The organism is Shewanella sp. SM21, assembly GCF_025654335.1.
GTDB classification, from domain to species: Bacteria; Pseudomonadota; Gammaproteobacteria; order Enterobacterales; family Shewanellaceae; genus Shewanella; species Shewanella oncorhynchi.
Genome location: NZ_JAKKRL010000018.1, coordinates 1 through 56,621 on the forward strand (window position 1 = coordinate 1; position 56,621 = coordinate 56,621).

The 56,621-nt window shown below is 45.3% G+C and carries 59 protein-coding genes; 36 read left to right on the forward strand and 23 right to left on the reverse strand.

Features of this window, described 5'->3' with window-relative positions; all coding sequences use genetic code 11:
- Together L5L94_RS19330 and L5L94_RS19335 are read right to left on the reverse strand one after the other, a co-directional pair.
- Positions 1-162, reverse strand: a 162-nt coding sequence (locus L5L94_RS19330) for a transposase (RefSeq protein ID WP_263164721.1), incomplete at its 3' end; no start/stop codon positions are given.
- Between the two features lie 184 nt (positions 163-346).
- Complete coding sequence (locus L5L94_RS19335; protein ID WP_263164639.1) at positions 347-973, reverse strand: excalibur calcium-binding domain-containing protein; 627 nt, start codon at positions 971-973, stop codon at positions 347-349.
- Positions 974-1,384: 411 nt separating this feature from the next.
- Between L5L94_RS19335 and L5L94_RS19340 the strand changes: the two genes are divergently transcribed.
- Positions 1,385-1,771, forward strand: coding sequence for a PadR family transcriptional regulator (locus L5L94_RS19340; RefSeq protein ID WP_263164640.1), 387 nt, complete (start codon positions 1,385-1,387; stop codon positions 1,769-1,771).
- Between the two features lies 1 nt (position 1,772).
- Entirely contained in the window at positions 1,773-2,735 is a 963-nt protein-coding gene (locus L5L94_RS19345) for a hypothetical protein (protein ID WP_263164642.1), read from the forward strand.
- Positions 2,736-2,882: 147 nt separating this feature from the next.
- Here L5L94_RS19345 and L5L94_RS19350 read toward each other — a convergent pair whose 3' ends face one another.
- Entirely contained in the window at positions 2,883-3,698 is an 816-nt protein-coding gene (locus tag L5L94_RS19350; RefSeq protein WP_263164644.1) for a substrate-binding periplasmic protein, read from the reverse strand.
- A 327-nt stretch (positions 3,699-4,025) separates the two neighbouring features.
- On the opposite strand from L5L94_RS19350, the gene L5L94_RS19355 reads away from it, so the two are divergent.
- The 8 genes from L5L94_RS19355 (at position 4,026) to L5L94_RS19390 (ending at position 12,178) form a co-directional block, all read left to right on the forward strand.
- Positions 4,026-6,083, forward strand: a complete 2,058-nt coding sequence (locus tag L5L94_RS19355) for a TonB-dependent receptor (protein WP_411569226.1) — start codon at positions 4,026-4,028, stop codon at positions 6,081-6,083.
- Positions 6,084-6,358: 275 nt separating this feature from the next.
- Positions 6,359-7,201 (forward strand): AraC family transcriptional regulator, encoded by an 843-nt coding sequence (locus tag L5L94_RS19360; RefSeq protein ID WP_263164647.1) that lies wholly within the window; start codon positions 6,359-6,361, stop codon positions 7,199-7,201.
- A 139-nt stretch (positions 7,202-7,340) separates the two neighbouring features.
- A complete protein-coding gene (locus L5L94_RS19365) occupies positions 7,341-8,054 on the forward strand; it encodes a LysE family translocator (RefSeq protein WP_028759343.1) in 714 nt (237 codons plus the stop codon).
- 97 nt (positions 8,055-8,151) lie between these two features.
- On the forward strand, positions 8,152-8,982 hold the full coding sequence (locus L5L94_RS19370; protein ID WP_263164648.1) for a hypothetical protein: 831 nt from the start codon (positions 8,152-8,154) through the stop codon (positions 8,980-8,982).
- An 805-nt stretch (positions 8,983-9,787) separates the two neighbouring features.
- On the forward strand, positions 9,788-10,729 hold the full coding sequence (locus tag L5L94_RS19375) for a hypothetical protein (protein WP_263164649.1): 942 nt from the start codon (positions 9,788-9,790) through the stop codon (positions 10,727-10,729).
- A gap of 73 nt (positions 10,730-10,802) precedes the next feature.
- Entirely contained in the window at positions 10,803-11,186 is a 384-nt protein-coding gene (locus L5L94_RS19380) for a hypothetical protein (RefSeq protein WP_219253626.1), read from the forward strand.
- A 188-nt stretch (positions 11,187-11,374) separates the two neighbouring features.
- Positions 11,375-11,701 (forward strand): hypothetical protein, encoded by a 327-nt coding sequence (locus tag L5L94_RS19385; RefSeq protein ID WP_263164650.1) that lies wholly within the window; start codon positions 11,375-11,377, stop codon positions 11,699-11,701.
- An 81-nt stretch (positions 11,702-11,782) separates the two neighbouring features.
- Entirely contained in the window at positions 11,783-12,178 is a 396-nt protein-coding gene (locus L5L94_RS19390; protein ID WP_263164651.1) for a hypothetical protein, read from the forward strand.
- A gap of 188 nt (positions 12,179-12,366) precedes the next feature.
- Here L5L94_RS19390 and L5L94_RS19395 read toward each other — a convergent pair whose 3' ends face one another.
- Positions 12,367-14,307, reverse strand: a complete 1,941-nt coding sequence (locus tag L5L94_RS19395; RefSeq protein ID WP_263164652.1) for a GGDEF domain-containing protein — start codon at positions 14,305-14,307, stop codon at positions 12,367-12,369.
- Positions 14,308-14,531: 224 nt separating this feature from the next.
- On the opposite strand from L5L94_RS19395, the gene L5L94_RS19400 reads away from it, so the two are divergent.
- Complete coding sequence (locus tag L5L94_RS19400; protein ID WP_263164723.1) at positions 14,532-15,290, forward strand: phosphatase PAP2 family protein; 759 nt, start codon at positions 14,532-14,534, stop codon at positions 15,288-15,290.
- Positions 15,291-15,345: 55 nt separating this feature from the next.
- Here the strand turns inward: L5L94_RS19400 and L5L94_RS19405 are convergent, their stop codons facing one another.
- Positions 15,346-15,894: a DUF2799 domain-containing protein gene (locus tag L5L94_RS19405; RefSeq protein ID WP_131524134.1), complete on the reverse strand. Its 549-nt coding sequence runs from the start codon at positions 15,892-15,894 to the stop codon at positions 15,346-15,348.
- A 180-nt stretch (positions 15,895-16,074) separates the two neighbouring features.
- Here L5L94_RS19405 and L5L94_RS19410 point away from each other — a divergent pair, with 180 nt between their 5' ends.
- Both L5L94_RS19410 and L5L94_RS19415 read left to right on the forward strand, forming a co-directional pair.
- Entirely contained in the window at positions 16,075-16,389 is a 315-nt protein-coding gene (locus tag L5L94_RS19410; protein WP_317629654.1) for a hypothetical protein, read from the forward strand.
- Between the two features lie 335 nt (positions 16,390-16,724).
- A complete protein-coding gene (locus tag L5L94_RS19415; protein WP_028759534.1) occupies positions 16,725-17,585 on the forward strand; it encodes a PA4780 family RIO1-like protein kinase in 861 nt (286 codons plus the stop codon).
- 717 nt (positions 17,586-18,302) lie between these two features.
- Here the strand turns inward: L5L94_RS19415 and L5L94_RS19420 are convergent.
- Positions 18,303-18,536 carry a transposase gene (locus tag L5L94_RS19420; RefSeq protein WP_106649408.1) on the reverse strand — a complete coding sequence of 78 codons (234 nt, stop codon included), beginning with the start codon at positions 18,534-18,536 and terminating at the stop codon, positions 18,303-18,305.
- A 673-nt stretch (positions 18,537-19,209) separates the two neighbouring features.
- On the opposite strand from L5L94_RS19420, the gene L5L94_RS19425 reads away from it, so the two are divergent.
- Positions 19,210-19,899, forward strand: a complete 690-nt coding sequence (locus L5L94_RS19425; RefSeq protein ID WP_173497922.1) for an OmpA family protein — start codon at positions 19,210-19,212, stop codon at positions 19,897-19,899.
- Positions 19,900-20,164: 265 nt separating this feature from the next.
- Complete coding sequence (locus L5L94_RS19430) at positions 20,165-21,001, forward strand: molybdate ABC transporter substrate-binding protein (protein WP_263164654.1); 837 nt, start codon at positions 20,165-20,167, stop codon at positions 20,999-21,001.
- Positions 21,002-21,080: 79 nt separating this feature from the next.
- Here L5L94_RS19430 and mgtE read toward each other — a convergent pair whose 3' ends face one another.
- The 11 genes from mgtE to L5L94_RS19485 form a co-directional block, all read right to left on the reverse strand.
- Positions 21,081-22,445, reverse strand: a complete 1,365-nt coding sequence (gene mgtE / locus L5L94_RS19435) for a magnesium transporter (protein WP_113939980.1) — start codon at positions 22,443-22,445, stop codon at positions 21,081-21,083.
- Between the two features lie 256 nt (positions 22,446-22,701).
- Positions 22,702-22,977, reverse strand: coding sequence for an HPr family phosphocarrier protein (locus L5L94_RS19440; protein ID WP_006083073.1), 276 nt, complete (start codon positions 22,975-22,977; stop codon positions 22,702-22,704).
- Positions 22,964-23,818, reverse strand: a complete 855-nt coding sequence (gene rapZ, locus L5L94_RS19445; RefSeq protein WP_113939979.1) for an RNase adapter RapZ — start codon at positions 23,816-23,818, stop codon at positions 22,964-22,966. The genes L5L94_RS19440 and rapZ overlap by 14 nt, the downstream gene beginning before the upstream one ends.
- On the reverse strand, positions 23,815-24,258 hold the full coding sequence (ptsN, locus tag L5L94_RS19450; RefSeq protein ID WP_006083071.1) for a PTS IIA-like nitrogen regulatory protein PtsN: 444 nt from the start codon (positions 24,256-24,258) through the stop codon (positions 23,815-23,817). The genes rapZ and ptsN overlap by 4 nt, the downstream gene beginning before the upstream one ends.
- Positions 24,259-24,260: 2 nt before the next feature.
- Positions 24,261-24,548, reverse strand: a complete 288-nt coding sequence (hpf, locus tag L5L94_RS19455) for a ribosome hibernation promoting factor (protein ID WP_006083070.1) — start codon at positions 24,546-24,548, stop codon at positions 24,261-24,263.
- A 28-nt stretch (positions 24,549-24,576) separates the two neighbouring features.
- Entirely contained in the window at positions 24,577-26,055 is a 1,479-nt protein-coding gene (locus tag L5L94_RS19460; protein ID WP_263164656.1) for an RNA polymerase factor sigma-54, read from the reverse strand.
- Between the two features lie 107 nt (positions 26,056-26,162).
- Positions 26,163-26,894 (reverse strand): LPS export ABC transporter ATP-binding protein, encoded by a 732-nt coding sequence (lptB, locus tag L5L94_RS19465; RefSeq protein ID WP_105251392.1) that lies wholly within the window; start codon positions 26,892-26,894, stop codon positions 26,163-26,165.
- The gene (lptA, locus tag L5L94_RS19470; RefSeq protein WP_105251393.1) at positions 26,891-27,445 is read right to left on the reverse strand and encodes a lipopolysaccharide transport periplasmic protein LptA; all 555 of its coding nucleotides are present in this window, start codon (positions 27,443-27,445) and stop codon (positions 26,891-26,893) included. The genes lptB and lptA overlap by 4 nt, the downstream gene beginning before the upstream one ends.
- Positions 27,432-27,992: an LPS export ABC transporter periplasmic protein LptC gene (lptC, locus tag L5L94_RS19475; RefSeq protein WP_105251394.1), complete on the reverse strand. Its 561-nt coding sequence runs from the start codon at positions 27,990-27,992 to the stop codon at positions 27,432-27,434. Before lptC ends, lptA begins: the two co-directional genes overlap by 14 nt.
- On the reverse strand, positions 27,989-28,540 hold the full coding sequence (gene kdsC, locus L5L94_RS19480; RefSeq protein WP_028759542.1) for a 3-deoxy-manno-octulosonate-8-phosphatase KdsC: 552 nt from the start codon (positions 28,538-28,540) through the stop codon (positions 27,989-27,991). Before kdsC ends, lptC begins: the two co-directional genes overlap by 4 nt.
- The gene (locus tag L5L94_RS19485; protein ID WP_168825500.1) at positions 28,540-29,517 is read right to left on the reverse strand and encodes a KpsF/GutQ family sugar-phosphate isomerase; all 978 of its coding nucleotides are present in this window, start codon (positions 29,515-29,517) and stop codon (positions 28,540-28,542) included. Before L5L94_RS19485 ends, kdsC begins: the two co-directional genes overlap by 1 nt.
- A gap of 643 nt (positions 29,518-30,160) precedes the next feature.
- Between L5L94_RS19485 and mlaF the strand changes: the two genes are divergently transcribed.
- The 7 genes from mlaF to murA are packed head-to-tail and all read left to right on the forward strand — an operon-like array spanning position 30,161 to position 34,792.
- A complete protein-coding gene (gene mlaF / locus L5L94_RS19490; protein ID WP_263164658.1) occupies positions 30,161-30,979 on the forward strand; it encodes a phospholipid ABC transporter ATP-binding protein MlaF in 819 nt (272 codons plus the stop codon).
- Positions 30,976-31,761: a lipid asymmetry maintenance ABC transporter permease subunit MlaE gene (gene mlaE / locus L5L94_RS19495; RefSeq protein ID WP_105251396.1), complete on the forward strand. Its 786-nt coding sequence runs from the start codon at positions 30,976-30,978 to the stop codon at positions 31,759-31,761. The genes mlaF and mlaE overlap by 4 nt, the downstream gene beginning before the upstream one ends.
- Positions 31,762-31,817: 56 nt before the next feature.
- A complete protein-coding gene (gene mlaD / locus L5L94_RS19500; RefSeq protein WP_028759401.1) occupies positions 31,818-32,291 on the forward strand; it encodes an outer membrane lipid asymmetry maintenance protein MlaD in 474 nt (157 codons plus the stop codon).
- Positions 32,292-32,302: 11 nt separating this feature from the next.
- Complete coding sequence (locus L5L94_RS19505) at positions 32,303-32,965, forward strand: phospholipid-binding protein MlaC (RefSeq protein ID WP_105251397.1); 663 nt, start codon at positions 32,303-32,305, stop codon at positions 32,963-32,965.
- Positions 32,962-33,246 (forward strand): lipid asymmetry maintenance protein MlaB, encoded by a 285-nt coding sequence (locus tag L5L94_RS19510; protein ID WP_105251398.1) that lies wholly within the window; start codon positions 32,962-32,964, stop codon positions 33,244-33,246. The genes L5L94_RS19505 and L5L94_RS19510 overlap by 4 nt, the downstream gene beginning before the upstream one ends.
- A 19-nt stretch (positions 33,247-33,265) precedes the next feature.
- Entirely contained in the window at positions 33,266-33,523 is a 258-nt protein-coding gene (locus tag L5L94_RS19515) for a BolA family protein (protein WP_006086065.1), read from the forward strand.
- A gap of 9 nt (positions 33,524-33,532) precedes the next feature.
- On the forward strand, positions 33,533-34,792 hold the full coding sequence (gene murA, locus L5L94_RS19520; RefSeq protein ID WP_105251399.1) for a UDP-N-acetylglucosamine 1-carboxyvinyltransferase: 1,260 nt from the start codon (positions 33,533-33,535) through the stop codon (positions 34,790-34,792).
- A gap of 98 nt (positions 34,793-34,890) precedes the next feature.
- Here murA and degS read toward each other — a convergent pair whose 3' ends face one another.
- Both degS and degQ read right to left on the reverse strand, forming a co-directional pair.
- Complete coding sequence (gene degS, locus L5L94_RS19525; RefSeq protein WP_105251400.1) at positions 34,891-35,973, reverse strand: outer membrane-stress sensor serine endopeptidase DegS; 1,083 nt, start codon at positions 35,971-35,973, stop codon at positions 34,891-34,893.
- A 115-nt stretch (positions 35,974-36,088) separates the two neighbouring features.
- On the reverse strand, positions 36,089-37,441 hold the full coding sequence (gene degQ, locus L5L94_RS19530; RefSeq protein ID WP_105251401.1) for a Do family serine endopeptidase DegQ: 1,353 nt from the start codon (positions 37,439-37,441) through the stop codon (positions 36,089-36,091).
- Between the two features lie 412 nt (positions 37,442-37,853).
- On the opposite strand from degQ, the gene zapE reads away from it, so the two are divergent.
- The 8 genes from zapE (at position 37,854) to rlmB (ending at position 45,760) form a co-directional block, all read left to right on the forward strand.
- Complete coding sequence (zapE, locus tag L5L94_RS19535; protein WP_263164661.1) at positions 37,854-38,966, forward strand: cell division protein ZapE; 1,113 nt, start codon at positions 37,854-37,856, stop codon at positions 38,964-38,966.
- Positions 38,967-39,256: 290 nt separating this feature from the next.
- Entirely contained in the window at positions 39,257-39,685 is a 429-nt protein-coding gene (gene rplM / locus L5L94_RS19540; RefSeq protein WP_105251403.1) for a 50S ribosomal protein L13, read from the forward strand.
- A 14-nt stretch (positions 39,686-39,699) separates the two neighbouring features.
- Entirely contained in the window at positions 39,700-40,092 is a 393-nt protein-coding gene (gene rpsI / locus L5L94_RS19545) for a 30S ribosomal protein S9 (RefSeq protein ID WP_006083052.1), read from the forward strand.
- Between the two features lie 138 nt (positions 40,093-40,230).
- Positions 40,231-40,419 (forward strand): DUF2065 domain-containing protein, encoded by a 189-nt coding sequence (locus L5L94_RS19550; RefSeq protein ID WP_198573776.1) that lies wholly within the window; start codon positions 40,231-40,233, stop codon positions 40,417-40,419.
- Positions 40,420-40,491: 72 nt separating this feature from the next.
- Positions 40,492-41,787, forward strand: coding sequence for an adenylosuccinate synthase (locus tag L5L94_RS19555; RefSeq protein WP_028759421.1), 1,296 nt, complete (start codon positions 40,492-40,494; stop codon positions 41,785-41,787).
- A 112-nt stretch (positions 41,788-41,899) separates the two neighbouring features.
- A complete protein-coding gene (gene motX, locus L5L94_RS19560; RefSeq protein WP_113939975.1) occupies positions 41,900-42,556 on the forward strand; it encodes a flagellar protein MotX in 657 nt (218 codons plus the stop codon).
- 39 nt (positions 42,557-42,595) lie between these two features.
- Positions 42,596-45,019 carry a ribonuclease R gene (gene rnr, locus L5L94_RS19565; RefSeq protein ID WP_263164663.1) on the forward strand — a complete coding sequence of 808 codons (2,424 nt, stop codon included), beginning with the start codon at positions 42,596-42,598 and terminating at the stop codon, positions 45,017-45,019.
- Entirely contained in the window at positions 45,020-45,760 is a 741-nt protein-coding gene (gene rlmB, locus L5L94_RS19570) for a 23S rRNA (guanosine(2251)-2'-O)-methyltransferase RlmB (RefSeq protein ID WP_263164665.1), read from the forward strand.
- 128 nt (positions 45,761-45,888) lie between these two features.
- On the opposite strand, the gene L5L94_RS19575 is transcribed toward rlmB, so the two are convergent.
- On the reverse strand, positions 45,889-47,331 hold the full coding sequence (locus tag L5L94_RS19575; protein ID WP_113939972.1) for an MFS transporter: 1,443 nt from the start codon (positions 47,329-47,331) through the stop codon (positions 45,889-45,891).
- Between the two features lie 242 nt (positions 47,332-47,573).
- On the reverse strand, positions 47,574-48,317 hold the full coding sequence (locus tag L5L94_RS19580; protein WP_263164667.1) for a YdiY family protein: 744 nt from the start codon (positions 48,315-48,317) through the stop codon (positions 47,574-47,576).
- Positions 48,318-48,530: 213 nt separating this feature from the next.
- On the opposite strand from L5L94_RS19580, the gene rpsF reads away from it, so the two are divergent.
- Genes rpsF through rplI form a run of 4 tightly spaced genes read left to right on the forward strand, consistent with a single transcriptional unit; the run spans position 48,531 to position 49,969 of the window.
- Positions 48,531-48,926 (forward strand): 30S ribosomal protein S6, encoded by a 396-nt coding sequence (rpsF, locus tag L5L94_RS19585; RefSeq protein WP_105251410.1) that lies wholly within the window; start codon positions 48,531-48,533, stop codon positions 48,924-48,926.
- A gap of 8 nt (positions 48,927-48,934) precedes the next feature.
- Complete coding sequence (gene priB, locus L5L94_RS19590; RefSeq protein ID WP_105251411.1) at positions 48,935-49,240, forward strand: primosomal replication protein N; 306 nt, start codon at positions 48,935-48,937, stop codon at positions 49,238-49,240.
- Between the two features lie 12 nt (positions 49,241-49,252).
- A complete protein-coding gene (gene rpsR / locus L5L94_RS19595) occupies positions 49,253-49,480 on the forward strand; it encodes a 30S ribosomal protein S18 (RefSeq protein WP_006083042.1) in 228 nt (75 codons plus the stop codon).
- Between the two features lie 36 nt (positions 49,481-49,516).
- Positions 49,517-49,969, forward strand: a complete 453-nt coding sequence (gene rplI / locus L5L94_RS19600) for a 50S ribosomal protein L9 (RefSeq protein ID WP_113939970.1) — start codon at positions 49,517-49,519, stop codon at positions 49,967-49,969.
- A gap of 542 nt (positions 49,970-50,511) precedes the next feature.
- Here the strand turns inward: rplI and L5L94_RS19605 are convergent.
- A complete protein-coding gene (locus L5L94_RS19605) occupies positions 50,512-52,710 on the reverse strand; it encodes a S46 family peptidase (protein ID WP_263164669.1) in 2,199 nt (732 codons plus the stop codon).
- Between the two features lie 125 nt (positions 52,711-52,835).
- Between L5L94_RS19605 and dnaB the strand changes: the two genes are divergently transcribed.
- Positions 52,836-54,242, forward strand: coding sequence for a replicative DNA helicase (dnaB, locus tag L5L94_RS19610; protein ID WP_105251415.1), 1,407 nt, complete (start codon positions 52,836-52,838; stop codon positions 54,240-54,242).
- 102 nt (positions 54,243-54,344) lie between these two features.
- Complete coding sequence (gene alr, locus L5L94_RS19615) at positions 54,345-55,421, forward strand: alanine racemase (RefSeq protein ID WP_263142828.1); 1,077 nt, start codon at positions 54,345-54,347, stop codon at positions 55,419-55,421.
- A gap of 424 nt (positions 55,422-55,845) precedes the next feature.
- Here the strand turns inward: alr and L5L94_RS19620 are convergent, their stop codons facing one another.
- On the reverse strand, positions 55,846-56,310 hold the full coding sequence (locus L5L94_RS19620; protein ID WP_105251417.1) for a chemotaxis protein CheX: 465 nt from the start codon (positions 56,308-56,310) through the stop codon (positions 55,846-55,848).
- Between the last annotated feature and the right edge of the window lie 311 nt (positions 56,311-56,621).

The window sequence follows — 56,621 nt, forward strand, 5'->3', positions numbered from 1 at the left end:
CTTTACTTTAGGTAAATCTCGCCAAGGGATACCTGTTCTAAGGCGGTAAAGAATACCTTCGAATGTTTGTCTATGTTCAGGTTTGTCATAAACACGGCCTGTGCTTTTCATTAAATGAAATAGCTTTTCCCAGCGTGCATCGGTTAGCATAAGTCTTGGCATGGCTTGAGGTTATGGTTACTTTTGGCGAAGCAAATTATAACGTCTTGCCATGCTGTCTAAAAATCACTCTCGAAAGATCAACAGACCCTAGTGACCTGCTACCTGCTACCTGCTACCTGCTACCTGCTACCTGCTACCTGTTCAGGCTTAAGGTTATACGCGTGACTTTACATATGTCGCATTGCTAACTGCACCACTGACGCTCGCAGGGAATGCCATCACCGTTACCATCCATTTGAGTATTGGGGCAATTTTGGATGTAGAAAGTCGCCTCAGCACAGGAACTCATGTGGCTACAATGGGTTTTACCCGCTTCACATTGGAATCTTGGTGTTGCAGATTCATATATGGGCATTGGCTGAGTGTCTTCATTCGTGAGGACTGGTACTTCATCGATTGCTGGAGCTTCATTGAATTCTTGGTATTGTTTAAAGCCAAAGATAACTATGGCCACGATTATTAGCAGCGGGATTATCGTATTAAAAGAGGATTTTCGTGGGCTATGGTAATGCGCTTTGTTTTTGTTATTGAAGTTTTCATTGCGTGATTGGATATGAGAGTGGGAGCGTGTTGTTGCACTCGCTGCAACGACTGCGACGCCTTCAATCGAGGCGATAACCGCTTTTCTTTTGCCGTCATTTTGCACTTCCGTTTGAAACAGAATGCTGTCGCCCACTATGGGTTTTCTCGCCATCTTTTTCAGCACTGAAATGTGAATAAACACATCTTGGGCTGCGTTTTTTTCAGGCTGAATAAAGCCAAATCCCTTTTCATCGTTCCAGCGTACCAGCACGCCTCTATCCATGAGCATTTTCTATGTCCTTAATTTAACCGCTTAATATTTTTAGTTATTGAATATCAATACTTACTTGAGTCGTTCAGATTTATCTTTTTTAAGGAGCAAACCGTACTTAGGTTGACGAATCGGCTATTCAATGTTGGATGCTAAGTTACTCAAGCAAAGGAAGTTTTGCAATTTTTTATCTTGAATTTGCTTATGTGTGACTCATTCGCATTGAGTGTATGGCGGTGGGGAAATGTGAGCACTTAGCAGAAACGGTTGGCATTTTGGTAAATTCAATACAAACAATAGATTGCATTAACAATAAACAAATCGATCAAAAAACGTGCATGAAAACTTGCAATCTTACTGTGTGCTACATAGTATTTGCTGTGTGGCGCACAGTGTGTGTGACACAGTGTTAAGGACAGGAATTCGACAATGACAAGTTCACAGCTAGTCAAAATGCGACTCGAGTTGCGCCGTGGGGTATTAGTGTTGGCGGTACTGGGATTATTAAAACAAGCTCACTACGGTTATTCGCTCCGCAAACAGTTGCAGGAAGGCGGTATCGATATTGACGAAGGGACTCTGTATCCCTTAGTGCGCCGCCTAGCCGATCAAGGATTGTTGGATAGTGAGTGGCGACAGGCCGAAGGGCGTGAGCGTCGCTATTACCAATTGTCGTCATTGGGGGCTGAGTTGCTCAGTCAACTGACCGATGAATGGCTGCAACTTAATGGCGCCTTGGCTTTTTTACTGGAGCAAAGCGCTGACACTAATGGCTCAGATATGAAAAGCTCAGACGAGAGTGCAGAGGAGATTTGATATGGAATTAGTCGATCGCTATATCGCCGCGGTGCAGCGAGAATTGCCCGAGAATAAACGTCAGGAAATTGGCCGTGAATTAAAAGCCAATATCTGCGACCAATTGGATGCCCTATCTGAACAAGGCGAATTGACTGAAGCGCAAATTGTCGCGGTATTAAAGCAAATGGGTCATCCCTGTAAGGTCGCGCAGCAATTTGTTCCGGCAGTGCCTATTATTGCCTCTGAGGACATTCCGCTTTTTAAACATACACTTTTCACTGTGCTTGGGGTCTTGTTTGTGCTGCAGGTTGTGGGCGGCACGACTCAATGGTTGGGCTCGGCAGAGGGGGATCTATTAGGATTTATCCACCATATTGCTAAAGGTTTTATTGGCGATGCCTGTCTTGCCTTTACCGCTATCCTGTTGGTCTTTTGGAGTTTCTCGGCTCAGGGAAAACCTATGTCCGGCAGCAATTGTCAAAAATGGCAGCCGCAGAATTTGCCCAAGGTTGGACCTGGTTGGCAGCATATTAGTTTAAGCGATGTGTTTACTGATCTGGCGACATACCTTTTTCTCTTACTTGTGATCTGGTGTTCTGTGTGGATGAGTAGCGAGCAATTAGCCGCGCGGACTGTGATTTTCAGCGTCAATGCTCAGCAATTACTGCAATGGTTTAGCCCTATTATTTTGCTGTCTATGGCGAATAGTCTCTGGCAACTACGCCGCCGAGTGTGGACTACTGAATTGCTACTGGCGAATATGGGGATCAATCTTGCTTATGCCTCGTTCTTAGTCTTTCTGGCCTTTAGTTCGCCACTATTACAAAGCCAAGTACAAAACCAAGGAGCTGAATTAAATGGGGAGTTTACGTTATTACAGTTAGAACACTGGCTAAGTTATACTCTAGTGATTGCCGCTATGTTCCCTGGCTATGAGGTGATCCGCGATGGGTTGCGTTGGCGTAAACTCGCAAGCAAATAAGTAAGGTTTAACCTAGGTTTTGTAGGTGAGTTTTATTCACTTTTTCATCGAATACATGGCCTGTTCAGTATGATTGAACAGGCTTTTTACATTAGTGCCATCTTCTGTGGGGAAAAGTAAGCCACGACTTTTACCGTCGATGCAGATTTATTCTGGGGTATCGCCATGATTCATTTCATTATTAAGCGATTCTTGAGCCTGTTGTTTGTAGGTGTCAAATATGCCTTCTTGCTTCATCTGTTTGAGCTCACGAGCAAGATTAACGGCGAGTGCCGCGTGACGTTTATTTAAGTAACCATAGCTGGTGAGTTCTTCTAGGGTGGCAATCGCGATTATTTTGCTGCCTTGAAACTCAGGCGTTTGTAATAGATCCAATGAGCTTGCCTCCGTATCAATATAGATATCGATTCGGTCGCGGAGCATTTTACGAAAGGAGCTCGCGGGGGATGAAGATTCAGTCAGACGCTCCTTAGGAATGAGTCCCTTTAGCTTTTGTTCTGCAAGGAACACGCCTCGATAGTATTCGATCTTGTATCGACTCTTTTGCAGTGCTTGCCAGTCAGGTATTTTGATTTCGGGATTGTGCGCGAAGGCAATTAAATGGGTATCGATAACCGGTTCTTCAATTCGAATGAGGTTGGTAAACTTTTCGCCATAACGAGATACACGCCCCGGCTCACCATCCACTTTACCTGAGTCCGCCATCATACTGGCGCGGGCTGCGGGAACCACTTGATAGGAGAAGTCATATCCTAAGCGTTCAAAGGCTTGGGCGTAAATCAGTTCAGCCCATTTAAAGTAGAAGTTATGTTTGGGGTCCTCATAAAACGCCATCGTAATGATAGGTTTATCAGCAATCATCGCTGTGGTTTCTGCTGTTGATTTGCTGGTTGCATGAACCGAGACACAAAAGAAAAGGCCTACCCAAACACTCCAAATGTGCATATTGCTCCATCGTTGCATAGCGTGTCTCTCAAAGTGTTGAGTTATTTAGAGTATAGCTAGCCTGATAAATGGGTTCATTTTTATTCAAGCAAGATTATTTTATTTCCATGATTTCGCACTAACACACGGTTGAAATGTGATCTACTGGCGGACATTTTGTCCTTTTGGGTTTAAAAATGTGCGATACGGCACATAGAAATGATATTTGCCTGTATTTTGCTGGTTTTTTATTCATCAGAGTTTGAGCTTGATCGGTTTTTTGCTTGTAAATAAGGCGTTAAATCCCTGCCGTCTATCACCTGTAGTAGGAAAGAAAGGATGAAATCGGGACTGGGATTATCAGGAATGCGGTTATCAAAGCTTTGGTTATCAATAACGTGGTTATTACCTCTTTGTTGTTTATCGAGTGCCGTAGTGGCAGAGGCGGCAACGGACAATATCGAACGCCTAGAGGTGCGCGGCAGGCAAATTAACACCTTAGGCCATAGCACTTCGGCATCTGAGGGGATAGTCGGCGCGGCAGAAATCGAGAGTCGACCCCTATTACGAACCGGCGAAATCCTCGAATTTGTTCCTGGGATGATAGTCACTCAGCACAGTGGTTCGGGTAAAGCGAATCAGTATTTCTTACGCGGCTTTAATTTGGATCATGGCACAGACTTTAATACTCGAGTCGATGGTATGCCTGTGAATATGCGAACCCATGGGCATGGCCAGGGTTATACGGATCTTAACTTTTTGCTCCCTGAACTTATAGGCGAGATCCGTTATGCCAAAGGCGCTTATTATCCTGAGGTGGCCGATTTTTCTGGCGCGGGTGCTGCCCAATTACTGCTGGCTGATCAACTCCCCCATAACCAAGTTGGGGTGACGTTGGGTGAATATGGTTACCAGCGACTCGTGGCGACTCAGGAGCTAAACACTGACATAGGTCGTTTTATTTGGGGTGGTGAGGCGCAAACCTATGATGGCCCGTGGACGGATATTGATGAGTATGTGAGTAAGATCAGTGTCGTCGGGCGTTATTTAACTCGGCTCGGCGAGGGTGACTTGAGCGTCACTATGATGGCCTACGACAACAGCTGGAATTCGGCGGATCAGATCCCCGCCCGTGCGGTGGATTCTGGATTAATTGATTTTTATGGATCTTTAGATAAAGACGTCGGCGGTGAATCTAACCGTTATAGCGTTTCAGCTAATTACGATGCGGGTGATTGGCAGGGAAATGTCTACGCTATTCGCTCGACTATGAATTTATTCTCTAATTTTACCTATTTCTTAAACGATCCCATCAATGGTGATGAGTTTGAACAAGTCGATGAACGCATGATTTGGGGCGGCGATCTTAAGCGTGATTGGCAAACTTTACTTGGTGGCACTCAACTGAATTACAGTGTGGGCGGCGATGTGCGTTATGACGATATTGGCGCAGTGGGTTTGTATAACACTCAGGCGCGACAACGGCTGAATAGGGTAAGGCTCGATGAAGTGCAAGAGTTGTCGAGTGGTATCTTTGGCAAAGTTGAGTGGCTACCAGCTGAGCAATGGCGTTTTAATCTTGGGCTGCGTTACGATTATTTTGATGTGCAGGTCGACAGTGATAATCCGCTTAACAGTGGCGATGCGTCCGATGGTATGTTCAGCCTCAAAGCCGGCGCTTCTTATTTGTGGAGCGATAATCTTGAGTTATATGTTAATGCAGGCCAGGGACTACATTCGAACGATGCCCGCGGTGCGACGATTAAGGTTGACCCCGTGAGTGGCGATGAGGTCGAAAAAGTCGATCTCCTCGTGCGCTCAAATGGCGGCGAATTTGGGGTGAAATACTATGACAGGGACTTTATTAATTTCTCTGCTGCGATCTGGTATCTGCAACTAGATTCAGAATTAGTATTTGTGGGCGATGCGGGGAACACTGAGCCGAGTCGTGCATCTGAACGTTATGGTACTGAATTAACGGCTTATTATTGGTTGAATGAGGCAATCAGTATCGATATGGAATTAGCGTGGACTAACGCCAGATTTACTGAAAATGAATTTGAAGAGGGCAAGTATATCGATGGCGCGGTTCCCTTTGTTGCCAGTGCGGGCATCACCTATCGACCCGACGGCGATGGCCTGTATTCGAGTGTACGCGTGCGGCACCTTGGCGAGCGGGTGCTCGACAGCTTTAATGACCACAAGGCTGATGCGACCACATTAGTTAACCTCGCATTAGGATACGAGTTCCGCCGCTTCGACACTAAGCTTGAGCTGCTAAACGTGTTTGATAGTAAAGATCACGACATAGATTATTTTTATGCCTCTCGTTTGCCCGGCGAAGCTGCCGAAGGTGTTGAAGATCAGCATTATCATCCTGTTGAGCCACGAATGGTGAGAGTCAGCGTGAGTTATCATTTCTAGTGGTATTCATCTGTTAAGGCGATATCGAAAGTTATTACGTATGTCGCCGAGCAAAAATGTATCTCAATTAAGCGTCCAGATAGTTGGGCGCTTTTGTTTTTCAGCGGCACTCATTTAAGCGCTAATTTAAGCACTAATCTAAGCCCAAATCGCTTCAAACTATGTGGCTGCAATAATTTACTATTCCCGCGCTGACAATGAAGGCTAGAATGATGACGAGTCGATCTGAGTTCCCCCTGTTTTACAGCTGATGCTATAGGTAATCGCCGCGAGTTATGAGTACTGCAACACCCATTGAAAACATTAATTATTGGCGTCATCCTAGCTTATCAGGCATAGAACTGAGTCAGGCGGAATTTACGCATTTCAGTTTTGATAAACATGTGCATCTGGATTACCACTTAGGCGTAGTCACTCAAGGTGCGCAGCAGTTTGTGAATAAGGGCAGCAGTTATCAGCTTGGTCAGCATAGTTTATCGACCTTAAATCCCGACGAAACCCACGATGGTCAGAGCCGCGATGCCGACGGTTATCGGGTGAAAGTGATGTCGATCCCCGTGGAATATATGAATGAAGTCAGCCAAGAACAGGGGTTGAAGGAGCACTTTTTCAGCGCACCTATGGTGGATGACCCGACGCTTTATCAATATTTTATTCAGCTACACGAGCTATTAATCCAAGGCCAATGCAGTGCACTCGCGGGCGAGTCCCATTTACTGAACTTTATTCATCTGTTGCTGGAGCGTTACCCAAGCGGTATTTCATCTTGCCTATCTAAACCGAATCAACCGCAGGGGTTATCTAAGTTGCAGGTGAGCTTAGTGAAACAGCGAATTCACGATGAGCCTTGGCATAATACTCAACTTGAAACCTTAGCCAATGAAGTGAATTTAAGTAAGTTTCAGTTTTTACGGCAATTTAAACAGGCAACTGGGATGACTCCCCATGCTTATCTCAAGCGGGTGCGTTTAGAGTTGGCGAAAAAGTCCTTAAGTCATGGCGCTTTAGTGGCGGATGTGGCGCAGCAGTTCGGATTTTTCGATCAAAGTCATTTAAACAAAGCTTTTAAGCAGGCATTCCTATTATCGCCAGTGCAATTTCAGCGGCGTATGCTCTAATTTCCCCCCCGTCTTTCGACGCCGCTGGTTTTTAAAAAACACTGAATAGTGCAATTTATTACAATTCAGCGCTGCGACAAATTGCCATACTGGCTGCCTCAGTTATCGTTATTAACTTTTTTTGCGGAGCCGTATATCTATGGATTTATCTTTATTACTCACCTTGGCTGTAATCCATGCCGTTGCTTTAATCAGTCCCGGACCCGATTTTGCCATTATGGTGAAGATTGCGACTCAGCAGTCCAGAAGCACTGCGGTTGCCGCCGCTGTGGGGATTTCAATAGCCATTTTAGCTCATACGATTTTGAGTCTGACCGGTGTGAGTCTACTCATTAAGAGTTCGCACACTCTGTATCTCTTAGTGCAAATTGTGGGCGCTTCTTACCTCGCTTGGATGGGGTTTGGTGCCCTGCGTGCCGGTCTTGCGATACTCGCTAAACGTAAAATGAGTGCCAGAGTACATGCAGGGACAAATGATGATGCTGTCATTAGCGCTGGTGACGTTGAAGGCGTGGCGTCTGTTGCTGGTGGCTTAGGTGGCGCTATGTCGCGCAGGCAAGGTTTTTTGACTGGGCTTTATACCAATCTATTGAATCCGAAAGCATTAGTATTTTTCTTAACCCTGTTTTCGGCCTTGATTACCCCAAGTGTTACAACGAGCACTAAAATAGCTTCCGCTATTTTGTTGTTGTCTTTGTCATTGGCATGGTTTGGCTTTTTAGCGGTAATGTTGTCAAAGGCGCAGGTGCAACTTAAATTGCAGCGACTAACACCAGTTATCGATGCGGTTATTGGTGTCATCTTTATGTCGGTAGCCTTGGCGATTTACTCAAACCTATTATTAACCGCTTAGTTAGGCGCAGTATAAATCACCTTAGGTTTTAGTCTGAGGCACTTATGGTATTCTTGGCCTTTAGTCTCAGCAGAGACATTTGGAGTAAGGGATAAAGATGCCATTCGCCTCACGACTCAAGGGAAGCAAATTAGCTGTTTTCAGACAAGTTAAACTGATGAATATCGCGTTTTCTGCGGCGTTAATATTCAGCGTTATGGGTTTAAGCATCAATGCAAACGCCGCTGATGAAGCTATGCCACAGGAATATATCCCTCTGGTGCAGGGACTTATCGACGCCGCCAAGGCCAATGATCTTGAGGCGATTGCTAAGCGTGTGGCTTACCCGCTTAAACGTGAATATCCTATCCCCGCGATTCAAAATACCCAGGAAATGATCGCACGTTTTGATCAGGTTTTTGATCCTAAGCTGCTTGAGCAGATCGCCCATTCTAAGATTGAAGCCGATTGGCAGACAATGGGCTGGCGCGGCATTATGCTCGGTAGCGGTGTTGTGTGGCTGGATTTTGATGGCAAGATCATCGCCATTAACTATCAAACACCGGTAGAGGCAAAACTGAAAGCAGAGCTTATTGCTAAGCAACAAACGGCATTACATCCGAGTGTGAGTGAGTTTGTCAGCCCAGCGTTATCTTGGGAGACCGCCAAGTTTACCATTCGTGTCGATGATATGGGGAACAGCCAATACCGCTATGCCGCATGGGCAAAGGGTAAGTCATTGAGCGAAAAGCCAGATTTAGTGCTGAATAAAGGCAAACTTGTATTTGATGGCAGTGGGGGGAATCATTCATACCAATTTCGCAGCGGCCCATACCAGTATTATTGTTATGTCACCGTCTTAGGCGGCAGCGATAGTCCTCTAGGTGAGCTAGTAGTGTTTAAGAATGACCAAGAAATACTGACACAAGCTGTCATTAAAGCAGACTAGTCTCATTTCCCTATCCCTATGAGTGAGATTTAAAGCCGCGACTCTATGTTGATGGTCGCTGCTTTAGTAATCCTAACGACTTCCTTTAGCTAGAAGCTATTGCCCCAAAGTGTGTTTCGTAGTTTGAATGCTTTAATCAAAATCAAAGTCGTGGGGCTTCACCCCACACCCGACCAAGGAGGACTGCTCGTCCTATCAAAAACGTCCATGTTAAATAGCCAGCTCGATATCCATATCTCGCGTTCAAAGCGGTCGTAGGCCTTCGCCCTTGGATGCTCCAAGACGCCCCCAACGGAGTTGAAAGCCCCTTGTGCTCATTGCCAAATTTGCTATCGCTTCCGAAGGATGCGCTTTACATCCATATAAATCCCTCCAGTTCGGCAGTCCCTGCCTCTCGCTCATAAGCGCGAAAATCACCGATTTTCATTCGCCCCTGCACCTGCGAAAGCTAGTCGGTCATCCATGACCGAACTCACGCACTCTTTATTAAATCAAGAGCTCTATTCGCCCTGCGGCAACTCCGAGTGGAGGTGTATTCCTTGGAGTTTTGAGTCGTTAGATAGCGATTGATCAGCAAAAAATAAGCGCGAAAAATGAGAAAGCTAAAACGATATCAAGTGATTACCCATCAAACTGTATAAAAAACCGCTACCGCAAAAAAGCAAATTCCTATAGCATCATTTATACCCATTTACATGGATGTGGCAGTGGCCATATTTGAGATTTAGTCAACAAGCGATTTATGCCCTGCAAACAGCGCAGCGCATAAATACTAAGACGTTAACTGCTACCTAGAATTGAGATTATGCGCGTAAAACTAAAAAAGATAGCCGACAATTTGAGCGATGAAGAACATTTATCTATCGCGGATGAAATACGCCAAGGAAAAATCGATGGTATATCTCTATCATACTTAGGTGGTGCTTTTGGTCCTACATGGTCTGCGGGTAACGATTACAGTTTAGATTTCCTGAAACACTATTCGGGCATTAGAGCTTTAGAGATTTTTCTTCCTGGGCTAACAAGTATTGATGCTATTGCTGAGCATGTAAACGAAATAGAGTTTTTGAGTCTGGGAGAGCTTAATAAAAAAACTGTATCTTTAAGGCCTCTATCAGATCTGAATAAGTTAAATTCTCTGAGTTTGGTCAAAAATAAGAAAGATATCGATTCTATAGCTACGCTCACTAGCCTTAGAGACCTAACCCTTTCAGGGTATCAAGAAAAACAAATAGAGCATGTTGCCAGTCTGAGTAATTTAGAAAGTTTATATTTGGGTTTTGGCACATTTGAAGACCTAAATGCTATTAAAGGATTATCTAAGTTAACAAGCCTAGAAATACTTTGGGTAAAGAAATTACACGATCTAAGTGCCCTGGAAAACCTGACATCTCTTGAGATATTGCATTTAAGTACTCTAAAGCAAGTTACATCCATTCCAGATGTTTCCAATCTAAAGCACCTTAAGAGCTTAGTCATGGATACCATGAATGGACTTTCCTCTTTGTCAGGTATTAAAGGCAGCTCAATTAACGAATTGGCTGTAATTAATTCGAAGATAGATCCTGTATTGTTTTCTGAGCTAAATAATAGTTTGCCAGTGCTGCAGCGGCTTGTACTTGGTCTCGGAACTAAAGGGAAAACAAATGAAGCATCTAGTTTCTTTGATAGTTCCGTTATATGCGACACATTTAATGATTTAAAATACAGTACAGCCAGAGGCTATAGAATTGAGTTCTGCAGTTAACAAGGCGCTGCTGTCGGACAAATTTTCCGCTGCGCTCCAAATTTGCCGCAGAGCGCGGCGTTAGGCATACACAATGAGCCGTAGATACCTTAATCTTCAAGAAGCCGAGTCGGCGCTTAAGCGAGGGAAAGCAGTTGAGTGCTTTCTTGGTGGCTGTGAACGGTATGGCCGTGCTGGTATTCAATGGCTAAGCGTTCGAGGTCCCAAATCCGAAATAGATGTTTCAGTTTACGAAACTGCTGATTTGGGTGATGAATCATTCCTTAATATTTATGAGTTTGGTCCACTAGATCCAGATCTAGAGCTAGAGGATGCCAATGAGGTCAAATCATTCACTTCATTTGGCCAAGCGATAGAGTTTATTGAGCAACGATTCGCAGGATCATCTGAAAGGTTATTGAACGAGTTTATGATTCAAGATGAATATGCCGACTATATTTCGAGGGGCCGGAAGTAGAAATGCCTAACAATCGCAGGCACAGCGACGGCCTTTTCGTTGCAGCTCCGCCTTCACTACAAAGCCGCGCGTGCTGCGGGCGTTAACTTTATGGAAGAACTATGCACCCTCAAGCACCGCTTAAATTTTGCTATCAGGCCCTTACAAAAAAGGCGGCAAGCTATTATCGCTAGTGGGTTATCGGCACTATGTTACTTGTTCTTGCTGCATTCGTTGGTGTTACAGCTTTTGAAATGGCTGAGTGGTTATTATTTTTAACCTTTGTCCTTGCAGGGATGGTAATGATTATCACAACGCTAAGGCTTTTCTTAGTGAAACTCTTTGAAGAGAATGCTGATGCGATTAATCTGTTTTCTAGTTATTTTCCGTCTCTGCTAGGCACCCGTAGATTGGAGTTAGCTTGTAAGATAACAAATTCAGTTTATTACGGAGTGTTTTATCTTTGTTGTTATTTCTTGTTGGCAGTTATTGTTTTGTTACCGCTGTCTTTAGTTGTAGAGTATGCAAAAAGTTAACAAGGCAAGTCAGCATCGCACCTTCGGTGCTGGACTCGCTAACGCTCGCCGCTTGCGGTGTTATGTTCTCAGGGAGAGGTTGTGAATTTGGAGCACTTTTTACGAGCTGTGTTTATTGCTATAGCAATATGTTTTGTTCCAATTATGCTGTTTTACTGGAGTAATGAATCTGACTTAATAACAATGGATTTTAAATACTTCTATGAATCAATACATTTTGTTTTAGTGTTCCATTTTATATTCTCAATTATTGGATGGATGTTAATTGGCTTTCCTGTGCATTGGGTGGCAGTAAAGTTCTTTAATCAGAATAAATGGTGTTATTTTTTAGGGATTCTAGCTTTCGGTATTCTGATTTCACTACCTTCTATGAAAATTGAATTGTTTTTGTTTTATGCAGGTATTTCGGGATTACAAGCAATCTTATTTTTGTGGTGGTTAGCAAGAGACCATAATAAGTTGCTTAAACGGACGTAAAACAGTTGGTTTGCGTTTGTAAGGTGATAACCCATAGAAATTTTAATCCGAACTCCACGAATTAGAGTAAAAAAACTAGCTCACTTTTGTACAAATGTGAGTTATAACATTCTGTGGAAATGACAATTCACGCAGCATTATTCAGTCGGTTTTAATTCGCGAAATAAAAAAGAGCATTAAGGATGAACTTAATGCTCTTTTTTATGGATAAATGCCTGCTCAAACTGTGTTGCGGTAATGGGTTTACCGTAGAGGTAGCCTTGGCCTAAGTCGCATTCTTCGTGACGAATAAAGGCATCTTGTTCTAGGGTTTCTACGCCTTCGGCGATCACTTCCAAGTCCAGTTTCTTACCAATGGCAATAATTGCCTTGGTTAACTCTCTATTTTGTTCGTTTTCTTCGAGTTTACTAATAAAGCAGCGATCGATTTTTAAGGTGTCGAAAGAGTATTTTTGTAGATAACTTAAGGATGAGTAGCCTGTGCCAAAATCATCTAGGGAGATGCGGATACCGAGTTCTTGTAGTTTTTGGATGGCATTGTGGGCAATGTGTTCATCCTGCATCAGCATGCCTTCGGTAATTTCAAGTTCTAAGGCGGTGGGGGGCAATTGATAGAGGGTGAGTAAGTCGGCTATGTGTTCGCTAAAGCGGGGATTGCGCATTTGCAAAGGGGAAATATTGATGGCGATTTTAAACTCTTGGCCTACCTCGCGACACCATTTTGCCGCCTGAGACAGCGCGGTATGCAATACAAAATTGCCAATATCGATAATCTGCCCATTACGTTCAGCTAAGGCGATGAATCTGTCTGGGGCGACATTGCCAAGGATGGGATTATGCCAGCGCAGTAGGGCTTCGGCACCAATCACTTGCTTCGTCTTTAAGTTAATAAAGGGTTGGTAATGCAGGCTTAACTCGTTCTTGTTCAGTGCATCGACCAAGTGGGATTCAAGTTGATAGCGTAGGTTTAAAGCGGCTTGTGTATCTTGATTAAAGAAGCTGTGAGTTGAGCCATCAGCCTTGCTGATCGTCATGGCCGCTCCGGCTTTTTGCAGCAGGATGGCGGCATCGATACCATCCAGAGGTGCTTGTGCTATACCCATACTCGAGGGAATCGTGATAACAAAATCAGCCACACCAAAGGGGGTATTACAGCAGTTAAGCACTTTATTGATGAGTTTATTGGTTTCGTTATTCGAAGGTTTGTGGGCTTGAATAATCACAAATTCGGCGCCAGCGATGCGGGCGATAAAGGTGTTTTCATCGGTATAGTGCTGTAAACGTTGGCTGAGAATAGTGAGAATTTTATCGCCAATCAGGTAACCATAACTGTCGTTGATGGATTTGAAATTACGCAGCCCAAGATAGAGTACTGAAATCTTTTCTTTGCGATTCACTTTTTCGAGCATGATCGACAGACTATTAATCAAATTGATGCGGTTGGGTAATCCCGTGAGCGGATCGTAGCTTTTATGGTATTCCAGTGAGGTTTCGGTGGAGGTGCGGTTTTCGATTTCTTTGATGAGCTTGCCGCTAAGTTCGGCGAGTTCATGGGTGCGCTGTTGTACTTTTTGCTCTAGCTGCTGATTGTGCAGTTGTAGCTTAGCCTGTTGATAAAGGGTGACTAGGTTAGCTTCGATACCATTTTGAAACCGAGCGAGTAAGCTGCGAAAAGATTGGCGGTAATTATGCTCTTGGCTATCGAGCATGCAGATAGTGCCAAAGGCACTGCTATCTGGCCAACGTAAAGGTAAACCACAGTATGCGATCATGCCGAGTTTAATGTCAGGATTTTTGTCCCAGTTTTTATCTTTTAGGGCGTTAGGAATGTGGAGTTCCTTACCTTCTTTGATCACTGTTTCGCAGTAAAGCCCGTGGCCTAAACTGTCTTTATCATGTTTTTTATAGGGATTACCTTGAGTGCGGCTCGAGGTAAAGACCTCAATATCGGTTTGATGGACACGCATGATCAAAGCGGCGGGGGTGTCGACTAATTCAGAGAGCAAATCTAAGGTTTGTTGCCAGTTATCAACCATTTCTTGGGGAACAACGATTTTGTCTGTGTCGATCGTAATGTCGGCAAATAAACGATCTTTTTGAGACTGGTTAATGGCGAGGTTGTATGGCATGAATGCTCAGTCCTAGAGGCGCGATACTATCCATAAACTATAGTCTTTTTACTCATGATGTGAGTCTTTTCGATAAATTTAGTTACTGCAAAATCTCGGTTCTATCTTAAATGCTGCGCTGTTAGATCTCTTAAGTGTTAGGTAAGAATTCAACGGTACTCTAGCACTAAATGTTCTGGTTTTTGGATTTATTAGTGAATAACTATCTGAAAGATAAAGTTATGATGACATTTATGGATTTTGCTAAGGGGCATTTAATTACGCCGCTTTTAGTGTTTGCAGTGATCATAGTGGGGCTTGAATGGACTCACGCTGATATGAAAGTCGCGACTTTGTTATTTCATTGGCAAGGGGGCATCGACTCTTGGCCATTGAGAGGATATTGGTTGACCGAAGATTTACTGCATGTCACTGGGCGTAACTTTGTCATCTTGCTGGCGGTGAGTGTCGTAGTTGGCATTGCCTTTAGTTTTCGAAGTGATAGGGTAAAACCGTACCGCAAAGGTTTGATTTATCTATTTTGTAGCGTATTGGCGAGTGTGTTGCTGGTCCGAATTGGCAAAAGCATTACTCACATGACCTGCCCGTGGGATGTGATTGAGTTTGGCGGCCAGATGATACATTCATCCTTGTTTTCTCGTTTACCTAAAAGTGCTGAGTTTGGTCAATGTTTCCCTGGTGGCCATGCCAGCGGCGGGTTTGCTTGGGTTGCCTTGTATTACGTGCTGCGTGAGTATCGCCCGCATTTAGCTAAGTTTGGATTAATCTTTGGTTTGAGTTTAGGCCTAGTATTTGGCATTGGCCAAGAGTTACGCGGCGCCCACTTCTTGAGTCATGATTTATGGAGTTTAGCCATAGCATGGACGTCCGCTAGCCTACTCTACTATGTGTTTTTTCTGCGCTCGCCTGCGTTTAGAAAGTCTAAATTGGTCGCTTTGGGTCAAATGTTCAAGGTTGCAAGTAGTGGAATACCGCAAAAATAACGAGCTGTGAAGCTAACGCCCTGAGTCCTTATTGGGTTCAGTATTTTTTTATGGCTTAAAATCTAAATTCGAAGCGCATATCAGGTCTGCGTAGGCGAGATCTTTCATCTAACAGTTGGTTTTTTTCGTTGAGTAGGCTGTTTTTCTGTTTCAATAAGTCAGCCTTGTCGGTGAGATTATTGATCTTGCCATCAAGACTGCTTATTTCCCTCTCTATGGTATTTAAGCGATCGGCAATCTCAGTTAAACGTTTGTTGGTCAGGTATTGTTGATGGCCTTGGTTATAGCGCTCAACAAACTGGTTATTACTGCAAACCCCATAATAACTTTCTCCCGCTAAGCCTACGCGGTAGCCATTTTCTGGCACGCAGTAACTGGCTAACCCTTGCTGGTATCCTTGTTTCCACTGCGCGGTATCGACAGTGAGATTAAATTCACGACAATCTTTTTGATATTGATTTAATTGCCCAGAACTTGTCCCACGGTTGCCATCGGCAAGCCCAAGGGCAAACCAATCACTATTGGCGCATTCTTCAATAGATAAGCTGCTGCATTGAGTCAGGGATAGGACTGAAAGTGCGAGGAAAATGCTGGGATAGTGCATGGATAAGTTCTCTATATGTTGTGGCGTTTAGGATAAAGGCTCTTATGGGGGAGATCTAGCTATATATACCGCCATTTATACTGTCATAGATGCGTTTTGTTGGGCAGAATCCATCACAGTTTAGCGGATGAATGCATGATAACCAGCTGATATTGTGTTAGTTTGTGGTTAACACTTTAAATGTCTGCTTTGGTGCTCGCTATGATTTCACATATTTCATCTGCGTATTCTGCTTCATTACCGGCAGTTAAGTCGTCTCATCAATCCCTTGATACCGCCGAGCCAAGCGGACTTAAATCCTTTACCTATGGTGCATTAGGGCTGGCGGCTCCCAAAGCTGAGGTCAGTTTTGATGGCACTGCAAGGAGTAAAATATCTGAGCCTAGTGCGGATGATGTAGATGACGTTAAGAGTTCAAACGACACCTATTACAGTGCAGGCCAAATATTGAAAGCGGCGGCGACCGTGGGCAGTGTGATTGCCTTGTTTGTTTGAGTTAAGTTCCTGCACCAATTTAGCTCTGGGTATTATTTCAACTGGCTTGGATTGGCATATTCGCCGTGGAATATGGCTTGTCGTTTTGAGTCTGGTTTTATTGGGGTGAGCATAAAAGAATATTCTTTTAGTTAAAGTGGTATTTTCAGTCTCTTTCTTTGCCAAAGCGCTGAGTAAATCTGGTATTGTGTTTAACACGCAAGTGCATTAGTTTTTACTTAAAATTCGTTTAACAATCCTAAACTATATTCATCAAACTTCCGCTGGAGACCGCTTTTGTATGAAGATTTGCCCGCAGTATTCCATATCATGCCTAAGTAAGGTATAAGGGCGCTATGAAAACTCCGAAACGAATCCAACCCCTGGTTGATGAAGGACTGGTCGATGAGGTCATTAGCCAGTTAATGAGCGGTAAAGAAGCGACTGTGTACGTTGTACGCAGTGGTGATGATATCCGCTGTGCCAAAGTCTATAAAGAAGCGGACAAGCGCAGTTTTAAGCAAGCTGTGTTATATCAAGAAGGCCGAAAAGTCCGTAACAGTCGTCGCGCACGTGCGATGGAAAAAGGGTCTAAATTTGGCCGCGATCAGCAGGAAGAAGCTTGGCAAAATGCTGAAGTTGAAGCACTTTACCGTTTAGCGAATGCGGGTGTGCGTGTGCCAACGCCTTATGGTTGTTTCGATGGCGTGTTGCTGATGGAGTTAGTGACGGATGCCGAGGGCAATGTCGCGCCGAGATTAAACGATGTCAGTATGTCGGCAGAAAAAGCCTTGAAGGATCATGCGTTGGTGATGACCTATGTTAAACGTATGCTCTGTGCGGGGTTAGTGCACGGTGACTTGTCTGAGTTTAACGTGTTAGTTGATAGTGAAGGGCCAGTGATTATCGACTTACCTCAGGCCGTCGATGCCGCTGCAAATAACCATGCTAAATGGATGTTAGCGCGTGATGTGAATAACATGACTCAATACTATGGTTTGTATGCTCCTGAGCTGTTAAAAACACAATACGCCAAAGAAATTTGGGCCCTGTTTGAAGCCGGTGAATTGAAGCCTGAAACACCATTAACGGGTGAGTTTACCGAAGTGCTGGTCGAAGCCGATGTTAGTGCGGTCTTGGAAGAAATCCAAGCAGCCTTTGAAGAGGCACAAGAGCGTAAGCAGCGGATCCAAGAGGCAAACGAAGAAGACTATTAATCGTCAGTCGTTGTTTTTCACCCATAAAAAAGACGCTCAAAGTAGCGTCTTTTTTATGCTAAAAATTAAGTGAAATTATTATTTTTATTGTTGATTTTATTATTGTTATTTAATTTTTGGCGTTAGCCAATCCTTGGCTTAATCCCCGATGGAAGCTGGGGCCATCCTTGTTGCTACAAACAAGCTAGCAATCATCGAACAGTGTAATAAAAGGACAAGAGCTGAGAGAGAAATATGTTCATGACTTGGGGGAGCACAATTCACATATTTAATCTTTGGGGAAGATAACTCCCTCAATCCTTGCCGAAACCTTGGTCACTCTTCAGTCAATCTATGTAATACCAATCACGGCCTTCCTTGGCGCACCACACTCATTGCAGTGCTGGATCATCATTGATCCTGTGAATAAAATGACAAGGCCAGAGAGAGAAATATGTTCATGACTTGGGGGAGCACAATTCACATATTTGATCTTGGGGGAGATAACTCCCTCCCTAGTCTTGCCGAAACTTTTGCATTGTCCCTATCCGTTTGTTGCTGTTAATACTATTTCCCAATCTTCGCTGGGTTCATCAATTTGGACGACAAGGCCGGACTAAAAAGGGCGCTGTTATTATTGTTGTTAGCACATCTTTTACATCGTTAGCGTTATCAGCAGGGCGATATGCAATCTCGTCCGGCCTTGTCTATTCGGGCACGTTTAGCTTGTTGTACAGGCTAACCTATCGTGCGTAGCTCTTGATTGAGCTGTTTAATTTTTTTCTGTAGCTGGGCAATCTCACTCATTAATGCGCATTCTCTTTGCTGGGGTTGCAGATCGCTTTCTCGCACCCATTGGTAGACTGCCTTGGCAGATAAACCGTATTGGCGTGCAACATCCGACAGTAAGCGACCTTGTACTTTAACCTCGGTGATAACATGTAGCTTGAGACTATTTTCTGCGATTCCCATGAGCGTTCCCTCTTTTACTGCCTTCGAACCAAAATATGACCGTTTGCGTTGCCTTTTATTGATGATAGTGACGCTGTTCTAAATCCCACTGGCTCAGACCTAGATGGCGCAGACAAATCCATTCGTGGCGACATAGTGCGATAAAGTTCATGACCGTTTTCATACTTCCTCCTTCATGACCCTAAATACTCGAGCCCATTTTCTGTCTCGATAGGTCCATTTAATTTGGATTAATCCTGTTGAAGTCGACTCTAGTTTTTCGGCGATGTTTACCGCGTCTGACTGTCTACTCACTTAGTAGTATGTAAAATTCGTGCCAATATTCTAATTTTTATTTTAACCTTTTAAATCATTGGATTGCGCCTTCGATTAAAACAGCGTTATTTTTTAGTGCCGCCAATAAAGGTGCAAGGTGCACTATTTCGGTGCCATAGACTTGATATGACATTGGGCGGTACAAGCCATGATTGAAGCCCGAAATCTGTATCTTTGCTGACTAAAATCTGGATTAGCATAATTGAAGATGGATAAAGGATTGTCTCCAGCGCAATTGCTTATATACTGCCTGCTTTGTGGCAATCCCTAGGTCATTCGTATTACCTAATGGACGTGATATTTCTTGCCCTTTTGAGCGGTATTCACAGTCATCAATCATATAAAGAGGTTATAAATGATGAAGTGTTTTCAGGCAGTGCAATCTAAACCATCCCTGTTAGCCATAGTGGTATTGACGACTGCGCTAGTTGCATCGGGTTGTACAACAATCAATCCCTATTCAAACGAAGAACAAACCGCTAAAGCGACCAGTGGCGCATTGATTGGTGCCGTCGCGGGTGCCGCAATTGGAGTGGTATCTTCGAGCAAGAGCGACCGCGGTAAAGGTGCCTTAATTGGTGCAGCATCGGGCGCTGCAGTCGGTGGTGGTATTGGTTATTACATGGATGTGCAAGAGACTAAATTACGCCAACAATTAGCCTCAACGGGCGTGAGTGTGACCCGTAACGGCGATAACATCATTTTGAATATGCCTAATGAAGTGACCTTCGGCGTAGATCAAACCGAGTTAAGTGACGGTGCTAAACGCGTGCTGAATTCAGTGGCGGTTGTGGCCAAGGAATACAGCAAAACGCAGCTCAACATATTAGGTTATACTGACAGTAGTGGTTCAGACTCTTACAATTTACGTCTGTCACAGGTCCGTGCTAGCGAAGTGGGTAATTACTTGATGAATAAAGGCGTTGCCTCTGCCCGTGTAAAATCAAAAGGTATGGGTGAAGCGAGTCCTATTGCATCAAATGCCAATGCAAATGGCCGCGCACAAAACCGCCGCGTTGAGATCGTACTAATACCAACGGGTAAATAGTCTGGTCTAAGCACAAAGTTCTCGCTGAAAAAGTCGCCTTGGGCGACTTTTTTGTTTTCAGTGATGGGCTAATTGAATGATTAGCTTGCTGTGCTTCAATTAGACAATTTGTCCTTTATGAAGCGCACCTTGAGTGACCTGCACCACAAACATATCACTGCTAATTACCTTGGGATGAGTTCAGCTTGATCCCTTTATCGATTTCACGTTCTGTATGGGAATAAGTCCCAAGAATGACTTTTAGTGTCTAAAGGAGAATATGACTATGATAAGCAAAAATGTGTTAGTAGCCTTGAGTTTAAGTCCTGTCATCATGGTGACAGCTGTACAAGGAGTGCCGATGAAAGCCGAACTGACCACAGGAGTCGCGCCGATAGAACTGCGCGCCGCAGGCAGTTTAAAGGCTGCGATGAGTGATATTATTGCTGCTTATCAAGCACAGTCGCAAATGAGTGTTGTAGCGCAATATGCGCCCTCAGGTTTATTGTTAAAACGCATTCAAGAGGGCGAGAAAGTTGATATCTTTGCCTCGGCAAATATGAAACATCCACAGGCATTAGTGGATTCGGGTCAGGGCGAAGCGGTGCAAATGTTTGCCCGTAATCAACTCTGCGCAATTACCCAAGACACAGTTCAGGTGACGAGTGCGACGTTACTCGATACCTTGTTAGATTCTAAGATTAAAGTCGGCACCTCAACCCCGAAAGCCGACCCCGCGGGTGATTATGCCTGGGCCGTTTTTGCTAAGGCCGAAGCGGTAAAACCCAATGCGAAAGCCGCGTTAGAGACCAAGGCATTACAACTGACGGGCGGCCCTGAGAGCGTTAAACCGCCTAAAGATCGCAACCCCTATGGCTGGGTGATGGAAAACAAGCAAGCGGATATCTTTTTAACCTATTGCACTAATGCTGTGCTGGCTAAAAAAGAAGTGCCGAGTTTACAAATCATCGACTTACCGCTGGAACTCGCCGTGGGTGCCGACTATGGTTTACTGGTTTTACAAGGCGCTAATACTGCCGCTAAGCCGTTAGCTGAGTTTATTCTATCGACCAAAGGCCAAGCGATTTTGAGCAGTTATGGTTTTCAACCTCCGGCAAAATAGCCTTCTTTAGTTTTCCAGCGGGATAAAAAACGGCACCTTTGAGGTGCCGTTTTTGTTATTAGCTCAAACGGTTAAAGCGTTAGTTCATCAGGTAGAGCGTCGCTAACCCGAGGAAGGCGAACAGGCCAACCACGTCAGTGACTGTAGTGAGCACCATACCGCCAGCGAGGGCAGGATCGATTTTAAGTCTTTTTAAAATCAATGGAATACTCGCACCTGCAAGCCCTGCTACTGTCATGTTGATCAGCATGGCGCTACCAATTAAGCCCGCCAGTGCCATATCATCCTTCCATAGCCACACGGCGACAAAGACTAAAATCGACCACATCAAACCATTGAGAAAACCAATCGATAGCTCTTTACCGATAAGCCAGCGAGCGTTGCTTTGGCCGATATGGCCTAAAGCAATACCGCGGATCACGAGCGCTAAGGTCTGATTACCGGCAACACCGCCCATGCTAGGGACAATCGTCATTAGGATGGCGATAGTGGCAAATTGCTCAATAGTGCCTTCAAACATATTGCTGACCGACGATGCGAGCAGGGCGGCGAATAAGTTTATGGTGAGCCAGAGCGAGCGACGTAGGGTACTTTTTAGTACAGGACCAAAGGTATCTTCATCTCCGTCCATCCCCGCCATACCCATCATGGAATGTTCAGCATCTTCGCGGATAACATCGACTACGTCATCGATTGTGATACGCCCGAGCAGCTTACCATCACTGTCGACGACAGGTGCCGATACCCAGTCATTGCGTTCGAATTTCTGCGCGACTTCGCTGTCGGACATGCTCACCGGAATACTTTGAATATTGGGATCCATGATATTGCGAATTGTGGTGCTTGGCGCGCAAGTCAGCAGATCTGCCAGCCTAACACCGCCAAGGACTTTGTCCTGTTTGTCGACCACATATAAGGTATCTGTGGTGTCGGGTAGGTTGCCCCTTTGCCGAAGATAGCGCAGCACCACATCGATATTCACATCGGGTCTTAAGGTGACAGTATCCGTGTTCATCAAGCTGCCGGCGGTCTCATCTGGATAAGATAGAGCTTGTTCTACCCTCAGGCGATTTTGCTCCGTCATCGACTGCAACACTTGTTTGTAAACGGCGTCGGGAAGACTTCGCAGAATATAGGCGAGATCGTCGGTGTCCATGCTTGCTGTCGCTTTCGCGACTCGCTCAGGGCTCATGCTGCGGATCAGTGGGTCTTTGAGCTCTTCACTCAACTCATCGAGTATGTCGCCTATTTGTTCCTGATCGATGAGCTGCCACAATACTTGTCTGGCACTTGGCGGTGATGATTCTAAGATCAGCGCGATATCTGAGGCGGCCATTTTTTGCAGCATATTGCGCACGTGTACGAACATGCCGCTGCTAAGCGCTTGGTTTAACTGGTCAAGACTATGTCCGGTGTGATCGTTTTCTGCATTATCTACGGGCATTTGTCCTCCATTGTGCGGCAAATTGGTTTGAGATCTTAGTGTTGGGCTAGGATTTTACGGTGACTAAGCGTCAGTCGATGACACAGATTAAGACGGCTAAGGTAAGGTTAAGGCCAGCGCCAGCGCAATGACCGCTAGTGTAATCGCCTGTGGCTTGTATCGTCGAGCGACAAATGTTTTGCCATGTGTGAATGGCAAGTTTTTTAAACTAGACATGAAGTGAAACTAACGATGAAGTGCTTAGTGTGAAGTGAAACTAACAGGCTTCGTCAAACTTAGCGTCGATTAAGGCACAAATGGCATCGAGAGCCGGCTCTGCATCTGGGCCTTCGGCGATAAGCTTGATGGTCTTACCCATGCCAGTTTCAAGCATCAGTAAGCCAAGTACACTGGCGGCCGATGCTTGTTTATCGCCTTGGATTAAGGTGATGGTCGCATCAAACTCGGAAGCCAGTACCACCAACTTAGTGGCGGCACGGGCATGTAAACCGAGCTTATTACAGATGGTTATCTGACGTTCAAGTTTTGGCATTATTGAGCTCTCGATGACGGGCATAAACTTTATGTTTACCGTTACTAAAGCGTTTGGCCAATTGCTCTGCGACGTAAACCGATCTGTGCTGTCCACCTGTGCAGCCAATGGCTACCGTTAAATAACTGCGATTGTTACGCTCGAGGTGCGGCAGCCAAGTCTCCAGTAAATTTTCGATTTGCCAGATGAACTTATTAACCAGTGGTTGACGATTTAAGAACTCAGCTACGGGTTCATCTAAGCCAGTCAATGGCCGCAGCGCCAACTCCCAGTGGGGATTGGGCAGGAAGCGCACATCGAACATAAAGTCGGCTTCGGTGGGCATTCCGTGCTTAAAGCCAAAGGACTCGAAGTTGATCACGAGTTCTTTATCGACACTACCAAGGAGAATTTGTCTGACTTGGTCGCTTAAATCATAGATATTCAAATTCGACGTATCTATGTAGTGATCGACCAGTTTTGACATAGGCTCGAGCAGTTTCCCCTCCAGCTTTATCGCTTCTTGCAAAGAGACTCGGCTCTTCGACAAAGGATGCAAACGGCGGGTTTCGCTGTAACGCTTGAGCAGAATTTTATCGCTGGAGTTAAGGAAGAAGCTCGTTAACTCAGTATCTGGAGGTAGGCTAGCGAGTTGTTTTACTAAGACCTTATCCTGCTCAGGCATGTTACGCACGTCGACACTGATGGCGACGAGATCGTTACTGCCTTTGAGTTGCTCAAGCAAACTGCCAATCAATGGCAAGGGAAGGTTATCGACACAATAATAGCCGAGATCTTCGAGTACCCTAAGGGCGACAGATTTGCCTGAGCCTGAGCGGCCCGACACTATGACCAGTTTCATCCAGTGATTACCTGATAGAGTTCCGTTTCATCATGCGTCTTGCGTAATTGCTTTAATATTTGCTTGTCGCTCAGCTTTTCGGCCATGCAAGACAAGGTACTTAAGTGCTGCTGACATTGGTCTGCAGGCACCAGTAGTGCAAATAAAATATCAACAGGTTGCTTATCGATAGCATCAAATGCTATCGGCTCTTCACACTTAATTAGTATGGCAATGGGCTGATCTATATCGGCTAGTCGACCATGTGGAATGGCGATGCCGTTACCTATACCTGTGCTCCCCATCTTTTCGCGCGCCACTAGGCTTTCGAATATCTCTTGAGATGAGAGGGTCGGGTACTGGGCAGCGACTAAGTCGCTGATGAGTTCCAGTACCTTTTTCTTGCTGCCCGGAGTGGCGCAGGTAGTGCACTCCGGCCGCAGTATGGTACAAAGTTCCATTATTAGTGTTTTGTTAACTTCTCTTTGTGTTTAATAACCTGACGGTCAAGCTTGTCAATCAGGGCGTCTATAGCGGCATACATGTCAGCATGCTCTGAAGTAGCAAAAACTTCACCACCTATGAGGTTTATTCTCGCTTCGGCAATCTGTTGCATTTTCTCAACATTGAGCACAACGTGCACATTATTGATCTGTTCGAAATGGCGTTCAAGTTTTGAAAACTTTTCTTCTACATATGCACGTAACGATTCGGTAATTTCGACATGGTGTCCACTTAGGTTTATTTGCATAGAAACGTCCTCCGATATCCACTGTAGGTTATAAACTTTTACGCTGATTAGAAGGTGGAATAAGCATAGCCTCTCGGTACTTCGCAATGGTTCTGCGGGCTACGTTGATCCCTTGTTCTGCCAGAAGTTGTGCCATCTTACTATCGCTTAATGGTTTTTTCTGGTTTTCCGCTGCCACCAGTTTCTTTATAAAGGCTCTGATTGCTGTGGATGAGCACTCACCACCATCGTCAGTACCGACGTGGCTAGAGAAGAAGTATTTTAGTTCAAAAAGTCCCTTAGGGGTATGCATGTATTTTTGAGTTGTGACCCGTGAGATGGTGGACTCATGCATTTCTACCGCTTCGGCAATATCGTTAAGCACCATAGGCTTCATGGCTTCTTCACCATACTCAAAGAAACCTTGCTGATATTGCACTATGCAATTAGCAACTTTAAGCAAAGTATCGTTACGGCTTTCTAAGCTCTTAATAAACCATTTAGCCTCTTGCAGATGGCCGCGAATAAATTGGCTATCGGCTTGGTTTTTGGTACTGCGTGCCATAGAAGCATAATGTTGATTTACATTGATTTTTGGCATGCAGTCAGGATTAAGCTCAACGACCCAGCGGCCATTTTTCTTCGACACAGACACATCTGGGATAACGTATTCGTCATTATTGGGCGTGATCAACAAACCTGGGCGAGGATTGAGGGTTTGGATAAGTGCTATACCATCCCTTAATTCATCTTCTTTTAATTTAGTCTTACGCATCAATAACCTAAAATCACGGGCGGCGATCAGATCTAAATGATCTTTGATCAGTATACGGGCGTTTTCTAGGTTGGGAGTATCAGCGGCGAAATGCGACAGTTGGATCAGCAGGCATTCACTTAAATCGCGGGCGGCAACGCCTATGGGATCAAAATGCTGAATACGCTTGAGTACGGCTTCGACTTCGTCAAGCTCAACTTCAGGATTGCCCATGGCTTCGAGAATTTCTTCAGTGCTTTGGGTGAGATAGCCCTGATCGTCGATGGCATCAATAATGGCGGTGGCAATGGCTAAATCGGTTTCAGAAAACGGCGTGAGGTTTTTTTGCCATTCTAAGTGTTCGTACAAACCTTCACTGGTCTCGCCTTGGAAGGGCATATCGTCTTCACGACTGCCGCCGGGGCCTGAGTTTGGGGAGGCGGTAAACACTTCATCCCATGTGGTGTCCATGGGGAGCTCATCGGGCATGGATTCTTTGGTTAGCGACTCTGCCGTATCTATGGTGGAGCTGTCTTTTTCTGGTGGCAGAGTGCTAGATTCACTGAAATCCGTATCGGATAGCGTTTGGTTTACAGGGGTTTTAGTGGCGTCGAATTGATCCTCTTCCAGCTCGAGAAGGGGATTAGAATCTAATGCTTGCTGGATCTCTTGCTGCAGTTCTAATGACGACAGTTGCAACAGACGTATAGCCTGTTGTAGTTGTGGCGTCATGGTTAACTGTTGACCCAGTTTGAGCTGGAGTGACGCTTTCATGTTACCGCTGATCCCTACGTTATTATTGTTGGATGAGGTCGCTTATTATCATTTTGAGTGAAGCCCAATGGCGGTATAAATTGCCTCCATTGGCTTCGCTCGATTAACTATAGCCTGAATTGTTCACCTAAGTACACAGCCCTAACTTGCTGATTGTCTAAGATCTCTGCTGGAGTTCCTTCGGCAATCAGGTTTCCGTGACTCACAATATAAGCATGTTCACATACATCTAATGTCTCGCGGACATTATGGTCTGTGATCAGTACGCCAAGGCCGCGACTTTTGAGTTGTTCGATAATCTTCTTGATGTCGATAACCGAAATAGGATCGACGCCGGCAAACGGTTCATCGAGCAAAATGAACTTAGGATTAGCGGCTAAAGCCCGCGCAATTTCGACGCGACGACGTTCGCCACCCGACAATGACATGCCTTGGCTGTCACGGATGTGGGTGATATGAAACTCTTCGAGCAGATGTTCTAGTTCTTCTTCTCGTTCTTCGTTTTTAAGTTCTTTACGAGTTTGCAGTACGGCCATGATGTTGTCATGAACAGTTAGCTTACGAAAGATACTGGCTTCCTGCGGTAAGTAACCTATGCCTTTGCGGGCACGCAGATGCATAGGATCTGCGGTTAAATCATCATCGTCGATAAAGATATGCCCCTTATCGCTCTTCACTAGCCCGACAACCATGTAAAAGGTCGTGGTTTTACCGGCACCGTTTGGACCGAGTAGGCCAACGACTTGACCGGTTTTTACCGTCAGACTGACGTCTTTAACCACTTGGCGACTCTTGTAACTTTTTGCCAGATTTTGTGCTCTTAAGGTGATTTGGGTCATTTAGAGTCCTGCTTTTTTACAGGTTTATCCGCTGGAGCATCTGATTTAGCATCATCTTGATAGTTTTCTGGCTGAATAATAGTGATCACGCGATCGTCACCACTGCCAGTACTCTCGGCCATCAATTTCTGTTGAATCATGTTATAGCGGATTAAATTGCCTGTAACTTGGCTACCCGCTTGATCTAATGACGCCATACCTTTCAGAGTTAAGGTGCGGCTTGCCATATCGTAACGAATTTCTTTCGCGCTCGCCGATGCAGGACGGCCATCGTCTAATATCTGGCTATACGTAGCAGGGTTGCCTGTGGCGACTAAAGTTTTGCTATTTTCACCTTCAGCGGAAAATGCACGCAGTTCATTTGCTTGGATTTTTATTGAGCCTTGGGTAACTTCCACCGGACCAAAGAAGATGATCTGGTTGTTTTTGATATCCGCAGTTTGGCTCACAGCTTTAATTTTGACTTCTTGCTTTAAGTCGCCCACTTTCGCGAAAGCACTCATGCTCATAATTAGCATTAGGCTGGCAAGTAATACGTTATTTTGCTTCATATGTTCCTACTACCTGACTGGTCAATTGCACTTCTTGCGCGTTGAGGTCGGCATAAAGGCCTTGGCCTTGAATATTAAAATCTTTCCCTGTGACGTAAATGGTACGGTCAGAGGTCATTATCATAGTGTTGAGATCGAGTTCCAGATAACTGGTGGACAAGGTCTGAATCGGTTCTTCTGGGCTAATGGCATCGATAATAACATTATTTTCTAATACAACCTTGCCAGTTTCCTTGTTTAGCTTGCCCTGATCTGCCCTGAGCTGCCATTGTGCTTTACCTTGGTCTGGATAAACAAGATAAACAGGTTGAGTAAAGAAAGTTTGATTCGTTGAATCATAATGTTCCATGTGTTTCGCCGTCACACGGCTATTCACTAGTCCTTGCTCATTGAACTCAACACTGCGCAGATCTTCAACGATGAAATCTGGGGTATTTTGATCTTTTACTCTGTTATCGGAATCACCGCTGTGTTTGTTCTGGACCTGCCAGTAAAGCGCTAGTGCGGTTCCAAAAAAAGCGATAATCGCGAGTGTCACACGACTCATATACTCATTCCATGGGCCGAAGTGAATTTATTTTGACTTAGGAGTAACAGATCTGTGAGTTCACGCAGTGCACCGTGGCCACCATTGAGCGTAGTCACAAAATGGGCGTGTTGGCGTACATAGGGGTGGCCGTCAGCAACACTGACCGCTAAACCGACGACATTCATCACGGGGAGATCGACAATATCATCACCGATATAAGCCACTTCTTCTGGGGTGACACCATAAAGTGCGAGCAATGCTTCATAGGGCTCGAACTTATTGTCTACGCCTTGGTAAATATGGGTAACACCAAGGGCTGTCATACGGTTTTCAACGATTTTAGATTGACGTCCTGTGATCACGGCGAGGTTGAAACCGCTGGTGAGTAGTGATCGCACGCCATAGCCGTCGCGAGTATGGAAGGCTTTGAGCTCTTCGCCGCTATTGCTCAAGTAAATACGGCCGTCGGAAAACACCCCATCGACGTCACAGATTAACAGTTTAATCTTTTGCGCGCGTTGCCACACATCATCACTGATTGGGCCGTAAAATCCTTGCTGTGGCATTAAATGACTCCTGCTTTTACCATATCGAGCATGTTAAGAGCGCCAATAGGATGGCGATCTTTATCGATAACAATTAATCCGTTGATATTTTTTGAGTCCATCACTTGCAGTGCTTGGGCGGCCAACACATTATCTGTGATCGTGACGCAGTTACGGGTCATCACATCGGCAATGGGCGTCGTGCGTAAATTCACTTCGGCATCAATAACGCGGCGTAAATCACCGTCGGTGAAGATACCAACCAGCTTGCGCTGATCATCGATAATCGCCGTCATGCCTAAGCCTTTCTTGGAGATTTCGTACAGAGCTTCTGTGATGCAAATATCGTGGTTGACGAGCGGTAAGTCATCACCGCTATGCATGACATCGCAGACTTTTAACAGCAACTTACGTCCTAATGCACCGCCAGGATGGGACATAGCAAAATCATCACGGGTAAAGCCTTTAGCTTGTAGTAGCGCAATGGCGATGGCATCGCCCATCACTAAGGTTGCTGTGGTACTTGAGGTTGGGGCAAGTCCAAGTGGGCAAGCCTCTTCTGGGACTTCAATACATAAATGCACTTTAGATAATCGCGCCATATTCGATTCGGGTTTACCCGTTACCGCAATAACAGGCACGCCCATACGTTGGATGACCGGCATTAAGGTGAGGATTTCACTCGACTCACCGGAATTTGAAATCGCTAAAATCACATCGTTATCGGCCAATACACCCAGATCGCCGTGGCTGGCTTCACCCGGATGCACAAAAAATGCTGGCGTTCCTGTGCTGGCGAGGGTGGCAGAAATCTTATTGCCGATATGGCCCGATTTGCCCATTCCCATGACAATCACTTTGCCAGTGCAGTTGAGGATCAACTCGCAAGCCTCTGCAAATTCAGCCGAATCAACATATTGATAAAGATTGTCTAGGGCTGACTTTTCAATGTCGATAACTTTACAACCCCATTGGCGCAGTTGTGATTTGTCTACCATGTCTATCTCTCTTTTTGCATTGTCTTTGTCGCCCCATTGATGGGATTGGAATAGCACAATTTGGTACGCGATAAAGATGATATGTAATAGGCTTTCTGCCAAGTATTAGTTTGTTTTCAGACAATTTAGCTTATGTCTTGCTGTGGTTAATTACCGAAAACAGCAAAACAATTGCGGCAGGCTAGAGCGATTGATCCGACTCGTCAAGTTCAGCTGCGTTAGCTATTCACGCACAATAACGTGTTTAGCGGCAGAAGGTCTTGAGCAATATCATCGTCTTTGTCGTTTATTTCAATGGATTTATCCCATATCGCAGCGGGTATTACCCTATGGGATGCCTCTATTGCGCAATTGCGTATCGACTCTCCCCGATAAAAGTGGGCGAAGAGTGAGCTAAGTGCGAACGAATTAGCCAATACTGCCAATTCTGCAACTAGGTTGAAAACATTAAGTAACATTTTACCTGTGCAGAGTGAAAACTTAGGGCGCATTTTCGCTGTAAATGAGGCAAATTGAAAGTATCGCAGGGCGATAGTGTCGATTCGGTTGTAGGTTAAAGCGCAATTACGTACAATTTGCGGCTCTTCGATTGGTCAGTCTCGGAAGACTAGGATCACCTCATTTGCAAATGTCGGAATCAAGCATGACTCAAGAACAAACGCCGTTGGTTGAGATCCGTAATTTGGGGTTTAGCCGCGGTCAGCGTGTGATATATGAAGATATTAGCCTGTCCATTCCAAGGGGCAAGGTGACGGCGATCATGGGGCCGAGCGGCATAGGCAAAACGACCCTGTTGAAATTGATTGGCGGCCAATTAACGCCTGACCATGGACAAGTGTTATTCGACGGTCACGATATCCATGGCGTGAGTCGCAATGAATTATTTAGTCTGCGTAAGCAGATGAGCATGCTGTTTCAGAGTGGCGCGCTGTTTACCGACATTAATGTGTTCGATAACGTGGCGTTTGCGCTGCGTGAACATTCTGGACTGCCTGAAGACATTATTCGCACTATCGTGCTGATGAAGCTTGAAGCCGTAGGTTTACGTGGTGCAGCTCAGATGATGCCAAGCGAGTTATCCGGTGGTATGCAACGCCGCGCCGCATTGGCTAGAGCCATAGCGCTTGAACCTGAAATGGTGATGTACGATGAGCCTTTTGCAGGGCAAGACCCAATATCGATGGGTGTGTTAGTAAAGCTTATTCGTGAGTTATCCGATGCGCTGAATCTGACTTCAATTGTAGTGTCCCACGATGTGGATGAAGTGCTTGGCATTGCCGATTATGTATATGTGGTGGCTGACAAAAAAGTCATCGCCCACGGCACCCCTGAAGAATTAAAGTACGCTGATAATCCGCAGCTGAAACAGTTTATTCAAGGTGCTCCGGACGGCCCTGTGCCGTTCCATTACCCGGCAAATGATTACCAGCAAGAATTAATGGCAAAAGGAGTTGGCAAGTGAAGTTAATCGACAGTATTGCCGACTTAGGCCGCAGCGCGATTGAGCTAGTGCTCGGTTTTGGCCGTGCAGGCCTTATGCTGTGGGGGGCGATTTTTCGCTGGCCACGCGTGCGTAAAGGTTTTCCATTATTAGTGCGCCAGATTTATGTGGTCGGTGTGCAATCCATGGTGATTATTTTAGTCTCAGGACTCTTTATCGGCATGGTGCTCGCACTGCAAGGCTATAACATCTTAGTTGGTTTTGGCACCGAAGAAAGCTTAGGTCCTATGGTGGCGCTCAGTTTACTGCGTGAGTTAGGGCCAGTTGTTACCGCGTTATTGTTTGCGGGACGGGCGGGTTCAGCATTAACCGCTGAAATTGGTTTAATGAAAAGCACTGAGCAGCTTTCCAGTTTAGAAATGATGGCGATTGACCCATTAAGGCAGATTATTGCACCGCGCTTTTGGGCTGGAGTGATCAGTATGCCATTGCTGGCGTTGATGTTTACCGCTGTAGGTATTTATGGCGGGCACCTTGTTGGCGTGGAATGGAAAGGGATCGACAGTGGTGCGTTTTGGTCGATTCTGCAGGCGTCTGTCGAATGGCGTCAGGACATAGTTAACTGCTTGATCAAAAGTGGTGTGTTTGCCGTAGTGGTCACTTGGATTGCGTTATATCGCGGTTATCAAGTGATCCCAAATCCGGAAGGCATCAGCCGTGCAACGACCCAGACTGTCGTTCAGTCGAGCCTCGCTGTATTGGCATTGGATTTTTTACTGACAGCCCTGATGTTTGGCCGCTAACGGAACACTGCGGATTTCGACACAGGTTAGATGGATTAACAGAGTGGTAGCTGAACATGTTGACACGAAAAATTGAATTATTAGTGGGTGTGTTTCTTTTAACAGGATTGGCCGCTTTTTTGGTCTTAGTCTTTAACGTCGCCAATATTGAAGTGAAAAGCAGCGATAGCACTTATACCATACAAGCCAATTTTACCAACATTGGTGGTTTGAAGGTGCGTTCGCCAGTCAAGGTTGGCGGTGTTGTCGTTGGCCGAGTGAGCAGCATAGATTTAGACCCAGTTAAGTTAGTGGCTGTGGTCACATTAGTGATGGACAAGCGTTACGATAAATTCCCTGAAACCAGTAGTTTAGCCATTTTGACTTCGGGTTTGTTGGGCGAACAATTCTTAGGGTTAACACCGGGTTTTGTCGACGATGATGTCAGTATGCTGAAAGATGGCGATAAGATTGACGACACTCGTTCGGCATTAGTGTTGGAGGAGCTGATTGGTCAGTTCTTATATAGTATGGGTTCGAAGGATAAATAGGGGTTACCGCTATGTTTAAAAACTTATCTCGTTTTTTATTGCCGTTAGTGATGGTTTTAGGGGCAACGAGCGCAGTTGCCGCTGATGTGGTTGTCGATACGACAGATCCGTATGCCATGGTGAAAGCCGTTGCCAATAAAACCTTCGATCGTTTTCACAAAGATAAAGCATTAATCGACGCAAATTCAGACCATTTAAAGGTGATTGTTCGTGAAGAACTCATGCCTTATGTCGATTATAAATACGCTTCTTATAAGGTATTAGGCCAATATCTTAAGGATTCAACCGAAGAGCAACGCAATCGTTTCGTCAATGCTTTTGAAGGTTATTTAATCTCTACTTATGCCCAAGCCTTTACTGAATATACTAATCAAAAAGTGGAATTCTCACCTGGGATTGATTTCAGCAAAGAGAAAATGGTCGATGTAAACGTGCAGATCATCGAAGCCGGTCGCCCACCGATTAAACTATTGTTTAAGGCGCGCCGTTTAAAGGATGACTCATGGAAGGCATTTGATTTAGTTGCCGAAGGTGTGAGCTTACTGTCTTCTAAGCAGTCGGAAATCTCTAATCTAATTCGCCAACAGGGTATCGATCCCGTGATTAAGATGCTCGAAGATCGCACTAAAGAGAAAGTGGTCATGAAGGCTAAGTCTGGGAAGTCACAGTCGTGATTGAATTTGTGCAACAGGGGACAGTTTGTCATCTTAAAGGGCGCATAACCCAAGCCGATGTCATTACACTTTGGCCACAGCGGCAACAACTGCTAAATGAGTCAACCCAGATATTGTCTCTGTCTGGGCTCGAATACAGTGATAGCGCTGGCATGGCATTTTTGCTGGCGTTAGTGCGTGAACATCGCAGCCAACTTGTATTGAGTTCTGCTTCACCACAACTTAAAAAACTAATTGATTTATATGATTTAGATGCCTTCTTTACCGAAGAAGCGCATTGAGAATAGGGTAATAGATTTCATGGAATGCAGCTTAATCGAACAGATTTTACGTGATGCGTTAGGGCTTGAAGAAGTTCACGCTAGCTCGGATGGTAGCCATTATAAAGTGATCGCCGTAGGTGAATGCTTCGATGGTATGAGCCGAGTCAAACAGCAACAAGCCATTTATGCACCGTTGACGGCACACATTGCCAGCGGTGAATTACATGCATTAACGATCAAAACTTTCACGCCGACTCAATGGAAACGCGAAAAAGTTTTCAACATGCCTAGCTAGTGAGGAAAAGTGGATAAACTAACAATTCAGGCAAGCCCCCCGCTTGCCGGTGATGTGATTATTTCGGGTGCTAAAAATGCAGCTTTGCCTATTCTGATGGCGGGTGTATTGGCTGAAACCGATTTTGTGGTTTCTAACGTGCCCAATCTGCGTGATGTGAGTACGAGCTGTAAATTATTACGCTGTCTCGGCGCTGAAGTGACTGAACTCGGTGACGGACAGATCCGCATTTCTACCACTAATCTGAATGAGTTTTGCGCTCCCTATGATCTAGTGAAAACCATGCGTGCTTCTATCTTGATCTTAGGGCCGTTATTGGCTCGTTATGGTACTGCTGACGTGTCATTGCCTGGTGGCTGTGCCATTGGCGCAAGACCAGTGAACTTGCACTTACATGGCCTCGAAATGATGGGCGCCAAGATTGAAGTGAAAGAAGGTTATATCAAGGCCCGTGTTGATGGTCGTCTTAAAGGCGCACATATCTTTATGGACATGGTGAGTGTTGGTGCGACCGAAAACTTACTGATGGCCGCAGCATTAGCCGATGGCGAAACCGTGATTGAAAACGCGGCCCGTGAACCTGAAGTGATCGATCTCGCTAATTGCTTAATTGCCATGGGTGCAAAAATCACTGGTGTAGGCAGTGCGACATTGCGTATTCAAGGGGTTGAGCGTTTACAGGGCTGTAATTACCGCGTGATGCCAGATCGTATCGAAACCGGTTCATTTTTGGTGGCCGCTGCGGTGACTCGTGGCCGTATTCGTTGTTTAAAAGCCGATCCTGCTTCACTGGAGTCGGTTATCGCAAAACTTGAAGATGCAGGCGCGACGATTACTACGGGCGAAGATTGGATTGAGCTCGATATGCAGGGTAAACGTCCGAAGGCGGTGAATATCAAGACTGCACCTTATCCTGGTTTCCCAACCGATATGCAGGCGCAGTTTTGTGTGCTCAATGCCTTAGCACAAGGCACGGCAACCATAACTGAGACTATCTTCGAAAATCGTTTTATGCATGTGCCTGAACTTATCCGTATGGGCGCTACCATGGAGCTTGAAGGCAACACCTGCATCATTCAAGGGATTGAATCTTTAAGTGGTGCTCAGGTAATGGCGACGGATTTACGTGCGTCAGCGAGTCTAGTGATTGCGGGCTTAGTGGCCGATGGTAAGACGATTGTCGATCGTATCTATCACTTAGATCGTGGCTATGAGCATATTGAGAATAAGTTTCAAGGTTTAGGCGCACAGGTTGTGCGTATTCAGTGATCTGTTACTGACTTAAGCTAATTTTGAATCATTAAAAAACCAGCTTAAAGCTGGTTTTTTTGTTTTCTGCATTTGAGCTCGTAATACTGAGTGACACTCTAGTTATCGATCACAACCTTCTCATCGATAATCACAGGTAACTCTTGTTGTTTACCTTGGCGTATCACAGTCATCATCACTTTTTTACCCGGTGTGGTTTCAGCTATGCGGTCCATTAGCATTTCAACGCCTGGCACATCTTCACCATCGTATTTAATAATCACATCCCTTGGCATTAGCAGGGCACGGGCCGCAGGGCCATTAGGATCGACACCCGTAACGAGCACACCTTTTAGATCGGGTAGATTAAGGATTTGTGCCACTACAGGGTTAATCGGCTCGCCAGAAATTCCTAAGGCACCACGGATCACGCGACCATTTTTAATCAACTTACCCATGATGCTGTGGGCTAATTTAATCGGGATAGCGAAGTTAATCCCGTGGCCGCCGCCTTCTTCACCCACTTGGAATGCTGCGGTATTGATACCGATAAGGCTGCCGTTAGTGTCAATGAGTGCGCCACCCGAGTTACCCGCATTAATCGCTGCATCGGTTTGTAGGAAGTCTAAGTAACCTGAACTTAAGCCGTTACGCCCCGTGGCACTGATGATGCCTTGGGTAATGGTCTGGCCTAAATTGTAGGGATTACCAATAGCGAGTACGACATCACCGACTTGAGGCGGACTGTCGAGATTAACGGGGACAATCGGTAAGTTATCGCCTTCAATTTTAAGTACCGATAAATCGGTTTCAGGATCGAAGCCAACCACTTCAGAGGTAAATTTGCGTCCATCTTGCAGGGCGACAACAATCTCATCGGCTTTCTTAATGACATGATAATTAGTGAGAATATAACCTTCTTTACTCATTATCACCCCAGAACCTAGACCTTGAAGTGAGCCTGAATTAAGCGGCCGATTCTGATCTATGCTGAGGCTATAAATATTCACAACGGCAGGAGCTGCACGGCGTACCGCCTTGGCAAAGGATAGCTCGACTGTGTTGTTGGCACGGGTTTGTAGCAGACTACTACCGAGGGATTGGTTATCGAAATAACGTGTCACTAATAAAAACATGGCCGCCATGATAAGGCCGAAAAGGGTGGCTTTACCGAGATATAACAGAGTGTCTTTTATAGTCATGGCAGGATGGATCTAGAAAAAGGTGAGTTAGATTAACATGTTTAATCGATGTAAGCATAGGGAACCTAAGCTCCCTATGCTTATCTATGGCAGAAAAAATGGCCTATTTTGTCGATTAACGTAGGACTAAATACAACATGCTCTTATCACGCATTATCTTCAGTGCAACGGCACCTTCTTGATCTTTAAGTTGTGCTTTCAGTGTCTTAAGATCTTTAATCGCAGTACGGTTAATACCGACAATCACATCTCCTTTTTGTAAGCCACTCATGGCCGCTGGTGAGCCTTGTGCGACATCGGTAATTTCAATGCCCTTAGATGAGTTTTCTAAGGACGCACCTTGCAGCATAGGATGCACGGCACCAGCCGCTGTTTCACTGGTTTGGCTCGCTTCACCTAAGGTCACTTTAACTGTTTTCTTATCACCGTCACGGATGAGTCCTAACTCAACGTTAGCACCTGCACCCATAGTGGCGACTTTAGCCCGCAGTTCTTGGAATGACTTAATACCACGGCCATCAACGCTGATGATAATATCACCTGCTTTTATACCGGCCTTCTCTGCGGCACTGCCCTTGGCTACTTCATTCACGAAGCCGCCGTGTTGAGTGTCTAAACCGAAACCTTGGGCGAGTTGGCTATCGAGATCACGTCCCGAAATACCTAATACACCGCGGCGTACTTCTCCGTGTTCGGCAATTTGTGCCACGAGGTTTTTCACCATATTAGCAGGGATGGCAAAGCCAATACCGACGTTACCGCCGCCCGGTGCTACGATTGCGGTGTTAATCCCAATTAACTCGCCGTTAAGATTGACGAGTGCGCCACCCGAGTTACCACTGTTAATCGCGGCATCGGTTTGAATAAAGTTTTCCAGCATTTCAATGCCTAAGCCGCTACGGCCTAAAGCACTAACAATGCCCGAGGTGACGGTTTGACCTAAACCGAAGGGATTACCAATGGCAACGGCAAAGTCACCTACGCGTAAATCATCGGAATCAGAGGCTTTGATTGCGATGAGGTTTTTCGCTTCAATTTGCAATAATGCGATATCTGACTCTGAGTCAGTACCAATCAGTTTTGCTTTTACTTCACGGCCATCGTGAAGACCAACTTGAATATCATCAGCACCGTCAATCACATGGTTGTTCGTGACGATATAGCCTTTTTCTGCGTCAATAATGACGCCTGAGCCTAAGCCTCTAAAAGGACGTTCTTGCACTTGCTCCTGTGGCGCATTAGGGCCGAAAAAGTAACGGAAAACATCAGGTACTCTTTGCTTAGAAACATGAGTCCCCGTTACCGCTACTGATACGACTGCGGGCGTCGTGCGCTCAAGCATGGGCGCAAGACTTGGAATGGATTGTCCCTCAACCGTCTGTGGAATGGCGGCCTGTGAGACGACAGGCATTATAGTCAGGGTCGCGGCTAACATTGCGGCTGAAAGTACAGATAATTTTGTTTTCATCTATTCATAACTCCAAATAAGGGTTGAAAGATCTGGATGTAATGCATCAGCAATCGTGCGAGTGCCAGATCAAATCTGTATCGGTACCGGCTATTTGCCTAGGTAATCACTCTGACTCGCACCTCATTGAAAAAGTTCATTATATTAATAAATGTTAATTTTTTTAGCCTATTTTATCGGCTGTTTCATACTTGTTTCTGAACAGAAATCTGTGGGCGAGATTAGGATTTTTCAAGCCCTAATGTCAGCGGATTTTGCCGATTTAAATGACCTACAGCATAGATGCTTATTAGACGTTTGTATGCAGTTTAGCGTTAAGGTAAAAGTCGTATTCTGCATTAATATATCCTGCGTCATATTGGCCGTGCTAATATCGTCACAGTTTTAATAAAGGACATAAGAGAATTTAAACGTGCCTCAGTTAAGCCCTTGGCAGCATTATCAAAAAGATCTTACCCGTGACGGTTTTTCCCATGATCCGGCTCAAGAAATTGCCGTTAAGGCGTTACAACGCGTCTATGAAGACTTAACTACGGCAGAAGAGCCGAGTTCTATTGTGGGGAAATTGTTTAGCGCATTAGGCTTAAAATCGGCACTAGCATCACCTAAAGGTCTGTATCTTTGGGGCGGAGTTGGGCGCGGTAAAACCTACCTGATGGATACTTTTTTTGATGCCTTGCCTGGTGAACAAAAATTGCGGGCTCACTTCCATCGCTTTATGCATCAATTGCATTTAGATTTGGATGAGTTAAAAGGCGTTCGCGATCCTTTGTTGGTGATTGCGAAAAAGATGGCTGCGAAATATCGCGTTATCTGTTTCGATGAATTCTTTGTCTCTGATATTACCGATGCCATGCTATTAGGTACGCTGTTTCAAGCGTTATTTAAAGAAGGCGTTGTGCTGGTTGCAACTTCGAATATTATCCCCGACGACTTATATAAAAATGGCTTACAGCGCGCACGTTTCTTACCTGCGATAGCCTTAATTAATCAACATTGTGAAGTGCTCAATGTGGATTCTGGCATTGACTATCGATTGCGTACCCTTGAGCAAGCAGAAATTTATCATCATCCATTAGATGCACAAGCTGATGCCAATCTTATACGTTATTTTAGTCAGTTAGCGCCTGAGTCTGAGGTGCTTACTGCTGACATCGAAATAGAAGGCCGCAGTATTAGTATTCGGCAGCAGGCGCAGGGCGTATTGTTGGCCGATTTTAGAGCGCTCTGTGATGGTCCACGAAGCCAGCGTGATTACATGGAACTTGCGCGGATTTATCATACTGTCCTCGTGAGTGGCATAGAACAAATGGGCGCCTTTTTGACAGGCGATGACATCGCAAGACGTTTTTTAGCTATGGTCGACGAATTTTACGAGCGCAATGTGAAGCTGATTGTATCGGCTCAAGTGCCACTCGAAGATATTTATGCCGATGGTTTGCTTAACTTCGAATTTAGGCGTTGCCGTTCACGCTTAATTGAGATGCAATCCCACGATTATTTAAAAACCGAACACCTGCCGTAACCCAGTAGTGTAAGAGTTTTGCATTAGCTGCGGCCTTAAATCACCAGAGGCTTGTTAATCCTTAGGATGACAAGTCCGATTGGTCGATATTTTATAATTTTTATCAAAATATCAGGTGATTTTTAACTCAGCTTTGTCTATACTCCGCCACCTGCCCACGTTACTCCGCCAATTGGGCGGAAGTTGTAAGCCGAAGTCGGTGCTCGAAGGGGTACTAAAAGGCAATTTTGTGTTGTTTGCAAATGCAGACAGCATGTGAGACAGAAAATTAACTTTGGGTTTTTGTAATAATGAAGACTTTTACTGCTACACCAGAAACTGTAACTCGTGACTGGTTCGTCGTCGACGCAGACGGCAAAACTTTAGGTCGTATCGCTACTGAAATCGCTGTCCGTTTACGCGGTAAGCATAAGCCAGAATACACTCCACACGTTGATACCGGTGATTACATCATCGTTGTTAATGCTGAAAAAGTGACTGTTACTGGTAACAAAGCGAAAGGCAAAACGTACTACTCGCATTCAGGCTTCCCTGGTGGCATTAAGCAAATCAGCTTTGAAAAGCTGCAAGCGCAAAAGCCAGAAATGATCATCGAGAAAGCAGTTAAGGGTATGTTACCAAAAGGTCCTCTGGGCCGTGCCATGTTCCGTAAACTGAAAGTTTACGCTGGCGCAGAACATAACCACACTGCACAACAACCTCAAGTTCTTGATATCTAAACGGGATTAAGCAAATGGCTGCAACTCAGTACTACGGCACTGGCCGTCGCAAAACCTCTACAGCTCGCGTTTTCGCTAAAGCAGGTAGTGGCAACATCGTTGTAAATCAACGTCCTTTGGATCAGTATTTTGGTCGTGAAACTGCTCGTATGGTTGTTCGTCAACCTTTAGAGTTAGTTGAAATGACTGACAAGCTGGACATCTATGTAACTGTTAAAGGCGGTGGTATCACTGGCCAAGCAGGCGCAATCCGTCACGGTATTACCCGTGCTCTGATGCAATTAGATGAAGCACTGCGTCCATCACTACGTTCTGCTGGTTTCGTTACCCGTGACGCTCGTAAAGTTGAGCGTAAGAAAGTGGGTCTACGTAAAGCACGTCGTAAGCCACAATTCTCTAAGCGTTAATTCGTTTTTGGAATATCAAAAAACCCAGCCTGTGCTGGGTTTTTTATTGGCTAAAAATTGACGGTATAAGAAAACTCTTCGGTTGGAGTATGCTGATATACAATAAATTTATATTAAGCGAGTGAGTTTGAGGTAAGCATGACTTTTCAGATTTTTATGCTAGCAGTGGCACTTGTGTTGGTTTTGGAAGGCCTTGGGCCATTATTATTCCCAAATAAATGGCGTCGTTATTTAAATGAACTCTCCCATCAAAATCAGCAAGTTATCCAGCGACTTGGTGGGGCATTAGTCACGGCTGGAGTCGTTCTTTGGGTTATTTTTGCATGAAAAATAGCCTGCTTGCCCTTATTAACTAAGATCTGTTAAAATTCTTTTTTAACCGCAACCTTGCAGCAAATAATGGGCAAAAACGTAGTTGTTCTCGGCACCCAATGGGGTGACGAAGGAAAAGGTAAGATTGTCGACCTTCTAACAGAACAGGCAAAATATGTAGTTCGCTATCAAGGCGGCCACAATGCTGGTCATACCTTGGTTATCGACGGTGAAAAAACCGTTCTTCATCTGATCCCATCGGGTATCTTGCGCGATAATGTGAAATGCATTATTGGCAACGGTGTGGTGCTTGCACCTGACGCCCTGATGAAAGAGATCAACATGCTAAAAGATCGTGGAGTTCCTGTTGAGGAACGTCTGTTGATCTCTGAAGCGTGTCCGCTGATCCTTCCCTTCCATTGTGCCCTTGATATTGCCCGTGAAAAAGCGCGCGGTAATAAAGCTATTGGTACAACTGGCCGTGGTATTGGACCTGCGTATGAAGACAAGATTTCTCGTCGCGGTCTGCGAGTAGGCGACCTGTTCAATGCTGAACTGTTTGCTGAAAAGCTGAAAGAAGTTATGAAATACCATAACTTTATGCTGACAGAGTACTATCAAGTCGAAGCGGTTGATTACGAGCAAACGCTAGCAGATGCTTTGGCTATGGCCGATTATCTGAAGAGCATGTGTGTTGATGTGACTGAACTATTGGATACTGCGCGTAAAGCCGGTGAGCCAATTCTGTTCGAAGGCGCTCAAGGTACATTACTCGACATCGACCACGGAACATACCCATTTGTAACCTCTTCAAATACCACTGCCGGTGGTGTTGCGACGGGTTCAGGTTTTGGTCCGCGTCACTTAGACTATGTCTTAGGTATCATGAAGGCTTACACTACTCGCGTAGGTGCAGGTCCATTCCCAACTGAACTATTATGTGAAGTCGGTGATCATTTAGGTACTAAAGGTCATGAGTTTGGTGCAACAACGGGTCGTAAGCGTCGTCCAGGTTGGTTGGATGCTGTGGCAATGCGCCGCGCAGTTCAAATCAACAGTGTTAGCGGCTTCTGCTTGACTAAGTTAGATGTACTTGATGGTCTGAAAGAAGTGAAGATTTGTGTCGGTTATCAGAATCCTGATGGCACTATCTCTAAAGTCACTCCGCTGGCCGCTGAAGGTTATGAACTGGTTACGCCGGTTTATGAAACTATGCCGGGTTGGAGCGAGTCGACTTTTGGCGCGACATCAATTGAGCAACTGCCTCAAGCAGCGATCAATTATATCAAGCGTCTTGAAGAGTTATTAGAAACACCTATCGACATTATCTCTACGGGTCCTGATCGTAACGAAACCATGATTTTGGTTAATCCGTTCAATTAAGATCTGTTAAGGCCGTGTTTCACGGCCTTTTTCTCTGCTTCTTTATACCTTTCTCTGTTTTATTCTGCGGTTAGAAATTCAGCTCAAGCTCAAGAAATAGGTTATACTGCCGATGCAAGTATTCATCCTACTGTCATTGAGAGTCGTTATGCTACGTACAGCACTCGTTGCGCTACTGCCTTTAGTATCTTCAATGTGCTTTGCTGAAACGCAGGCGGTGGATATTTATAGTCAAGATCAATTGCTTGATTTGATCCGTAGCAATCAATACTTAGCGAAAGTGAAACGTGATGATTGCCAGTTAGTCCAAGACATTGAGGCGCGAGCCCAAGTCTTAAAACAGCCTTTATATCAATTTCTTTGGGGCGAAATGCTCAATCATGGAACGTGTGTGAAGGCTAACCCTGTGAAGGGTATTGCTTTGTTACGTGACTCGGCCGAACAAGGTAGCTCAGAAGCGATGTTAAAGCTTGCCGAGTATTATCAGAGTGGGAAATTTGTCATCCGCAATAAAGACAGAGCAGTGCATTATTTACTGCCTGCGGCTGCAAGTGGCAGTTTATCCGCTCGTATGATGTTAGTTCGTTTATTCGGTGAAGGTTATGGTAGTCCTAGGGATTACGAGATGGCCTATCACTGGTTATATAACGATGTATTTGCGGACGAGGCGACTAAGAATAAAGCCTTGTCTTTACTGCAGGTGTTAGCAGCTAAAATGCCCCCCAGTGCAGTGGCGCGGGCCCAGCAAGAACAGTTGCGAACCCGTTAAGTGGTCTCTTAATCTAGAGACACATTATTTGGATATTGAATGATCAAAGACCCTCATTTTGAGCGTGAACAGGATAAGTACGAAAACCCTATCCCAAGCCGTGAGTATATTCTCGATTACTTACGTTCTCAAAAATCACCTATCACTCGTGACAGCATTGCTGCGGCGTTAAACATCCAAGAGGAAGAACAACTTGAGGCCTTGCGCCGTCGCCTACGTGCGATGGAACGCGATGGCGAACTGGTGTTCACCCGTGGGCAAAGCTATGGCTTACCCGAGAAAATGGATCTGATCCCCGGCACTGTGCTCGGACACAGAGAAGGCTTCGGCTTTTTCAAACCCGATGAAGGCGGTGATGACTTATTTATTTCGAACCGCGACATGCTGATGTATTTCCACGGTGATAAAGTGCTGGCGCAAAAAGCGGGCACAGATCGTCGTGGCCGTCGCGAAGCACGTTTGGTTCGTCTGATCCAGCCGCGAAGTGCCGCGATTGTTGGCCGTTATCATGTCGATAGCGGTATGGCATTTGTTATTGCCGATGATAAGCGTATTACCCAAGAAATTTTAGTCGCAAATGAAGATCGCAACGGCGCCCGCCAAGGCGATGTGGTTGTGGTTGAATTAACGCGTCGCCCAGGCCGTTTTGTTAAGGCTGCGGGTAAAGTGACTGAAGTGCTCGGTAAGCAAATGGCGCCGGGGATGGAAATCGAAATTGCCCTGCGTAATTATGATTTACCCCATACTTGGTCACCAGTGATCGAGAAGAAACTGCGCCGTATTCCCGATGAAGTAACCGACGCCGATAAAGTCGGTCGTGTGGATTTACGTCATCTGCCATTAGTGACTATCGACGGTGAAGACGCCCGCGATTTTGATGATGCCGTGTACGCGGAGAAAAAAGCCGGTGGCGGCTGGCGTTTATGGGTTGCGATTGCGGACGTCAGTTATTATGTGCGTACCGATTCTGCCTTAGATACCGAAGCGCGTGCCCGTGGTAACTCAGTGTATTTCCCGTCGCAAGTGATCCCTATGTTGCCGGAGAAAATCTCCAACGGCCTATGTTCGCTGAATCCCCACGTCGACCGTTTATGTATGGTCGCCGAGATGACCGTATCTGCTAAAGGTAAGTTATCAGGTTATAAGTTTTATCCGGCTGTGATGTATTCCCATGCCCGTTTCACTTATACCCAAGTGGCAGCAATGTTAGAAGGCGGCCCCATTGCGCCTGAGCATGAAGCCTTGTTCCCGCATCTGCAGTGTTTACAGTCATTGTATTTAGCGCTAGATGAGCAAAGAGCTGAGCGTGGTGCGATTGCGTTTGAAACCATGGAAACGCAGTTCATTTTCAATGAGCAGCGCAAGATTGATAAAATCGTGCCGCGTGGCCGTAATCAAGCTCATAAAATCATTGAAGAATGTATGATTTTAGCCAACGTTTCGGCGGCTAAATTTGTGAAGAAGCACAAAGGCGAAGTCTTGTATCGTGTGCATGAAGCGCCATCCGAGCAAAAATTGGCGAACTTTAAAGAGTTCCTTGCTGAGCGTGGTTTAAGCATGCCAGGTGGACTTGAGCCAACGCCGTCAGATTATCAGAATGTGATGTTGCAAATTGCCGACCGCCCTGATGCTGAACTTATCCAAGTGATGTTACTGCGCTCTATGCGTCAGGCAATTTATACTCCGGATAACGAAGGTCACTTCGGTTTAGCCTTAGAAGAATATGCGCATTTTACCTCACCCATTCGCCGCTATCCGGATTTAGTGTTACATCGTGTGATCCGTTATTTACTGGCGAAGGAAAGAGGCGAAGCCACTGAGAAGTGGACGCAGGATGGTGGCTATCATTATCAACTCGATGAGCTCGACCAATTAGGCGAAGAGTGTTCAACCACAGAACGTCGTGCCGATGAAGCGACTCGCGATGTTAGCGATTGGCTGAAGTGCGAGTTTATGCAAGATCACGTCGGCGATACCTTTGAAGCTGTGATTGCCTCAGTGACCAGTTTTGGTTTGTTTGTGCGCTTAAATGAACTGTTTATCGATGGCTTAGTGCATATCTCAAGTCTAGGTAGCGATTACTACCAATTCGACCCTATGCGTCAACGTCTTATCGGTGAGCACACAGGTCAAGTTTATCAAGTCGGCGATCCTGTGACGGTTAAGGTCGCTGCAGTCAACTTAGATGACAGACAGATTGATTTGGTTATGCTGGGTGATGACGGCAAAGGTGGTAAACGTAAAGCATCTGCCAGCCGTGATAAGCCGATGACAGCCCGTGAGCGCGTTAATCGTGAAGGCGCTAAGCAAGGTAAAGCAGGCAAAACCGCGGCATCTAGCGCCAAGGCTGAAACAGGCAAAACCAAGCCTAAGGCCAAAGCTGGCACTAAAGCTAAAAAAGCAGCAGTAAAAGATCCGGCTAAAAAGCCAAAAGCCGCTAAGCGGAGCACGAGAAAGAAATAAATGAAAAAACAAGATATTATTTTTGGGATCCACGCAGTTGAAGCCCTGTTAAAACACAGCCCTGAACGCATTATTGAGTTGTGGCTCTTACAAGGTCGTGATGATGAGCGCTTAACTGTACTGGCCGATCAGGCCAAAGCCTTTGGCACGACGATTCAAGTCGCTTCTCGTAAAGCCTTGGATGACAAAGCGGAAAGCAGTCAACATCAAGGCATAGTCGCGCGCGTTAAAGCGGCGAAAGTGTTGAATGAGCAAGATTTAGATGTGCTGCTTGCTAACACTGAGCAAGCATTCTTGCTGATTTTGGATGGCGTGACGGATCCCCATAACTTAGGCGCTTGTCTACGTAATGCTGATGCGGCGGGCGTGCAAGGTATTATCGTGCCTAAAGATAATTCAGTTGGCTTAACGGCCACGGTAAGTAAAGTTGCATGTGGCGCTGCGGAAACAGTGCCTTTATTCCAAGTGACTAATCTTGCGCGCACTATGCGTCACCTGCAGGATAAAGGTGTGTGGATTGTGGGCACTGCGGGCGAGGCAGATTGCGAGCTTTATCAAGCCGATCTCAAGGGGCCATTGGCGATTGCCATGGGTGCGGAAGATAAAGGTTTACGCCGATTAAGCCGTGAGTCTTGCGATTCACTGATCTCTATCCCTATGGCCGGTAGTGTGTCTAGCTTGAACGTATCGGTTGCAACGGGTATTTGCTTGTTTGAAGCAGTGCGTCAGCGTCGTAGCTAATATGCTCACGTTTGCCTGATCTCACACATGGAGTATCAGGCTTTAAGTCACAACCTGCAGTAACCACTGGTCGTAATAAAAAAGGCGGATTAACGATATAAAGTTAATCCGTTTTTTATTGGCCTTTTTTACGTCAGAGCTTTGTCTAGGTTAACCTGATTGCTATCAGTTTCATCTATTTGAGCGGCTTCAGGCTCTGCTTGCTCAATATCGAAACTAAAGGCGAGTTGTTCCTCATCACTGTCATTATCATCGATAATATCGTCATCGACGCCATCGGCCCCTAAATCATGCTCCGATTCATCTAAGTTAGCGCTGGGCGTCATATGCTCTTGAATTGATTCAACATCAACCCGTGGGTCCAACGCTGCCGCCAGTGGTGACGAGACTAAGTCGCCCGTCGCCATTATGTAGTCTTGGGTGACATTGGTTTCGACTTTTTGCTGTGAATGTACATAACGTAAACGCACAAAGAGTATTAAGGTACAGGCTGACATAAAGCCATATAACATGTTATTGCCAAACCATTGCATTAATGTCGATGCGATAAGCGGACCGATACTGGCGCCTAAGCCGAAGGTTAATAATATTGTTGCTGATAAGCCTACCCGCTCATTTTGCTCTACTCGAGAGTTGGCAAGCGCTGTGGCGAGCGGATAGAAAGTGAAACCTAAAATACCAAATAGGAAAGTCATCACCAGTGAAATCACCGGATGATAGGGGGTTAAGGCGATAGCTAAGGCTAAGATACCGAGCAATATACAGTTGATACGGATAAGGCGACTGCGGGACATAATGTCGGACAATTTTCCCATTGGCCACTGTGCCAGTAATCCCGCTAAAATCGTTGCCGTCATATACGTGGCGACTTTTTCAGGCGGTAAACCTAAGTTACTGGCGTAGGCGGGAGCGAGACCATAAAACGAACCCACTATCATGCTACCAATCGCGATTGTCGTGAGTGCTTGTGGCGCTTTTTTCCAGTAATAGGCAATTTTGAGTGGGGCTGGCACTAAGGGCGCAGGGTGAAGACGACGCGTGAGTGAAATCGGTACGATACAGAGTGAAAAACAAATTGCGATAAGCAGTAGTGGCTCTAGTCCTAATTCGGGGAAAATACTGATCGCACCTTGGCCCAAGATTAAGCCGAAGTAAGATACGATCATATAACTCGCAAACACTGTGCCCCTTTGATTACTTTCAGCTTGTTCGTTAAGCCAACTTTCTAACACCATGTATTGGCACATCATCCCCATGCCTACCACGAGTCTGAGGAGCAGCCAAACCGCTAGCTCATCCACGAGTGCATGGCCTAATGCCGATGCAGCGACTATGCCTGCACTGGCGACAAAGGCGCGGATATGGCCCACTTGAGCGATAAGTCGATGACCAATCTTAGAGCCTGCCACTAGGCCAACATAGTAGGCCGACATCATGCCGCCAATCCATATTTGTGGCACATTCATCACTGAGAGCCTGAGCCCAAGATAGGTGGTAAGCAAGCCGCCGGCTAATACCATTAATAATGTGGTGCTATATAAAGAGGCGAAAGTGCGCAGCGGATTAGTCATATACAACTCCGAAAACACAAACTAGATTGATAATGAGGAGTGAGTATATCAGGGGTTAGTGTTTATGTTGTGTTGCAAATTGTTGGTAAATCTTGATTAATTGCGCATTACTGCTCAAAAAATCACTGAATTATGTCGGAACAACTCAAGAGGATGCTTGTAAAGCATTCACATAGACGCCAGCCGAGTAGGCTATTAGCGTCATGTTAGTCTATGTATTTCGTCGTATTTTTTAAAAGGAGTTATCTAAAAGTGTAAAGCAAGTTGAAGGTGGTGATGGTATCCATGGGTTGGCTTCCTTCTGGTACCACTTCAGTGTATTTGATGTTCATACCGATCTTAAATGCCCAATCTTGGAACACCAGATTTTTATAGTTCATATCTAAGGTGAGGGTGTTGTTGTTCTCGCCCACTTCCGCAGTGAGATCGGCATTGAGACTGCTGTATTCCTGTAGTTTTTGAGAGAATTTGGCAGCGGTACGAAGAATGACATCTTTTTCGGCATCAGGGTTGGGAATGGTTACCGACTCTGCAGGTAAGTTATATCGATAACCTGGGCCGAACTCGAGACTGAGTTTTGTTTTATAACTACTGATAGCATTGAAACCGTAACCACTCGAAAGCGTTGATATTTGCGTGTAACTACCGAATTGATCCCAAGTAAAATCACCACGTCCGAAGACATAACCCTTAGTCAGTTTATAGCTCGATTGTAACTGTAGCTCATATTTTTCGGAGGTTGTTTGACTTTTTTCTGAGGCAAAATAGGCTTTTAGTGTGGCTTCTTGCTTGGTTTGCTTTGTATCGTAAATCAGTTGGGTTCGACCATTAAAGCTGCTGGATTCGGTATTGCCTGTGTTCAGTTGCAAGCCAGCTTCGATTTCCGCCGTAAAATCGCTGGGTGGTTCCTGATAATCAGGTGGAACAAGCGCAAGCGCTGGAAATGAAAGGAAAAACAAACCGATTGGCGCAATAACTTTTAGCATTATGTTTTATTCTTGGTTAGCTGATTTCAGACGTCCGAATGTAGGCGAACCGCCATCATACCTGTATTGATTGGCGAGGCAAAGTTATTGCTTGAGTTTCTGGCTTGCTTTCTGTACTATCTCGCGCTCAAATCAGTCACTATTTTTCGTTCCTTGCCTCCATTTGGTCTGACTGAGCCAATACCGAGGCTACATAACCGTAAGGAGCAATAAATGCGTCATTACGAAATCGTATTTATGGTTCACCCAGATCAAAGTGAACAAGTACCAGGTATGATTGAGCGTTACACAGGTGTTATCACCGAAGCTAACGGCACAATCCACCGTTTAGAAGATTGGGGCCGTCGTCAACTGGCTTACCCAATCCTTGACCTGCATAAAGCTCACTACGTTCTGATGAACGTTGAAGCTAAAGCAGAGACGATCGAAGAGCTAGAAACAGCTTTCCGTTTCAACGACGCAGTTCTGCGTAACATGGTAATGCGTACTAAAGTTGCCGTTACTGAAGCATCTCCAATGGCTAGAGCTAGAGATGAGCGCGATTCACGTCGTGGCCCAGCTGGCGAACGCTCATATGATGAAGCTCACGCTGAAGAAATCGCTGAGTAAGGTAATCTGTGACCACCAATAACTTGGTGTTGTCAGGAACGATAACTCGTTCAAGACGCTTTAAAAGCCCAGCAGGTATTGCACACAGTGTGATTATGTTGGAACACAAATCGCAGCGTTATGAAGCCGAAATGCTCCGCAACGTCTACGTACAAATTCAAGTGATATTGAGTGGCCCACGCTTTGAAAGCGTCGCAGAAGATCTGAAAGCAGGTGTGGAAGTACAAGTGCAAGGCTTTATGACGCTTCAACAGGGGCGTAATGGTCAGAACCGCTTAGTCATCCATGCCGAAAATGTCGAATTGAAAACTTAGGAGACTGTCAACATGGCACGTTATTTCCGTCGTCGCAAGTTCTGCCGTTTCACCGCTGAAGGTGTTGCAGAAATTGATTACAAAGATATCGTTACTTTAAAGAACTACATCACTGAAAGCGGCAAGATTGTTCCTAGCCGTATCACTGGTACTAGTGCTAAATATCAGCGCCAACTAGCTCGCGCTATCAAGCGTGCTCGTTATCTTTCTCTACTGCCATACACTGATTTACATCAGTAATTGCAGTATTCCTAATCGAATATAGAGGATTTGATAATGAACGTTATTCTGCTTGATAAAATCGCTAACCTAGGCAACTTGGGTGACCAAGTTACTGTTAAAGCTGGTTACGCTCGTAACTACCTTTTGCCACAAGGTAAAGCTGTTGTTGCTAACGAAAGCAACGTTAAAGTATTTGAAGCTCGTCGCGCTGAATTAGAAGCTAAATTAGCTGCTGAATTAGCTGCTGCTAACCTACGTGCTGAGAAAATCACTGCACTGGAAGCTGTTGTTATTGCTTCTAAAGCGGGTGATGAAGGCAAACTGTTTGGTTCAGTTGGCAACCGTGACATCGCTGATGCAGTGACTGCTGCTGGTGTTGAGCTGGCTAAATCAGAAGTTCGTTTACCATTAGGCGCTCTGCGTACTACTGGCGACTTCGAAGTTGAAGTTCAGTTACACACTGAAGTTAAAGCTGTTGTTAAAGTTTCTATCGTTGCAGAAGCTTAATTACTCCTTGCTTTAATCTTAGCTTGTATTAAGAGAAACACCGCTTTGGCGGTGTTTTTTTATGGCTGAAATTCAGTATTTAGCTGTGGTCAATATGGTTTGATATTGGTTTGCGATGGATGAATACCAATCACATTAAATATTTAATCAGTTCAGAGCCTCACAGGCATCTCAATCCAAGGCGCATTGACGCAGAAATGGTTATTCCCTTTTAAGTCAATGCAACACGGGAGTGGGATGCCTGTGTTGCTCCCGAGGGCGGCTGATGTTAACGGCATGGCAACGCGCTTTATACTGCGTTTAAGGCTTTCGACAGAGCACCACTATGCCTTCAAGCCTTCGCTTTGTCTAAAGCGCGTTGAACTCCCGCTGAATGAACAGATATTTAATACGATTGGTATAATGCGGTAAGTGATATGTCTACTCATTCAGTCTCAAAGCGTATCCGCGTTTAAAATACTAGCCCAAATAAAAGCCGCTCACTGTCATGACAGTGAACGGCTTTTGACTAGATGGGTTGAATCCGTGTTTGGCTCAGAGTATTAATTTCTCACTAAATCCAATTCTTGGATTAAGTTATCGGCATGGTCGACTTCATCCATCATCCACAGGATATAGCGAATATCCACGTGCACCGCGCGAGTGATGGTTGGGTTGAAGAACCAATCTTTAGTGATAGCTTCATAGGTTGAGTCGAAGTTAAGGCCCACTAACTCACCTTTTCCGTTGAAGACTGGTGAGCCGGAGTTACCACCTGTGGTGTCCACGCTGGATAAGAAATTAACCGGTACTGAGTTAAATTCTTCTGGTTTATCTAAGCAAGAGAACAGACGGCAAATCCAGCCACGGGGATCTTGATACACGGATTTGACCAAGTGCTCACCAAAACGTTGCTCGTGAATTGCATCGAGGAGTTTTTTCGGCGCATTATAGGGCTCAACGCCTGTGTGTTTTGCGACTATGCCATCAAGACGAGTAAACGGCTGTTTATAGAGCGCATCACGTGATTGATAACCATCAACCATGCCATAGCTGATCCGTAGCGTACCGTTGGCGTCAGGATAGACTGGCCAGTTGTTTGCTTTGTAGTATTCGATCACGGCCGCCATATAATCAGGGCGAGCACTAGACAGCTTGCCGTCTAAGATTTTTTCTGACTTTTCCTGTGCCATATTCGTGTCATAAAGTGCTACGGCTAAACGAATAAAGGGATCGGCACTGGTTTCGAAAGCGCTAGCATCGGCATTCATCCACGCGAGGCGCTTAGCTTGGTCTGTGAGCGTAGTGAGTGAGTACAAACCATCGAGTTTAGCTGCGAGATCGGCATCTTTAGTGTTCGCACTTAGCATTTCATCGAGTGCAGCTACGCGATTTGATTGGCTAAGGTAAGCATTTAAATCCTGTAGCCACAAAGTCTTATCAACAGTGACATCAAAACTTGAATCGATACGTTTAAGACGTGAGCTTAGCATAGCAATATCACGTTCTTGGTAGCCTTGCTCACGCTCGGCATCGGGCTTTTGTTTTTCTTTAGCAAGACGGTAGAGGCTGTTTGCTGCGGTTAACAATGTGCTAGATTGGGCATTGGTAAAGTAGTAATTACTTTGGAATGCTTGTTGTTGCTCGGCGAGTAACACTTCTAACTCAGCAATGAGATTTTGATTTAGCTTAGGGTTTTGTTTAAGCCAAGCTAAAAAATTATCTTCACGGCTTTGCTTAATGCCAATGATATCCGTTGCTTTAAAACCCGCTAGTAGGCCGTTGAGTTTCTTCATCCGGTTGGCCATTGAGGCCATATTACCTGCGTACTTAATGGCGATATCGGCATCTTTTTGTCCCATCGCCTCGATAGTATCAATCTGTAATTGATAACGCTTAGCTTGAGTTGGGTACAACCAATCACTGGCAAATTTAAGTTCACTGGTCAGGTTGTAACGGCTAGTCGTGCCTGGGTAACCCGCCACAAACACGCCATCACCGGCTTTTACGCCATCGGCATTGACCTTAAGGTAGCTCTTTGGTTGGTAAGGAATGTTATCGTCGCTATAAGCAGCAGGTTTGCCATCTTTTCCGACGTAAGCTCGTAGGAAGGCAAAATCACCCGAATGGCGTGGATATTCATAGTTATCAATATCGCCACCATAGCTCCCAACACTTTCAGGTGGTGCGTAGACTAAGCGCACATCGCGGATCATCAATTGCTTGATTAAGTAGTATTCTAAGCCGTTATGGAAACTGCGCACATTACAACGATAGTTAGCATCGGCTTCACAGCTTTTGATGAGCGCTTTACTGTGATTTTGGATATCTTCGTAACGACTTAGCGGGTCTTGGCTGAGGTCTTTATTGATTTGCGCGGTGACATTGGTCACTGCTTCTGTGATGTATAAACGTTCGTTGGGACCGGCAGAGGGTTCCTTGTCCATCGATGTTGCTAAAAAGCCTTGTTCTAGGTAGTTATGCTCTTGCTTAGTGTTATATTGTATCGCCTTGTAGGCACAATGGTGGTTTGTCACAACTAGCCCTTGGGGGGAGACAAAACTGGCGGTACAATAGCCCAGCCCAACCACAGCGTTCATTGGATAACTTGTCAGATCGGCCAGTTTTTCTGCCGGAATATCGATTCCGCGTTCACTGAGTTTGTCTGCAATTGAAGGCATTTGATAAGGTTGCCATTGTCCTTCGTCGGCAGTTGCTATGCCGGATGTCAGTACTAAGGCCGCAACCAATGCAATACGCATGTTCTTTCCTTATTGATTGTTAGAGTGTCCGTTGGAATGAAATAACAGGCGAGTGTAAACATCCTGTTTGCTTGACGCGGGTTTTATATCATATTTTGTTAAGTTGTTGGAAATCGGGAGCGTTAATGTCACAACAAGGTGCTTTTAAGCCTAAAAGTAAGCCAAGAGATTTGCAGCTTGATGGACTCAAGCTGCCACCGCATTCAATTGAGGCTGAACAATCGGTATTAGGCGGCTTGATGTTAGATGCCGAAGCGTGGGACAGGGTCGCTGAGGCTGTAGTAAAAGAGGATTTTTACTCTCGCTCACATAAGATGATCTTCTCTGCCATGCACAGATTGGTTGATTTAGGGCAACCGATCGATTTGATCACGGTTTCTGAACAGCTCGAAGTTGAAAATCAATTAGAAGATGCCGGTGGTTTTGCCTATTTAGGTGAGATTGCGAAAAATACCCCAAGTGCGGGTAATATTTTATCCTACGCCGAAATCGTCCGTGAACGCGCCGTAGTGCGTGACATGATCCGCGTCGCACATGAGATTGCCGATGCGGGCTATAACCCAGAAGGTCGTGACTCGGGTGAATTACTCGACCTGGCTGAGAGTAAAGTCTTTAAGATCGCCGAGATGCGAACTAATGCTAACGAAGGTCCCGAAGGCATTAAAACCATTCTGGAAAAAACAGTCGATAAGATTGAGCAGCTTTATAACAACCCCCATAACGGTGTGACTGGAGTATCGAGCGGTTTTAACGATCTCGATAAAATGACCGCAGGCTTCCAGTCCGGTGACTTGATTATCGTTGCGGCGCGTCCTTCTATGGGTAAAACCACCTTCGCGATGAACTTGTGCGAACAGGCCGCAATGAATGAAGATAAACCCGTACTTATTTTCAGTCTCGAGATGCCGTCCGAACAGATTATGATGCGTATGCTGGCCTCCTTGGGTCGTGTTGATCAAACTAAGATCCGTACTGGTCAACTCGATGACGAGGATTGGGCGCGGGTTTCATCGACTATGGGTATCATGCTCGAGCAAGGCAAAATGTATATTGATGATGGTTCGGGGTTAACGCCGACAGAAGTTCGTAGCCGCGCGCGTCGTATTGCCCGTGAGTACGGTGGTTTATCTATGATCATGATAGATTACCTGCAGTTAATGCAGGTGCCCGCCTTAAAAGATAACCGTACCTTAGAAATTTCTGAAATTTCACGCTCGCTGAAAGCATTAGCCAAAGAGTTGGAAATCCCGATTATTGCCCTGTCGCAGCTTAACCGCTCGCTCGAACAAAGGGCCGATAAACGTCCTGTTAACTCGGATTTGCGTGAATCGGGCGCTATCGAGCAAGATGCGGATCTCATCATGTTTATTTATCGCGATGAAGTGTATAACAACGATTCTCAAGATAAAGGCACGGCAGAAATCATCATTGGTAAGCAACGTAACGGCCCCATTGGTCGGGTGCGGCTCACTTTCCAAGGGCAATTTTCGCGTTTCGATAATTATGCTGGGCCGCAGTTTGAAGAAGATTAATTGACGTTTAAAAACAGTCAGTTTGCGTTTGCAGAAGATGAGCTGTATTGATGTATTTTTTATATCCGTGACTTTTTATTTCCTGAGTAAACAAGGTAAATTTTGAACCCTTTTCCCCGTGCAGAAATTAGCAGTAGTGCACTGCAAACCAATCTCGCTGCGTTGCGTCAACAGGCACCAGCGAGTCGTGTGATGGCCGTCGTTAAAGCGAACGGTTATGGTCATGGATTATTGAATGTCGCTAATTGTTTAGTCAATGCCGATGGCTTTGGCCTAGCACGATTGGATGAGGCCTTAGAATTACGAGCGGGCGGCGTGACAGCGCGTTTATTGTTACTAGAAGGTTTTTTCCGTGCCACCGATCTCCCGTTACTCGTCGGGCATGATATTGACACTGTAGTGCACCACAGCTCTCAGCTTGAAATGTTAGAGCAAACTGTGTTGTCAAAACCTGTCACTGTCTGGCTTAAAGTGGATTCAGGCATGCATCGTTTAGGTTTTACGCCCGAACAATTTTCAACGGTTTACGCAAGGTTAATGGCCTGTCCCAATGTGGCAAAACCGATCCATTTGATGACACATTTTGCCTGTGCGGACGAGCCTGAAAACACCTATACCTCAGTACAGATGGCGGCTTTTAATACGTTAACGGCAGGCTTGCCCGGATTTAGAACCTTAGCAAACTCTGCTGGTGCTTTGTATTGGCCTCAGAGCCAAGGCGATTGGATCCGTCCTGGTATCGCACTCTATGGTGTATCTCCTGTTACTGGTGATTGCGGTGCGAATCACGGGCTAGTTCCTGCGATGGAATTGGTATCACAGTTGATTGCGGTACGGGATCATAAAGCCAATCAGCCAGTGGGCTATGGTTGTTTCTGGACCGCGAAGCAAGATACCCGTTTAGGTGTCGTGGCGATTGGCTATGGTGATGGTTATCCTCGCAATGCACCGGAAGGCACACCCGTGTGGGTCAATGGTCGTCGCGTACCCATAGTAGGCCGCGTCTCTATGGACATGTTGACTGTCGACTTAGGCCAAGATGCGCAAGATAAGGTTGGCGACAGTGCTTTGTTGTGGGGTAAAGCATTACCCGTTGAAGAAGTCGCTGAACATATCGGTACTATCGCTTATGAATTAGTCACTAAGCTCACCCCAAGGGTTGCGGTTTGCTTAGCTTAACCCTGACAAATGGAAGTATTTGGGGACACTTTTTAGCAAGAAAACGGTGATTAAACACCGTTTTCTTTTATGTAAAGTGTCAGGATGAATAATTGCCTCTACACGAATGGTTACTGCAAATAACACTATGAATTATAGTTATTTGTTAGCGAGAGAAGTGTCGAACCTGTAGGGCTGAGATAAGCGAAATAGTGGTTTGCAGTTCACCGTTGGCGACGCAATATGTTTTGGACCTGAGGATGAAGCTGTGCTGAACTGGTGTTAGGCGGCAAAATAGACGATAAAAATATCTCAATTCAGGTTACGGTAAACCAGCTGTTCTGATCTTTGTTATCTGGCTTTAAAAAAGCGAATGAAACATAAGATCCAGAGCGACAGGATAGTTAATGTATTTTGAGCTGACTGGCTTGATGTATTTAAGCTATTAGTTTTCAAAACATATTTCAATATAAGCAGTACCATGCGGGCTTGTAAATGGCATGATAATCTTAGTGCCATTAGCTTTATGGGAAATAGTATGGCCTTTTCCTGATACGACCATAGGAGTGGCCATTTCAAATTCATAGCCTTTTTGACCCAAAAGATTTTTTGCGCCACCAGTCACCATATTCGTAATTTCGCCTACTAAGTCAGTCACTTCCTCGTTAATTTTACCCGGGTTTTCGCCCAGCATATTCTGCATTATCTGCAAAACAAGCTTTTGTTCGAAGGTAATCGACAGTGATCCTTTTGTTTGGGGTCCAACAAGACCTATTAGGCCGGATACATCACCCTTAGCTAAGTTATCTACTTTGATTTGGGGTTTGCCCGGCGTCAAATCCATGCTCGCCATCGTAGATATGACATTGAGCAAAGATTGGAGGAAAGGATTAATAAAATTAACGTTCATGCCTAAGTTTGTCCTCTTTTGAGCCTAAACCATGGAGTAATGGCATTGCTTAAGGCTATTAGAAAAGTTGCTTATCGACAGCAATCTTGATCACACTCTATCAGCTTAGATGAGACAGCTATAAATGTGAGGCTAATTTAAAGATATTCTTATCATTTATCTGAGTTATAGGCAGCTAAAGCTCCATATAACCGTTTCCTTTATTGTTTAGATCGTTTTGTATGATGGTTCATAAGTTTGCTTGGAAGACGCTTATCGTCAAATGGCGTTGTTTTACGTCTCATACATACAAAAATGGGCTGCATTAGCCC

What these genes read in the sequence shown, in the direction of transcription:
- L5L94_RS19370 (WP_263164648.1), top strand. Translation starts at nt 8,152, where the DNA reads ATGCCATTCGCCTCACGACTCAAGGGAAGCAAATTAGCTGTTTTCAGA.
- L5L94_RS19515 (WP_006086065.1), top strand. Translation starts at nt 33,266, where the DNA reads ATGGAATGCAGCTTAATCGAACAGATTTTACGTGATGCGTTAGGGCTT.
- rpsR (WP_006083042.1), top strand. Translation starts at nt 49,253, where the DNA reads ATGGCACGTTATTTCCGTCGTCGCAAGTTCTGCCGTTTCACCGCTGAA.
- mlaD (WP_028759401.1), top strand. Translation starts at nt 31,818, where the DNA reads ATGTTGACACGAAAAATTGAATTATTAGTGGGTGTGTTTCTTTTAACA.
- L5L94_RS19505 (WP_105251397.1), top strand. Translation starts at nt 32,303, where the DNA reads ATGTTTAAAAACTTATCTCGTTTTTTATTGCCGTTAGTGATGGTTTTA.
- rpsI (WP_006083052.1), top strand. Translation starts at nt 39,700, where the DNA reads ATGGCTGCAACTCAGTACTACGGCACTGGCCGTCGCAAAACCTCTACA.
- hpf (WP_006083070.1), bottom strand. Translation starts at nt 24,548, where the DNA reads ATGCAAATAAACCTAAGTGGACACCATGTCGAAATTACCGAATCGTTA.
- rlmB (WP_263164665.1), top strand. Translation starts at nt 45,020, where the DNA reads ATGAAAAAACAAGATATTATTTTTGGGATCCACGCAGTTGAAGCCCTG.
- motX (WP_113939975.1), top strand. Translation starts at nt 41,900, where the DNA reads ATGCAAGTATTCATCCTACTGTCATTGAGAGTCGTTATGCTACGTACA.
- L5L94_RS19420 (WP_106649408.1), bottom strand. Translation starts at nt 18,536, where the DNA reads ATGGGAATCGCAGAAAATAGTCTCAAGCTACATGTTATCACCGAGGTT.
- L5L94_RS19380 (WP_219253626.1), top strand. Translation starts at nt 10,803, where the DNA reads ATGAGCCGTAGATACCTTAATCTTCAAGAAGCCGAGTCGGCGCTTAAG.
- L5L94_RS19335 (WP_263164639.1), bottom strand. Translation starts at nt 973, where the DNA reads ATGCTCATGGATAGAGGCGTGCTGGTACGCTGGAACGATGAAAAGGGA.
- L5L94_RS19440 (WP_006083073.1), bottom strand. Translation starts at nt 22,977, where the DNA reads ATGCCAAAACTTGAACGTCAGATAACCATCTGTAATAAGCTCGGTTTA.
- L5L94_RS19400 (WP_263164723.1), top strand. Translation starts at nt 14,532, where the DNA reads ATGACATTTATGGATTTTGCTAAGGGGCATTTAATTACGCCGCTTTTA.
- L5L94_RS19430 (WP_263164654.1), top strand. Translation starts at nt 20,165, where the DNA reads ATGATAAGCAAAAATGTGTTAGTAGCCTTGAGTTTAAGTCCTGTCATC.
- degS (WP_105251400.1), bottom strand. Translation starts at nt 35,973, where the DNA reads ATGACTATAAAAGACACTCTGTTATATCTCGGTAAAGCCACCCTTTTC.
- L5L94_RS19620 (WP_105251417.1), bottom strand. Translation starts at nt 56,310, where the DNA reads ATGAACGTTAATTTTATTAATCCTTTCCTCCAATCTTTGCTCAATGTC.
- rapZ (WP_113939979.1), bottom strand. Translation starts at nt 23,818, where the DNA reads ATGAAACTGGTCATAGTGTCGGGCCGCTCAGGCTCAGGCAAATCTGTC.
- L5L94_RS19340 (WP_263164640.1), top strand. Translation starts at nt 1,385, where the DNA reads ATGACAAGTTCACAGCTAGTCAAAATGCGACTCGAGTTGCGCCGTGGG.
- L5L94_RS19405 (WP_131524134.1), bottom strand. Translation starts at nt 15,894, where the DNA reads ATGCACTATCCCAGCATTTTCCTCGCACTTTCAGTCCTATCCCTGACT.
- lptA (WP_105251393.1), bottom strand. Translation starts at nt 27,445, where the DNA reads ATGAAGCAAAATAACGTATTACTTGCCAGCCTAATGCTAATTATGAGC.
- L5L94_RS19580 (WP_263164667.1), bottom strand. Translation starts at nt 48,317, where the DNA reads ATGCTAAAAGTTATTGCGCCAATCGGTTTGTTTTTCCTTTCATTTCCA.
- L5L94_RS19485 (WP_168825500.1), bottom strand. Translation starts at nt 29,517, where the DNA reads ATGGTAGACAAATCACAACTGCGCCAATGGGGTTGTAAAGTTATCGAC.
- L5L94_RS19415 (WP_028759534.1), top strand. Translation starts at nt 16,725, where the DNA reads ATGAAAACTCCGAAACGAATCCAACCCCTGGTTGATGAAGGACTGGTC.
- L5L94_RS19460 (WP_263164656.1), bottom strand. Translation starts at nt 26,055, where the DNA reads ATGAAAGCGTCACTCCAGCTCAAACTGGGTCAACAGTTAACCATGACG.
- L5L94_RS19550 (WP_198573776.1), top strand. Translation starts at nt 40,231, where the DNA reads ATGACTTTTCAGATTTTTATGCTAGCAGTGGCACTTGTGTTGGTTTTG.
- L5L94_RS19375 (WP_263164649.1), top strand. Translation starts at nt 9,788, where the DNA reads ATGCGCGTAAAACTAAAAAAGATAGCCGACAATTTGAGCGATGAAGAA.
- rnr (WP_263164663.1), top strand. Translation starts at nt 42,596, where the DNA reads ATGATCAAAGACCCTCATTTTGAGCGTGAACAGGATAAGTACGAAAAC.
- ptsN (WP_006083071.1), bottom strand. Translation starts at nt 24,258, where the DNA reads ATGGAACTTTGTACCATACTGCGGCCGGAGTGCACTACCTGCGCCACT.
- rplM (WP_105251403.1), top strand. Translation starts at nt 39,257, where the DNA reads ATGAAGACTTTTACTGCTACACCAGAAACTGTAACTCGTGACTGGTTC.
- L5L94_RS19605 (WP_263164669.1), bottom strand. Translation starts at nt 52,710, where the DNA reads ATGCGTATTGCATTGGTTGCGGCCTTAGTACTGACATCCGGCATAGCA.
- lptC (WP_105251394.1), bottom strand. Translation starts at nt 27,992, where the DNA reads ATGAGTCGTGTGACACTCGCGATTATCGCTTTTTTTGGAACCGCACTA.
- mlaF (WP_263164658.1), top strand. Translation starts at nt 30,161, where the DNA reads ATGACTCAAGAACAAACGCCGTTGGTTGAGATCCGTAATTTGGGGTTT.
- L5L94_RS19575 (WP_113939972.1), bottom strand. Translation starts at nt 47,331, where the DNA reads ATGACTAATCCGCTGCGCACTTTCGCCTCTTTATATAGCACCACATTA.
- dnaB (WP_105251415.1), top strand. Translation starts at nt 52,836, where the DNA reads ATGTCACAACAAGGTGCTTTTAAGCCTAAAAGTAAGCCAAGAGATTTG.
- L5L94_RS19395 (WP_263164652.1), bottom strand. Translation starts at nt 14,307, where the DNA reads ATGCCATACAACCTCGCCATTAACCAGTCTCAAAAAGATCGTTTATTT.
- rplI (WP_113939970.1), top strand. Translation starts at nt 49,517, where the DNA reads ATGAACGTTATTCTGCTTGATAAAATCGCTAACCTAGGCAACTTGGGT.
- kdsC (WP_028759542.1), bottom strand. Translation starts at nt 28,540, where the DNA reads ATGCCACAGCAAGGATTTTACGGCCCAATCAGTGATGATGTGTGGCAA.
- L5L94_RS19350 (WP_263164644.1), bottom strand. Translation starts at nt 3,698, where the DNA reads ATGCAACGATGGAGCAATATGCACATTTGGAGTGTTTGGGTAGGCCTT.
- lptB (WP_105251392.1), bottom strand. Translation starts at nt 26,894, where the DNA reads ATGACCCAAATCACCTTAAGAGCACAAAATCTGGCAAAAAGTTACAAG.
- rpsF (WP_105251410.1), top strand. Translation starts at nt 48,531, where the DNA reads ATGCGTCATTACGAAATCGTATTTATGGTTCACCCAGATCAAAGTGAA.
- L5L94_RS19385 (WP_263164650.1), top strand. Translation starts at nt 11,375, where the DNA reads ATGTTACTTGTTCTTGCTGCATTCGTTGGTGTTACAGCTTTTGAAATG.
- mgtE (WP_113939980.1), bottom strand. Translation starts at nt 22,445, where the DNA reads ATGCCCGTAGATAATGCAGAAAACGATCACACCGGACATAGTCTTGAC.
- L5L94_RS19410 (WP_317629654.1), top strand. Translation starts at nt 16,075, where the DNA reads ATGTCTGCTTTGGTGCTCGCTATGATTTCACATATTTCATCTGCGTAT.
- L5L94_RS19365 (WP_028759343.1), top strand. Translation starts at nt 7,341, where the DNA reads ATGGATTTATCTTTATTACTCACCTTGGCTGTAATCCATGCCGTTGCT.
- L5L94_RS19425 (WP_173497922.1), top strand. Translation starts at nt 19,210, where the DNA reads ATGAAGTGTTTTCAGGCAGTGCAATCTAAACCATCCCTGTTAGCCATA.
- L5L94_RS19355 (WP_411569226.1), top strand. Translation starts at nt 4,026, where the DNA reads ATGCGGTTATCAAAGCTTTGGTTATCAATAACGTGGTTATTACCTCTT.
- degQ (WP_105251401.1), bottom strand. Translation starts at nt 37,441, where the DNA reads ATGAAAACAAAATTATCTGTACTTTCAGCCGCAATGTTAGCCGCGACC.
- L5L94_RS19345 (WP_263164642.1), top strand. Translation starts at nt 1,773, where the DNA reads ATGGAATTAGTCGATCGCTATATCGCCGCGGTGCAGCGAGAATTGCCC.
- L5L94_RS19555 (WP_028759421.1), top strand. Translation starts at nt 40,492, where the DNA reads ATGGGCAAAAACGTAGTTGTTCTCGGCACCCAATGGGGTGACGAAGGA.
- L5L94_RS19360 (WP_263164647.1), top strand. Translation starts at nt 6,359, where the DNA reads ATGAGTACTGCAACACCCATTGAAAACATTAATTATTGGCGTCATCCT.